Raw genomic sequence first — 57,459 nt, forward strand, 5'->3', positions numbered from 1 at the left:
CGAGCGGACGTTGAGGGTGTTGGCGGAGCCGGCGGAGGCCAGGCTGGTGGTGCGTATGCGCAGGATCGCGCCGGTCAGTGTTTGCCCGGCCGGGGCTGCCGGGACCTGGAACCGGAGCACGGTCGTGGCGTCCGGTGAGCCGTAGACCGCCAGCGAGCCGCTGGTGCCGAAGTCCGTCGTGGGCGCCGACGCGGAGGTGTAGGTATCCGCCGCACTCTCCACCGCCAGCACCGTCGGTACCGCAAGGGCGGTGGGGGCGGTGATGAACGTCAGTAGGAGCGCCGCGGCTCCGGCAGCGCTAAACCAGCGGATACTTTTCATCAGCGGCCCTTCGACTGGCCGGAAAGACAAAAAATACCGGCTTGGTGACGTTCCCTAGGGGTACTTTGTCATCCCGTGCCTGCCTGAAGTCAATGGGCAGGCCCGCCAGGAAGGGCGTTTGGACGCCAAACCAAAGGTTTTCCCCAGATTGGGCCGGAATCCCGCCGGGCCGCGGCGGAGCGCCAGCGGGCCGCTCAAAGCCCCGGGCGCAGCCCGATCGCGGCAAAGACGGGCGCCATCTGCCGGGAGGTCGGCAGCGACGCGATCACGATCCCGTCGAGTTCGCCATAGAAGGCTTCGCGGGCCCGGGCCAGCGCGGCCCGGAGCCGGCATTCGGTGATGAGCGGGCACGTCCCGCCCGTGGCAATGCAGTCGGCCGGGTCCATGCGGGTGTCGAGTTGCCGCAGCAGCTGGCCGACCGTTGCGGTCCGGCCGGCGCTGCTCAGCCGGGATCCGCCGTTGCGGCCGCGTTCGACGTCGATCAGGCCCAGTGCGCGCAGCTTCGCCATCGCCTTGCTGACGTGGTTGTACGGCGTGCCGACAGCGTCGGCGATGCTCTGGGTGGTCAGGAGCCCGCCGTCCGGAGCGGCCGCGAGCACCAGCAAAGCGCGAAGGCTCACATCGGCGAACGCATTGATCTTCATATCCCCAGCCTAAGGGCGGTCTAGTCCACCCAGACGGCGGGCTCGTTGGTATCGGCGGCCAGCTGGCCGAACTCGAGTTCGTGCGTCCCGGTCTTCGCTGCGTAGGGCAGTACGGCGGCGAACAGGGAGCCGTCCTGGTGCTCTGCCGCGACGTGGATGGCGTCCGAGTCTTCCTCGAGCAGCGTGATGTCGCAGACGACGGCGGCGGCCCGGAACTCTTCCCGGTGCTGCCGGAGCAACTCGTGGAGGTCCCGGATCATGGCGTCCGCGTCGAAGTCGGCGTCCGATCCGTCGCTCGCGTCCGCGGGTGTCACGGCCACCAGCCGGACTTCGCCGTCGTTCTGCACCACCAGGGCGAAGGGCAGGAAGCCGCCGTTGCGTTCCAGCTGCTCCTGCGCGGCACCGACGCCGGTGCCGAGAAGGTTCTCCAGGTCCGTGGCGCTGGCGTCCGGCACGGACTCGCGCCAGGATCCGGTGTTGGCGGATTCTTCCGGGTGTACTGCCACCGTTAGCCCCGGACCAGCGCCAGGACGCGGTCGCGGACGCGTTCCATGGTGGCGGCGTCCGTGGCTTCAACGTTGAGGCGCAGGAACGGTTCGGTGTTGGACGGGCGCAGGTTGAACCAGTAGCTGCCGTCGGTGGCGATGAAGGTGCTGCCGTCGAGGTAGTCGACCTCGACGTCCTCGTCGTGGAAGTCCTCGCGGACCCGCTCGACCGCGGCGGCCTTGTCCTCGATTTCCGAGTTGATCTCGCCGGATGACCGGTACGGCTCGTATTCGCGGCCGAGTTCGGAGAGCGGGCCCTCCTGTTCGCCCAGGGCGGCGAGGACGTGCATGGCGGCCAGCATGCCGGTGTCCGCATTCCAGAAGTCGCGGAAGTAGAAGTGGGCCGAGTGTTCCCCGCCGAAGATGGCCCCTTCCGCGGCCATGACGGCCTTGATGAAGGAGTGCCCCACGCGGGTGCGGACGGGCCGACCGCCGTGGCGTTCGACGAGTTCGGGCACCGCCCGGGAGGTCAGCAGGTTGTGGATGACGGTGGGCGTGTCTTCACCGAGGCCCTGGGCACGGGCGATTTCGCGGCGGGCCACCATGCCGGTGATGGCCGACGGCGAGACAGGCTCGCCCTTCTCATCGATCACGAAGCAGCGGTCGGCGTCGCCGTCGAAGGCCAGGCCGATGTCCGCGCCGTGTTCGACGACGGCGGCCTGCAGGTCGCGCAGGTTTTCCGGTTCCAGCGGGTTGGCCGGGTGGTTCGGGAAGGATCCGTCGAGCTCGAAGTACAGCGGCACGATCTCCAGCGGAAGCTTGGGCAGCAGGGCATCGCCAAGCACGGCCGGGGTGGTGAGGCCGGCCATGCCGTTGCCGGCATCCACCACAACCTTCAGCGGCCGGGAACCGCGCAGGTCCACCAGGGAGCGCAGGTACTCCGCGTAGCCCTTGAGGACGTCCTGCACGCCAATCAGGCCAGTGCTGCCGGCCGCGGGGATGGCGCCGGCGTTGAGGTATTCCTCGGCGCGGGCCTGGATTTCCATGAGCCCGGTTTCGGAGGAGATCGGCACGGCACCGGCCTTGGCCATCTTGATGCCGTTGTATTCGGCCGGGTTGTGGCTCGCGGTGAACGTGGCGCCGGCGGCGTTGAGGGCCCCGCACGCGTAGTAGAGCTCGTCGGTGGAGATCAGGTCCAGCAGCTGGACGTTGGCGCCGCGGGTGGCTGCGCCGTTCGCGAAGGCTTTGGCGAACTCGGGGGAGGAGGGGCGCATGTCCCCGCCCACCAGCACGGTCTGCCCTGTGAGTTCCAGAACGTCGACGAAGGCGGCACCGACGGCTTCGACGATCTCCGCGGTGATGGATTGCCCCACGATTCCGCGCACGTCGTAGGCCTTGAACGAGGTCGAGAGGTCAAAAGTCTTTGTCTTGTCCGTAGTCACGCGTCTTATCTTACGTTGCGGCCCTGACGCGCCGGCCTGTCCCCGCCCTTGTCTACACGCCGGATTGTGCACATAGCGGGTACCGGCTTCGTGGCTGTCGGAGGGGGCTGGGATACTGAAGCAATGGCCAGTAACCAGAACGCCCTTTCCAGCACGGCCCTAGCCGGCACCCCATCCTCGACCCGGGAACAGGCCCAGAATGTACTGCGGGAGCTCGTGGGCCATCCTGAAGCCGAGTTCCATGACGGCCAGTTCGAGGCCATTGAGGCCCTGGTCGACGGCGGCAGGCGGGCCCTGGTGGTGCAGCGCACCGGCTGGGGGAAGTCGGCCGTGTACTTTGTTGCCTCCCTGCTGTTGCGCCGCCGCGGCGCCGGGCCCACCCTGATCGTGTCCCCGCTCCTGGCCCTCATGCGGGATCAGGTCGCGGCCGCGGCGCGGGCCGGGGTGCGGGCGGTGGCGATCAACTCAGCAAACCAGCTGGACTGGGACACTGTCCGCGAGCAGCTCGCCGCCGATGAAGTGGACGTCCTGCTGGTCTCGCCCGAACGCCTCACCAACCCGTCCTTCCGGGAAAACCAGCTGCCCGAGCTCGTCCGCCGGACCGGTCTGCTGGTGATTGACGAGGCCCACTGCATCTCGGACTGGGGCCACGACTTCCGCCCCGACTACCGGCGCATCGCGGACCTCATCACGCAGCTCCCGGACACCGTCCCGGTGCTCGCCACCACCGCCACGGCCAACTCCCGGGTGGTGCATGACATCGAGGAACAGCTCGGCAAGGACGTGCTCACCATCCGTGGCGCCCTGGGCCGGGATTCGCTCCGGCTCGGTGTCCTGACCCTGCCCGATTCCCGCGAACGCCTCGGCTGGCTGCTGACCCACCTGCAGGATCTGCAGGGCAGCGGCATCATCTACACCCTCACCGTGTCCGCCGCCGAGGACACCGCCCGCCTGCTGGCTGAGGCGGGGCACGAGGTCCTCGCCTACACCGGCCGCACGGACCCCGCGGACCGGGAACGCGCCGAGCAGCTCCTGAAGGACAACCAGGTCAAGGCGCTCGTGGCCACCTCCGCCCTCGGCATGGGTTTCGACAAGCCGGACCTCGGCTTCGTGGTGCACCTGGGCGCGCCGTCGTCGCCGGTGGCGTACTACCAGCAGGTGGGCCGCGCCGGCCGTGGCGCGGCCAACGCCGACGTCCTGCTGCTGCCGGGATCCGAGGACCGCGACATCTGGCAGTATTTCGCCACCGCATCCATGCCGTCCGAGGAGAAAGCTGCCGCGGTCCTGACGGCCCTCGCCGAGGCAGGCACGGCGGTGTCCACGGTGGCGCTCGAAGCCCGGGTGGACCTGCGCCGCACCCCGCTGGAGCTGCTGCTGAAAGTCCTGGCCGTGGACGGCGCCGTCGAACGCGTCGGCGGCGGCTGGCGTTCCACGGGACAACCCTGGAACTACGACGCCGAGCGGTACGGCCGGATCGCCGAGGCCCGGGTGGATGAACAGGACTCGATGGTCATCTATCAGGACACGGCCGGCTGCCGGATGGAATACATCACCTCGGTGCTGGACGATGAAACGGCCCGCGCCTGCGGCCGCTGTGACAACTGCGCGGGCCGCTGGTTCCGCGCCGACATCGCCGAGGACGCCACGGAGACCGCCGGGCAGACCCTGCGCCGGGCCGGCGTCGTCCTGGAACCGCGGCTGCAGTGGCCCAGCGGCATGGACCGCCTGGGCGTGCCGGTCAAGGGCAAGATCAAGCCGGATGAGGCCCTCGCGGACGGCCGGGTGCTGGCGCGCCTGACGGACCTTGGCTGGGGCGGGGCCCTGCGGGAGGCCTTCGCCGCCGGTGCGCCCGACCGGCCCGTGGACCCGGGCATGCTTCAGGCCTGCGTCCAGGTGCTCCGGGAGTGGGGCACCGGAGATGCCCGGACCGCTGGCTGGAGCGGGGCCGGCCGGCCTGCCGCGATCATCAGCCTGCCCTCCCGCGGGAAGCCGTTGCTGGTGGATTCCCTGGCCCGCGGGATCTCGGAGATTGGCCGCATCCCGTATCTGGGCCAGCTGCAGCTCAATCACGGCGGACCCACCGGCGGCCGCGGCGGGAACAGCGCCTACCGGCTCGCCGGCGTCTGGGACCGTTTGGTGGTGGGGCCGGAGCTGGAGGAGGCCCTGGCTGGAATTTGTGGCCAGAGCGTCATGCTGGTGGACGACCTCGTGGACAGCCGCTGGAGCCTGACCGTTTCCGGGCGGGCCCTCAGGCTCGCGGGCGCCGGCGCCGTTCTGCCGCTGGTGCTGGGCCAGGCCGGCTGACCTCAGCGCCGGCGTGGCGGGGGAGGGCCAGGCTGTCCAGGGTGCTCAGGAGCATCAAGACCGCGATGGCCAGGAACGCCGCCCGGTACGGCGCCGCCGGATCACCGGCGACCCCGGTGGATCCCGCGCGGCTGCCTGCCTCGAAGACCCGCAGCAGGAGTGCCCCGACCGCGATCCCGGCCGCGGTGGCGAGCTGCACGAGCGTCGCGGAGACGGCGTTGGCGGACGGCAGCTGGGCCGGGACGACGTCGGCGTACTGCACGGATGCGTACGCCGAGAATCCGATCGAGCGGAACGCCCCGCTGGCCACCAGCACCGCGACAATCAGCGGTTCCGGCGTGCCGGCGTCGAGCAGCGCGCACAGCGCAAAAGTGGCCGCGGAGGCCAGCGACGCGAACACCAGGACGGGCTTGAACCCGAAACGCCGGATCAGGGGCGTCGTGGCGGGCTTGATCCCGATGTTCCCCACGAACACGGCCGACACCATCGCCCCGGCGCGCAGCGGGTCCCAGCCGAAACCGACCTGGAACATCAGCGGCAGCAGGAACGGCACCGCGCTGATGGTCAGGCGGTACACAAAGCCTCCCGTCGCCGTCGCGCGGAACGTCCGCGTGCCGAAGACGGACAGATTGAACAGCGGCGTGCTGGTCCGCCGCATCCAGGCCGCGGCGGCGGCCAGGAACAGCAGGCCCGCAGCGATCCCCGCGGCCGCCAGCAGTCCGGCGTCCCGGCCGCCCATCAATTCCAGGCCGACCAGCAGGGATCCCACCCCGAGCGTGGTCAGGACCAGTCCGAGCCAGTCCAGGCGCCGCGTGCTGTCGCCGCGGACTGGGGGGACCAGGCGCAGCGCGGCCAGGAAGGCCGCCAAGCCCAGGGGGAGGTTGACCAGGAAGATCCAGTGCCAGGACAGGTAGGTCGTCAGCGCTCCGCCCACCAGCGGGGCGAGGACCGGGGCCAGCAGCCCGGGCCACACGAGGAAGGCCGTAGCGCGCAGCAGATCCTTCTTCGGGGTGCCGCGGAGCACCACCAGCGTGCCCACCGGGACCATCATGGCGCCGCCGGCACCCTGCAGGACACGGCTCAGCGTCAGCATGGTCAGGTCCTGGCTGAGCGCGCAGAGCAATGACGCGGCCGTGAAGATAGCGATGGCAAGACAGAACACCCGGCGGGCACCGAGCCGCTCCGCGAGCCAGCCGCTGAGCGGGATGCCCATCGCCACCGTCATCAGGTAGGCGGTCATGGTGATGTTCACGTCGGCGGCCGGCACCGCGAAATCGGCGGCGATACTGGGTATGGCGGTCGTCAGGACGGTCCCGTCGAGGAATTCCATGAAGAACGTCGCGGCCACCAGCAGGGCCAGCCGCGGGCTCCAGCTGCCCCCGGCCGGGTCCGCGCCGCGCGGGGAGGCGTTCATGCGCGTGTCTCCACGGTCCGGTTCACCCATAGCGCCGGTTCACCCATAGCGCAGGCTCATCCATTGCACCGGTTCACCCATGGCGCAGGGGTGGTTCCGATTCCAGCACAGCCACGGCGGCGTTGTGTCCGCCGATTGCACTGACGGCGCCGCCGCGGCGGGCGCCGGAGCCGCAGAGCAGGATCTGCGGATCATCCGTCGCCACGCCCCAGCGGCGCGCCGGGGTGTCCAGCGGTTCGCCGTCCTCCACGAACGGCCAGTCGAGGCCGCCGTGGAAAATGTTGCCGCGGGGCATCCCGACGGCGCGTTCGATGTCCAGGGTGGTCTTGGTTTCAATGCAGGGCCGCCCGTCCGGATCCGTCATGAGCAGATCCTCGACGGGCTCAGCCAGGACGGAGTTCAGGGAGGCCAGGACGGCCGCCTGCAGTTCGGCGCGGCGGTCCTCGTTGTTCTCCGCCGTGACCAGCCGGTCCGGGACGTGCAGGCCAAAGACGGTCAGCGTCTGGGCGCCGGCGGCCTGCAGTTCCGGGGACAGGATGGTGGGGTCGGTCAGCGAGTGGCAGTAAATTTCGCACGGCAGCGGCGAGGGCACGGACCCGGCCGCGGCGGTGCTGTAGGCGGCGTCGAGCTGGGACCAGGTCTCGTTGATGTGGAACGTCCCGCCGAACGCGGCCTCGGGGCTGACGGATCCGTCCAGCAGCTCCGGGAGGCGTTTGAGCAGGAGGTTGACCTTGACCTGCGCACCCTCGCGCTGATGGTTCGGATTGGGGCCGGCGGCGGCGCCGGCTGACAGATCGGCGGCAGGCCGGCCGCGCAGCCGGTCGAGGACCACCGGCGCCACATTGGACAACACCCACCGGGCGGAAGACGAATGGTCCCGCCCGCCGTGGCGGTAGTCCACGGCGCCGCCGGGCCGGACGGCGGTCACGTCCGCGGAGGTCAGGATGGTCGCGCCGGCGTCGCGCGCGGCCCGCTCCAGCTCGCCGGAGACCGCGCCCATGCCGCCGACCGGCACGTCCCAGTCCCCCGTCCCGCCGCCGATCAGGTGGTAGAGGAAGCAGATGTTTTGCTGCAGGTCCTCATCCTCAGCCCGGGCGAAGGTACCGATCAGCGCATCCGTCAGGACCACACCACGGACCAGGTCGCTGCCCAGCTCCCGGCTGATCGCAAGTCCGATGGGATGTTCGATCATGGCCTCCCACGCCGCGTCGGCCCCGGCCCGGGCGGCTAGGCCCCGCGCCGCGGACCGCGCCAGCAGCGGCGCGGTCATGGTGGGCCAGAGTGCCTCCGTGAGCTGCCGGCACGCGGCGTAGAACGCGGTGAAGGCGCCGAACTCGCCGTCGGGAGCGCCGACGGCGGCGAACGACGCGGCCGTGGCGGCCTCGTCCCCGTTGTCCACCAGCAGGGCCCGGCTGGCATCCGCGGGGTCCGGGGTGTAGGAGGAATAGCGCCGCCGCGCCAGCGTGATGCGCAGGCCGAGGTCGTCGATGATCTGCCGGGGCAGGAGGCTGACGAGGTACGAATAGCGCGAGAGGCGGGCGTCGACGCCGTCGAACGCGTGCGCGGATACCGCTGCGCCGCCGGCGTGTTCCAGCTTTTCCAGGACCAGGACGTCCCGCCCGGCCTTGGCCAGGTACGCGGCCGCGGCCAGTCCGTTGTGGCCGCCGCCGACGATGATGGCGTCAAATTCCGTGTTGCTCGACATGGGCCTATCCTGCCATCCGGATCCGCCGGTGGGCGTGAGGCGTCCGGCCACCGGACGGGCTGGGGCGGGGGACATGACTGCTGGGGGCAGACCAGCGCGACTGAACTACGTCGATCCGCCCTGATCTGCCCGGGAACGCAAAAGGCCCCGGTCCGAGGACCGGGGCCAAACGCGGAGACGGGGGGATTTGAACCCCCGGTGGAGTTGTGCCCCACACTTCATTAGCAGTGAAGCCCATTCGGCCGCTCTGGCACGTCTCCAATTGCTAATAACTAGCCAACCAAGGATACGCAGAAGGTGCCACGCAGTGCAAAACGGCCGCTCCGGAGCAACGCGGGGTCAGATCCGGCCCATGCGGGGCCTCCGGTTGGGCGCTAAGTGACCCCGCGTTGCTTGGGTGTGGGACTTACGCCTCGGTGCCGGCGAGGGCCCGCCACAGGAAATGCTGGCTGCGGCTTTGCAGGGCCGCCGCCTGCCGGTTGTCCGAAGCCCCCGCGTGGCCGCCCTCGAGCGCCTCGTGGAACCAGACATTGGGGATGCCCATGGCCTGCATGCGGGCCGCCATCTTCCGGGCCTGGACCGGCCCCACCCGGTCATCCGAAGTCGCCGTCCAAATAAACGTCTCCGGGTAGTCCACGCCGTCCTTGAGCAGGTGGTACGGCGAAAACGTCTTCAGGAACTCCCACTGCTCGGGCACGTCGGGGTCGCCGTATTCGCCGATCCAGGAATAGCCCGCGGACAGTTTGGTGTACCGGCGCATGTCCAGGAGCGGGACCCCGCAGGACACGGCGCCAAACAGCTCCGGGTACTGGGTGAGCATGTTGCCCACCAGCAGTCCGCCGTTGGAGCCGCCCACGCAGCCGAGCCGCTGACGGGACGTGACGCCGCGGGAGATCAGGTCCTTCGCGACGGCGGCGAAGTCCTCGTACGCCCGGTGGCGGTTGCCCTGCAGCGCGGCGCGGTGCCAGTCCGGCCCGTACTCGCCGCCGCCGCGGATGTTCGCCACCACGTAGACGCCGCCGCGGCGGTGCGTGCCCTCGCCCTCTACGCCGCTGGACTCCGCGGTCCGCCGCTCCAGCCATGCCCGGCCGATCGCGCCGCTGTACGCCGGCGTCCGCGAAATCTCGAAGCCGCCATAGCCGGAAAGCTGGGTCGGGTTCTGGCCGTCCAGCACCAGGTCCTTGGAGGCCACCTGGAAGTACGGAACCATCGTGCCGTCGCTGGAGGCCGCGAAGTGCTGCTGGACCTCGTAGCCCGCCTCGTCGAAGAATGACGGGGAGGTCCGGATCACCTCGTGCGTGCTGGTCACGCCTTCGGCAGCCCCGCAGTCACTGTCGCGGGCGAGTGTCCCGCGGGTCAGGGTGGTCGGCGTCGTGAAGCCGGTGGCCACCAGCCAGAAGTCGTTCCCTGCACCCGGTGCCTCGCCTTCGGCGACCGAGGCGGCGCCGCCGGTACCGTCGTCGTCCGAGCCTTCGGCGTCGTCTTCGTCATCCACCGCGAAGGCATTGACGTCGTGCAGGGGCGGGCAGGCGTCCAGCACGGTGGCGGCCCACGCGGCGTCCGTACCGGGGCGCCGCGGATCCAGGACGTGGATCTCCGAGGACACGTCCCGGAGCAGGTTCAGCAGCAGGAAGTCCCGCGTCCAGCTCCAGGACTGCAGGGAGGTGTGCGGATCGGGGGTGAAGAGCACGGCGAGGTCCCGGGAGCCGGCGAGGAAGTCCTCGAAGCCGGCCGCGAGCAGGGAGCCCGCCGGGTGGGTGGTGCCGTTGACGGTCCAGTCACGCTGCGGGCGGAACAGCAGCCATTCACGGTGCGAGCTCAGGTTCACGTCCGCCGGCACGTCGATCTGCACCCATGCACCATCGCGCAGCACCGAGGTGTTCTTCTCGAAAAAGCTGATCCAGTCGACGGCAAACGTGCGTTCGAAGCCCGGCGTGGAGTCGTGGGCCACGATCGCCATCATGTGGTCCTCGGGAATGTCGAACAGCTGCTCGGCCTGGGCCAGGGACTCGCCGCGGCGCAGCTTCACCCCGGTGCGGGCATACGACGAGGTGGTCCGCGGCAGATCGTGGGCGGTGGTGGCGACCAGCAGGGTGTCCCCGTCCAGCCAGGAGGCGTTGCCCTTGCCGGTCGGGAGGTCGAAGCCGCCGTCGGCCGGGTCCACGAAGCCGCGGGCCTCGACGTCGAACTCCCGGTGGCGGTTGGCGTCCCCGCCGTCGGGGGAGAACGCCAGCAGGGCCCGCCGGTGGGGTTCACCCGGGGCCGGGCGGAGGAAGTTGGCGCCGTGGAAGACCCAGTCCTGGTTCTCGGCGGCGGCGAGGGCGTCGACATCCAGCAGGACATCCCACTCGGGGGTCCCGGCCCGGTAGCTGTCCCAGCTGGTGCGCCGCCACAGGCCCCGGGGGTTGTCCCGGTCCTTCCAGAAGTTGTAGTACCACTCGCCGTGCTTGCCCACCATGGGGATCCGGTCGGTGGAGTCGAGGACCTCCAGGATCCGGCCTTCCAGATCGGCGTAGTCGGCGTCCTCGAGGAGCTCCTCGGTGCGGGCGTTCTGTTCACGGACCCACGCCAGCTGCTCCTGGCCGTAGATGTCCTCCAGCCAGATGTTTTCGTCGACGGGTTCGGGGGAAGTCCCTCCAGCAGGGAGGGCGCCGGTGGCCTCGCCGGACGCGGACGGGTGGTCAGCTTCTGTGGTGGTCATTTTCCCATCCAAGAACATCGGTGCGGCAGTGGCAAGTCACACCGAGGTCAAGCCGGCGGCCGGTTGCCGATACGCTGGATGCCGTGGGCATATCTCGAAGCATCCGGACGGCAGTGATAGGCGCCGGTCCCCGGGGCACGAGCGTTCTGGAACGGCTCCTCGCCAACTGGGCCTCCGCCGGCTCCGCGGGCACCCTGCACATCGACGTGGTGGACCCTTATCCGGCGGGCCCGGGGCACGTCTGGCAGCCCGGACAGTCGCGGCTGTACCTGATGAACACGCAGTCCTTCTATCCCACCGTGGTCCCCGAAGACCCGGAACTCGTGCCGCCCCTGGCCGGGCGCACATTCGACCAGTGGCGTGAACTCCAGCAGGCCCACCCGCACCCTTCGCTCACTGACGACGAACGTGCCGAGCTCTCACGGCTCGGCGAGGCGGACTTCCCCAGCCGGGCCCTTTACGGCCGTTACCTGCGGTCCACCCTCGAGGAACTGCTCACCGTGCTGCCGGCCGGCGTCAGCGTGGACTTCCACGCGGCGAGGGCGACGTCCGTCCGCCACGCCGCCGCGGAGGCCGCCGCGGCGCCGGGCCCGGACCTGGCCGCCTCCGGGCCGGCCGGCGCGGAGGACGCTGCGGTGCGGTTCGACGTCGTGCTCGACGACGGCACCATACTTACCGTCGACTCCGTGGTGCTGGCCGTGGGCCACCTCGACGCGCGGTTGAACCCTGAACAGCGGGAGCTGCTTTCCGCGGCGGAGGAACTCGGTCTCCTGTACGTGCCGCCGGCGGCGCCCGCCGACGTCGACTGGTCCCGGGTGCCGGGAGGCAAACCTGTCCTGGTGCGCGGCATGGGCTTGAACTTCTTTGACGTGATGGGACAGCTGACGGAAGGGCGCGGCGGCCGGTTCGTTGCCGGAGAGGGCAACGCTGAACTGACGTATCTGCCGTCCGGCCGCGAACCGCTCATCATCGCCGCCTCACGCCGCGGCACCCCCTACCGGGCGAAGGCGACACTCACCGGCTACTACCCCGGAACGGTCCGGCTGCGCTACTGCACTGAGGGCGCGATCGCGAAGTTCGCCGACTCCGGAATCCGGCCCTCCTTCGACTACGACCTCTGGCCGCTCCTGCATCGGGACGCGGTCTGGGCCTACTACTCCACGCTCGCGCGCTCGCAGCCCGACGCCATCCTGACCGGCCCGGCCGAGTTCCTGCGCGCCCTGGACGAGTCTTTGCGGCCGCACGCTCACTCGACCGTCAAGTGGGAGCACACGGCGGAATCGGTGATTGCCGTCCATGTCCGGGCATCCCGCCGCCTGGACCTGCTCGGCCTCGCGGCGCCCCTGGCCGGGCGCTCGTTTGACTCCAGAGCCGAACTGGACGCCGCCGTCGTCGACTACCTGCTCGACGACGCCCGGCGCTCGGCCCTTGGTGAGGACGATCCGGTGAAGATGGCGATCGGCGCGCTGCACCACGGCCGGGCCGTGCTCAAGACCGCTGTGGCCGATAGCGGCATCACGGACGAATCCTGGGTCGCGGGCCTCCGGGGCTGGTTCGAATCATTCGTGGAAGGCCTGGCGAGCGGTCCGCCGGCGCTGCGCTCCGCGCAGCTCGCGGCACTGGCCCGGGCGGGAATCGTGCGCTTCGTGGGCCCTGACCCCAAGTTCGGCGTGGACCGGCGGGCCCGGATGTTCACTGCGGCGTCACCATGGGTGGGCGGCGGAATGGATGAAAGCGCCGACGGCGGGGCGGAAGGTGCCGCGATGGAGCCTGCCGGCATCGGTGGTGCTGCCGCGGGCGGTGCTGGGGTCCGCGGTTTTGTGGGCAGTGCCGGCGTGATCGGTGTTGGATCAGGGACGGCGCACGCGGGTGCGGTAAGGGACCGGACGGAGAACGCTGTGTCCGGATTTGGGGCGGCCGCCGCGTCCGGTTCCGGGGCGGGTGCCGTGTCCGCGGCGGCGATGATCGAGGCGCTGGCCCCGGCCAACCGGGTGGCCGTCAACTCTTCGCCCTTGTTGGAGCAGTTGCTCGCCGAGGGGCTGGTGCGGCCGCGCCTCATGATGAGCGTGGAGGGGACCCCGGTGCAGACTTCCGGGCTGGACGTCGTCCCGCATCCTTACCGGCCGCTGGGTGCCAATGGGTCCGTGACGCCGGGGCTTTACGTGCTCGGGCTTCAGCTCTCCGCCACGCAATGGGGCACGGCCATCGCCGCCGAGGCCCGGCCGAAGACCGGCCCGGTCTACCGCAGCGGCCAGCGCACCCTGCGCGACGCCGACGAGATCGCCCGCGACATCCTGGCCTCCTAGCCCGCACCCCCTAGCCCGCACCCTGTAGCCCGTAGCCCCTAGCCCGCACCCGCCCGCCGCTCAGGAGTCGCTCAAAAGTGGACATGTCCTCCGGCGCGCCTGCCTCCAAGAGTGGGCATGCCCTCCCCTGGGGCCGGGCAGTGGACAGTTGGTGCTTATGTCCAGTGTTGCGGGCCAGGGGAGGGCATGTGCCGTGGTGGGGGACCAGGAAGTCCGGGCTAAGGCATCAGCCCTTGAGGCACTTCCGGTAGGCGGCCATGGCTGTCCCGTAGTTCACCTGGCCCACGAGATCCCCGGGCCTGGTCGGCTTGACCGGCGGCGTGCACTTCGGCGGGACGGGGACGCTGGCCGCGACCTTCACCGCCGTTTTCACCACAGTGCCGGATTCGACGGCGGTAAGCACCAGGGTGCCCGTGCCGGCGGCGGCGCCAGCTGGAACCACCACGCTCACGTTGGCGGCGCCGGCGGTCACCGGTACCGTACCCAGGGCCGTCACCGTGCCCGCAGCATCCGTGAACTCGGCGCGCAGCGAGGCATTCACCGGGCTGCCCAGCGAGGTGAGGTCCAGCTTCGAAACCGCCAGTGTGATGGATTCGCCGCCCTTGACCTCGGCCGCCGTCGTGTTCACGACCGCCACGGAGCGGCGGGCGAAGTCCGGCGAGACCGGGTTGTGGGCCTGCAGGTACTTGATCCAGGCGTCGCGGTCCACGAGCCCGGAGTCCTTGGTGCCCGCGCCTTCCTTGAAGATGCGGAAGTTGTCGCCGCCGGTGGCCAGGAAATTGAACGTCCCGATCCGGTAGGACTTCGCCGGGTCGATCACTGCACCGTTGACCCGGATCGAGGTGATCCGGTCACCGGCGGAGCGGGCGGCGTCGTAGGTGTAGTTCACGTTCTTGGACAGGCCCAGCTGCTGGTACGCACGGCTGGGAACCGTGCCGTCCGGGTTGGTCTGCCACTGCTGCTCCAGCAGGGTCTTGAACTGCGAACCGGTGAGGGACGTGGTCCACAGATTGTTCACGAACGGCAGCACCGCGTTGGCCTCGGCGAACGTGATGGTGCCGTCGGGCGCGTAGTACAGCTCGTTGCGCAGGCCGCCCGGGTTGACGACGCCGATTTCGGCGGCGCCGAGGTCCGGCGCCTTCAGCGCATCCACTAGGGAGTCCGCCACCAGGTTGCCGAGGGTGGACTCGCTGCTCCGGTCATCGCGCACAGCCGGGGAACCGGCGAACGCCGTCGTGATATCCGCAGTGACCTTGCCGACAGGCTGGTTGCCGACCACCGCGGCGTCGGCCAGGGCCTTGTCCACGATGGCCTTGACGGCCGCGACGCGCGGGTACTGCGCCACAAGATCGGCTGCCGGCTGCGCGGCGCTGGTGGTGCGCTGGACGTTGCCGGCCTTGTACCCGGTCACCGACATGGTGCTGGTGTCGATGGTCAGCTGGATCTGGCCGATGAACTCGCCGTAGTTTCCGGTCTGGACAATCGGGCGGGTCTTGCCCGTGGGCTGGCCCGCCGCATCCAGGACCGGGGCGTCCCACGCGTACTGCTTGTGGGTGTGGCCGTTGAAGATCGCCGCCACATCCGGGGTGACCTTCTGGACCATCTTGGCGAAGGGGCCGCCCGCGGCGATTTCCTGCTGCAAAGTGGCGCCGTCGGGCGCGCCCGACCCGGCGCCGTCGTGGTTCTCCACGATGATGACGTCGGCGAGCTTGTCCGCCTTGATCTTCGCCGCGACCCGGTTGATCGCGTCGACGGGGTCACCGAATTCAAGGTCCGCGATGCCTGACGGCGTGACCAGGGACGGCACCTCCTGCGTAACCGTGCCGATCACGGCGACCTTCACGCCGTTCATGTCCAGGACCGTGTATTCCGGCAGGACCGGGGTGGTGGTGCCTTTGGCGTAGACGTTGGCGCCCAGGTACGGGAACTTGGCGTTGGTCCCGCCGGCGGTGACGCGGTCGCGCAGGTCAGCCCAGCCGCCGTCGAACTCGTGGTTGCCCACCGCGGAGGTGCGCAGGTCCAGGGCGTTCAGCACGTCGATGGTCGGCTGGTCCTTGGCGATCGCCGAGGCGAACAGCGAGGCGCCGATGTTGTCGCCGGCCGAGATGAACGCCGTGGCGCCCGGGGCAGCGGCGGCGCGCAGCTTCTCGATGGTCCCGGCGAAGAACACGGTGTTGGAATCGATGCGGCCATGGAAGTCGTTGATGCCCAGGAAGTTCAGCTCAACACTTGCCGGGGTGACGGGCAAGTTCAGGCCCACCACCACGGGATCGTGGTCGCTGGCGCGGAACTGGTCCGGAGCGTAGTAGTCGGTGACGTTGTTGTTGTAGCGGCTGTACTCCAGCGCCACGGATTCCACGGAGTTGATGTTCCAGATGTCCGCGCCGGTGACGGCGGCGTTGGCCGCCGGGGAGGCGAGGATGTGGTCCAGCGAGCCCACGAGGCCGCCGAACAGGTAGGAGTGCTTGGCGGACCCGTCGGCGTTCTTGGCCTTCTCATCCTGGTTGACGTACCCGGCGCCCGTGAGGACGTTGATCGGATCCTCCTTGGCGTAGGAATTGAAGTCACCGATCAGGAAGACCTTGTCCGTGCCCTTGGACTTCTGCAGTTCGTCGGCGAACGCCAGCAGGGACTTGGCCTGGGCGGTGCGCGCCAGGTTCGAGGCGCCCTGGCCCTTGTCGGTGTCATCCGGCGTCGCGGCGGAGCCCTTGGACTTGAAGTGGTTGGCGATCGCGATGAACTTCTTGTCATCGGCGGCGCCGACCGGCTTGAAGACCTGGGCCATCGGCTTGCGGGCGCTGGCGAACGCGACCGTGTCGTTGTGGATGATGGATTCGCCGATCGGTTCGGCGACAGCCAACTTGTAGATGAACGCGGTGCGGATCATGTCCTCGTCCGCCAGCGGGGGTGCGTTGGCGGGCGTGCGGACGTAGTCCCAGATTCCCGGGGTGGCGATGTTCAGGGCATCCACGAGCTTGGCGAGGGCGTCGTCCCGGGTCTTGCCGAACTGGGCCGAGTTCTCGACCTCCATGAGCGTGACGACGTCGGCCCCGGATTTGGAGATCGCCGCGACGATCTTGTCCTGCTGCCGCTTGAAGTTCTCCGCGTTCGCCGCGCCGCGGACGTCGCAGCCGCCCTTGACCGTGATGGGGTTGCCGTCCCGGTCCGGGTAGAACGTGCAGCCGGAGATCTGGTCGCCGGTGGTGGGGAAGTAATTCAGCACGTTGAAGGAGGCAAGCTTGAGATTGCCGCCCACGGCTGCCGGGGTGTCCGCGCGGGTGGCGCCGAAGCTGGCCGGCTGGACGGTGTCCGCGTTGGCGGCCGTCAGCTGGGTCAGGGGCTGGAACTTCCAGGCATTGTTCGCGTAGCTGAGCACCACGTTGGTTTTGAACGCCACCGGCGCGCCGACCCGGACGTGATCGGCCGTGGTCAGATACGGGAGCACCTGGGCCTTCGTGGCGGCGTCCTTGAGGAAGTTCGTGGTGGCGCCGTCGTCGAGCTTGATGCCGCGGGCGGCATTCGCCGCGACCGTGGCGGTGTACTCCGCAGAACCGAACGGCGCGACGGCGGTGGGCTGCGCCAGCGCGGTGGTGCCGCCGGCCAGGCCGATCTCGCCGTACTGGTTCAGCGAGAAGTTGTCCGCCACCGTGACGGGGCCCTGCGGGGTGAGCAGCATGCCTTCGAGGGACTCACGGAAGGCCTCGTCGGCGGGCAGGGCGAAGCCGGTGGCCTTGACCTCGGGGGCGGCCTCGGTGAGCTTCTTCAGATCGGCCGCCGCGGCGACGTTCAGCTGGGTCATGCCGAAGAATTCGCTGACTGCGCCGGTGAGTTCGACGTAGTCGCCGATCCTGACGGCGTCGACTGTGGACGGCGAGTAGACGAACACCGCGTCCGACGCCGCGTGGTTGGCCGGCGTGAGATCGCCGCCTGTGCCGGGGGTCTGGACGTAGTAGCCGGCGAAGCCGCCGGTGGGGAACGTGGCAGTGACCCTGCCGCGGGTGGTGACCGAGGATCCTACCAGCGGGCTTGCGGTGCCGTTGCCCTGGATTTCGGCAATGGTCTTGGCGGCCGGAGGCGTGCCCGGCCCCGGGTCCACGGGTGGATCTACGGGCGGGTCCACGGGGCCGGCAGCGCCACTGGCCGCCGTCGGCGTGATGGCTGCGTTCAGTGCGAAGTCGGCGGCGTTGTTGTTGGTGTCCCCGCCGTTGCTGCGGTTGATGCTCTTGACGTCGGTGTTTCCCGACGGCGCCGCGGCCGCCTGGGCCTCGAAGGTGTTGGAGGTGCCGTAGCCGAGGAGGTCCGCGACGTTGGCCGGTTCGATGACCGAGCCTGTCGGCAGCGGGTTGAATGCTGTGGCCTGTTTGGCCAGCACGATCGTGCCGCCGCCACCGGCCGGGTTGAAACCGGTGGCGGTGGCGTCGGCCGCCGGCAGGTCGGTGCCGGCCGTGCCGTTGCTGCCGCCCTTGAGCAGGTAGTAGCCCTTGGCGGGAATGCTGCCCGCCAGGGCTGCCACCGAGCTCGGCGCACCGGTGCCCGGGGCTGAGCGGTACTGGAGACTCCAGCCCTCCAGTGAGACCGGTGCGTCGGAGCCGTTGTACAGCTCGACAAACTTGTTTTTGAAGGCCGCGCCGGAGCTGCCGCCGCTGAGATAGGCCTCGTTGATGACCACCGGCGAGGTTCCGGTTGCTGCCGGCAACGGTTCGGTGGCGTTAGCCGGCACGGCCGCCGCCAGTGGAGCTGCTATCAGCGCCGCCGACAGTGCTGAGCCCAGCGCTGTTTTCCAGGGTGTTATTTTCATCCGCTCTAACTCTCATTAGGGTGCCCCGGGTAAAGGGCAGGGTGCAGTGCGTCCGCAGGGTGCAGCGGACAGTGGCCGGCCAGAACTCCTGGTCAAGTCGTGCCGGGCCCATCCAAACAGGGGTGAATGAACAACGTATGGACTAAACGTGCATTCGGCGGGACGCCCCCCAGCGGGACGCGCCGCAGCCTTCCCGGAGCGGCTCGAAAGCCCCGGGCGATGGTGACTGGTGATACGGGTGAGCGGTGTCCGGGTGCCTCCACCGGACGCTCCACAGCAGAATACCGGCCAGTAGCCCTCGGGGAAGGCTCTGGCCGGTATTTCCTACAACAATTTTTGTAATTAGGTGGGAAGAGCTCTGGTGTCCTGGCCGGTTAGGCGTCCGTGGCGGACTGCCCGCCCTGTCCGGTGTCAGCCACGATCTTGAACATCGCGCCCGTGGGGTCGGTCAGTGTGGCGAGCCTGCCGAACGGGGTGTTGTCCGGCCCGTCGATGACCTTGGCGCCGAGGGACACTGCCGTCTCGATGGAGGCGTCGGCGTCTTCCACGGCGAAGTAAACCTGCCAGTTGGACGGGACCTCGGCGGGAAGGTAGGCAGACGCGTCCATGATCCCGGCCTTGGCCGCCGGGCCCGCGCCCAGGGTGGTGTAGCGGAACTCCGGGGTGTCGCTCATGACGTCGGTGTCCCAGCCGAACACGTCCTGGTAGAACTTGACGGCGGCGGCGTAGTCCTTGGCGTGGAGCTCGTGCCACGCCGGGGCGCCGGGCTCGGCCGCCAGTTCATAGCCCTTCATCTCAGCCGGCTGCCACACGCCGACCGACGCGCCCGTGGCGTCGGCGATCATCGCCATGCTGCCCTGTTCGGGGACGTCCATGGGCGGCATGTAGACCTGGCCGCCGTGTTCCGTTGCCGCCTTGACGGTGGCGGCGGCGTCCTCCGAGCGCAGGTACGTGGACCACATGTCCGGCCACGCGGCCTGATCCTCCTGCTTCTGCATCAGGCCGGCGACGGACTTGCCGTCCTTCCAGGCGGTGATGTAGCCGCCGTATTTTGTTTCGTCGCCGGTCTGGTACGTCCAACCGAACAGCGCACCGTAGAACGACTTGGCCTTCTCGGCATCGGATGTCATGAGGTCGATCCAACATGGTGCGCCGTTGGAGTGCTCGGGTGTGGGCATGGAGGCTCCTGCTCTCTGTGGCGGCCGTTGACGTGTGGCCGCCGGACTCTGGTTTGTGTGGAGATGGGGTGGTGGAGACACAGAGAGACTATGACGGGGCACGGACAGTTTCAATGCATGGCCAGTCAGAGCCGGCGCGGGAATGCCGAGCGTCGGCCGTACAGGGTGAGCAGCAGGGTGGTGATGCCGAGGGCGATCATGACGACCGGGAGCACCAGCCCGTCGAATGGGGTCAGGAGAAGCGCGCCGAGAATGCCCGCGCCGAAGATAGCCAGGTTGAAGGCGACCGGGAGGAATGCATTGGCGACGTCGGCGTTGTCGCCTCCGGCGGTGGTGAGTGGTCCCTGGACCTGGGCTGATGCGCCGCCGAAGGTGAGGCCCCAGAGAGCGGCGGCGATCAGGATGGCCATTGCCGATGCATGTCCGATCAGCAGAATGAGTCCGGAAGCGACGAACACGGTGACGCTGAGGTGAAGGAGGGGCCTCGGGTGGCGGTCCAGCAGCGCACCGGTGACGGCGACCCCGACGACGGACGCGATGCCGTAGACCAGCAGGACCAGGCTGGCGGAGAGGCCGGTGCCGGTGGCCCGGAGGTAGGGGGCGATGTAGGTGTAGATGGTGCTGTGGGCGAGCATCCAGGCGACGATGACGGCCAGGATGACGGCGACGCCGGGGATCTTGAACACCCGGCCCAGGGGGAGCCGTGACGCCCGCGGTTGGCCGGCGGCGTCGGGGACGCATCCCAGGACCAGCGCAGCCACGATGCCCCCGAGGACGGACAGGGCACCGAAGGACCAGCGCCAATCGAAAGCTGTTCCGATCCAGGCGCCGAGTGGGGTGCCGAACGCGAATCCGAGGGGCGCCCCGGTGGACACGATGGCCAAGGACAACCCTGCGTGCCGGGGCGGGCTGATGCGGCGCCCGTAAGCGGCGAGCATTCCCCAGATGATTCCCGAGAACGCGCCCGCAAAGAATCGTGACACGAGTGACAACGTCACATCAGGTGAGACTGCGGTGACCGTGGTGGCAAGCACGAGACCGGCGATACCGCCGAGCAGCAGCGGCTTTCGTCGCATGCCACGCGTCAGCATGATCGCGGGGATGGTGACGATGACCGTTCCGAGGGCGTATGCGCTGACCAGCAGACCCACCGTACCTTCGCCGGTATGGAGGCCGGCGGCAATGACAGTAAGCAGGCCGGCGGGCATGGTCTCGGTGGCGACGAGGATAAATCCCATGGCGGCCAGGACCACGAGTGCGGTCAGGGGCAGTCTTTGCTGTGCGTTGTCTTCTTGTTCTCTGTTTTCTTGTGCGCTGCCCTCTGGTGTGGCGTCGACCAAGGCACTGGCTTCCTGTGCCGGTGTTCGGGTGGGGGCGGTCGTCATGCGGGTCCTTTCGTGGGTGGCGGTAATGCCTCAGCGTTGGGGTTGGTCAAGCGTGGCTGCGTAGCCACCGGAAGCGGCGCCTTGCCCGACGTCGTCGACCGTTCCGCAGGCCGCGAAGCACAGTCAACGCTCTGGCCAGTCAAGCCCGATTTCCGCGGGCGGGGGAGTCCCCGGTGAGACGTGTACCGGGAGGGAACCCCTTGTTTGGCCGCAGCGATTTACCCTTGATGCATGGATAACCGGGGTGAAGTGCGTGAGTTCCTGATGTCGCGCCGTGCACGACTGACGCCGGAACAAGCGGGCCTTGCGGCAGGCTCGAACCGACGGGTGGCCGGATTGAGGCGCAGCGAGGTTGCGGTCCTCGCCGACGTCAGCGTGGAGTACTACGCCAAGCTGGAGCGTGGTTCGATCGCCGGTGCGTCCTCGTCCGTGCTCGAATCCATCTCCCGGGCCCTCCGGCTTGACGACACCGAGCGTGCCCACTTGTTCGATCTGGCCCGCGCCGCAGACGGCATCCCGACCTCTGGACGGTCGCGCAGGCGCGCGACCGTCCAGGCAGGGGCGCGTCTGAGCCTGCAGTGGGCGCTGGAAGCGATCACCGAGGGCGTCGCATTCGTTCGCGACCCGTACCAAAACCTGCTCGCGACGAACGCGTTGGGCCGGGCGTTCTACTCTCCGGTGATCGGGGACGGCGGCCGAACCCCTAACTTGGCGCGGTTCCAGTTCCTCGACCCCGCCTCGCGCGACTTCTACCCCGACTGGGACTTGTTCGGCGAAATGTGCGTCGGCATCATGCGCGCTGAAGCCGGCCGCGACCCCCACGACCGCACCATGCAGGACCTGGTCGGCGAACTGTCGACCCGCAGTGAGACGTTTCGGACACTGTGGGGCGCCCATAATGTGCGGACCCACGGGTCCGGCACGAAACGCTTTCACCACCCCGTGGCCGGCGAACTCACGCTGGCCTACGAGGAACTGGCGATCACCGCGGAACCGGGCCTGGTCCTCATGGTCTACACCGCCGAGCCGGGCTCGCCCTCAGCGGAACGGCTGCACCTCCTCGCCAGCTGGAGTGCAAGCGAAGACGCCACGATCGAACGGCGCCGGGCAACCAGCTGACGGAGGGAAAGTTCCGTGCCCGCCAGCGAGCGTGTTACCCGGCGCCGGAGTTGCCTTAGACGTAGTTCAGGCTGATGAGCAGCGCCTTGAGCTGGGCGTATTGGTCTGTTGCCATCCAGGCCTTAGCGGCGGCCCGGGTCGGGAACGCGGGGTCGTTGAAAAGAACACTCGTGGTGAGCCCGCCGTTCCCCGTGGCCAGGAGCCCGCAGCCTGAGGTGACGCCTTTGCCCTGCTCCAGGTATCGAGGGTCGCGGAGACCCATTCCGTAAAAATCGCGGGTCGAAGAGGATTCCACGGCGAACCCAAAAACGGGTTTAGTGCCGTCCGGTGCGGTCATTCCCGGAGCCTGCACCTTATCGAACACTTCGCGGGAGGTGGGCGCAGTTGCGCAACCAGTGGTAAAGCCAGTTTGTAGTGAGAGCAGATCGTTGCCGGCGCCGTCGGAAACGATCGCTTCAACGCCGGGGACGGTTCGGGCAGGCGGGAGGACCGTGCGCACGGTCCAGGTCGACGGATACGTGAAGGAAATGTGGCCATCCGGGAAAGTGAACGTCTTCCGCGCAGGTGCTGCAGGCTTCGCTGACGGGGCAGGCGCCGCAACCGGGGGTGCCGCGCTGGCGGTCGGCGCCACCGGTGCTGGAGTGGCGGTTGGTGTGGCCGTCACGGTCGGCGCGGCCCCAGCCGTGGCCCCCGTGGTCGAGCGCGGAGCGGCAGCGGCAGGATCAGTTCCTGGCCGTGATGCACATCCGGCAAGGACGAGGCTGAGCGCAATGCCCGCCATTGTGACATGCGCGTAAAACCCGGTGCGGTTGAGACCCACTTTTTTGTTCCCCCAATATTTGCGACGGCGGGGTGATTATCCCGCTCGAGACCTCAGTATCAGGTATGCGGCCGGAAGTTATTGTCAGGTCTGGAAGACGGTGCAGAACCGTTACCTTGGGCTGCCAGTTGGCCGCCAACACGGCCAACATTGACAGCAGATGATTCTTGGGCCGGTCGGGAGTTTCACTCCGGGGCGGAGACGAGTAAGGCCGGCCGGAACGATCTTTCGATCGCCCCGGGCCGGCCTCTGAACCGCGCAAGATCTGCGCTCCCGCGGAAGGTAAGAGATTCGAACTCTTGGTACGGGGTCACCGCACACTGGTTTTCAAGACCAGCTCCATCGGCCGCTCGGACAACCTTCCCTAACGAGTAGTCTTTCATAGGCAGTCGGCTGCAACAAAAACCAAAAACACGGTGCGCTTGCGGACGCGTGCAGCTCCCCGCCATATTCTGGGGAGTGATGTTGATCGGACCTGGCGATCGCGGCGAACGTGCGCGGAGCCAGTTAGGAATCGGGAGTGCTCCATGAAGGCTGTCTATATATCAGAGCCCGGCGGACCCGAGGTCCTGGAAGTCCGTGAGGTTCAGGCCCCGGTGGCCGGCCCCGGGGAGGTGCTGATCGACGTCGTGGCCGCGGGCCTTAACCGTGCCGATGTCCAGCAGCGCAAGGGCTTCTACCCGCCGCCCCCGGGCGCCTCGGAGGTCCCCGGGCTGGAGGTCTCCGGCCGGATCGCAGGCTTCGGTCCGGGCGTGACCAAGGCGTTTTCCGTGGGGGACAAGGTGGTGGCGCTGCTCGCCGGCGGCGGCTACGCCCAGCAGGTGGCCGTGCCCGCGGGGCAGGTCCTGAGGATCCCCGACGGCGTGGATCTGGTCACGGCGGCGTCGCTGCCCGAGGTCGCGGCGACGGTCTATTCCAACCTGATCATGACGGCGCAGCTGCAGCCGGGCGAAACTGTCCTCATCCACGGAGCCACAGGCGGTATCGGCACCATGGCCATCCAGCTGGCCAAGGCCGTTGGCGCCCGCGTGGCCACGACGGCCGGGAACGCGGAAAAAGTCGGCACCGCCAAAGCCTTCCTCGGGGCGGACATCGCCATCAACTACGCGGAGGAAGACTTCCCGGCGAGCCTGCGCGCGCAAAACGGCGGAAAGGGCGCGGACGTCATCCTCGACGTCGTCGGGGCCAAATACCTCGAGCAGAACATCGATGCTCTCGCCGACTACGGCCGCCTCGTGGTGATCGGGCTGCAGGGCGGCGCAAGGGCGGAACTGGACCTTGGCCAGCTGCTGCAGAAACGGGCCGCCATCATCGCCACCGCGCTGCGTCCCCGCCCGGTCGAGGAAAAGACCGTGATCATGAACGCCGTCCGCGACGCCGTGTGGCCGATGCTGACCGACGGCAGGATCCGGCCCCTCGTGGCCAAGAGCTTCCCGCTGGACCAGGTCGCCGCCGCACACACCTACTTCGACTCCGGCGACCACGTGGGCAAGGTCCTGCTGGTCATGTAGCGGGGTGCCGGATCCGGCCTGAAACCGCAGGTCCGGGCCGACTTATTCCGTGCGGGGCATGCGCTGTTTTGCGGCAAGGACACCAAAGACGATAGCGTGGTTCCATACGCGGTATACACGCGTCTTGGGGCGCGTGTATGCTGTGTGATTTCGTGACTTAGCGATTCCGGGGGCGCCATGTCTATCCGTCACAGTCTCCTCGCCCTCTTGCAGGACCGCCCGCGCTACGGGTACCAGCTCAGGACCGAATTCGAGGACCGCACCGGGTCCTCCTGGCCGCTGAACATCGGACAGGTCTACACCACCCTGGACCGGCTGGAACGCGACGGGCTGGTCCGCAAAGACGGCGGCGACGGCGACGGGCACGTCATCTACAGCATCACCACGGCCGGCCGGACCGAAGTCGGCTCCTGGTTCACGGCCCCGGTATCCCGCGCGAATCCGCCCCGGAATGAACTGGCCATCAAGCTCGCCCTCGGCCTCACGATTCCCGGGACAGACGTCGGCGCCATCATCCAGGCCCAGCGGACGGTCTCCATCCGCGCGCTGCAGGACTACACCAAGTCCCGCCGCGACACGGCCGCGCTTCAGCGCCCGGCCGACACCGCCAGGCTCCTGGTGCTGGATTCCCTCATCTTCCAGACCGAAGCCGAGGTGCGCTGGCTGGACCTCTGCGAGGCCCGCCTCGTGCAGCTCAGCAACCTCCGGGCGTAGCCGGGCCGACCGCTCGTCGCGCAATCCACACCGCCGGGCGCAGGGACCCGACCGGGACCCGCCCGCATTGGTAGGGTGCCGGAGGGCAGTTCTGTACCGGTGGACTGCCCAGCTGGGTTTCTCAAGGAGGAGACATGGGCACAATGCCAGATGGCACACAACGCGAAAGCACAAACAACCTCACGCAGGGCAGCGCGCGTGGCACCGCGCAACTCGACGACGGGGTCGTTCCGGACCCGTCCCTCCCGCCGACGTCGGTGGATGAGTCGGTCCGCGACGCCGCGGACCGCGCCTGGACGCCCGCCAAGATCGCGCTGTGGGCGGCCATTGCGCTGCTGGGCGGGACCGCCTGGTTCATGCTCGCCATCATCCGCGGCGAGACCGTCAATGCCATCTGGTTTGTGTTCGCCTCCGTCTGCACCTACCTGATCGGCTACCGCTTCTACTCCAAGGTCATTGAGCGTTACCTGACCAAGCCCAACGACCGCCGTGCCACCCCGGCCGAATACAAGGCCGACGGCAAGGACTACGTCCGGACGGACCGCAACGTCCTCTTCGGCCACCACTTCGCCGCCATCGCCGGCGCCGGCCCCCTGGTGGGCCCGGTCATCGCGGCCCAGATGGGCTACCTGCCCGGCACGATCTGGATCATCATCGGCGTCGTCCTTGCCGGCGCCGTCCAGGACTACCTCGTCCTGTTCTTCTCCATGCGCCGCGGGGGCCGGTCCCTGGGCCAGATGGCCCGCGAGGAACTCGGCGTCATCGGCGGCACGGCCGCCCTCGTCGCAACCCTGCTCATCATGGTGATCATCGTGGCCATCCTCGCCCTGGTGGTTGTCAACGCCCTCGGCGAGAGCCCCTGGGGCGTCTTCTCGGTGGGCATGACCATCCCGATCGCCCTCTTCATGGGCGTGTACCTGCGCTTCATCCGGCCGGGCAAGGTCATGGAGGTGTCCGTGATCGGTTTCGTGCTGCTCATGGCCGCCATCATCGGCGGCGGCGCCGTGGCGGGCACCGAATGGGGTGCCGCGTTCTTCCACCTGGACAAGGTCACCATCGCCTGGGGCCTCATCATCTACGGCTTCATCGCAGCCATCCTGCCCGTCTGGCTCCTCCTGGCCCCCCGCGACTACCTCTCCACGTTCATGAAGATCGGCGTGATTGTGATGCTGGCGCTGGCCATCATCGTGGTCCGCCCCGAAATCACCGTGCCGGCCTTCAGCGAGTTCGCCGGCCGGGACAACGGTCCGGTGTTCTCCGGCGCCCTGTTCCCGTTCCTGTTCGTCACGATCGCCTGCGGCGCGCTGTCCGGGTTCCACGCACTGATCGCCTCCGGCACCACACCGAAGCTGATCGAGAAGGAGCGCCAGACGCGCCTGATCGGCTATGGCGGCATGCTCATGGAATCCTTCGTGGCCATCATGGCCCTCGTGGCCGCAATCTCCATTGACCGCGGCATCTACTTCGCCATGAACGCCCCCGTGGCGCTGACCGGCGGGACCGTCGAGACCGCGGCCGCGTGGGTCAACAGCCTGGGCCTGTCCGGCGTCAACATCACGGCCGGTGATCTCGCGCAGACGGCCAAGGACGTCGGGGAGCAAAGCATCGTGTCGCGTTCGGGCGGCGCGCCCACCCTCGCCGTCGGCCTTGCCCACATCATGCAGCAGTTCATCGGCGGCACCGCGATGATGGCCTTCTGGTACCACTTCGCCATCATGTTTGAGGCCCTCTTCATCCTCACGGCCGTCGACGCCGGCACCCGCGTTGCCCGCTTCATGCTCCAGGACTCGATCGGCAACTTCGTCCCGAAGTTCAAGGAACACTCCTGGCGCCCGGGTGCCTGGCTCTGCACGGCCATCATGGTGGCCGCATGGGGCGCGGTCCTGATCATGGGCGTCACCGACCCGCTGGGCGGCATCAACACCCTGTTCCCGCTGTTCGGGATCGCCAACCAGCTGCTGGCGGCCATCGCCCTCTCGGTCTGCCTGGCCATTGCCGCCAAGCGCACCGCCCCGAAGTACCTGTGGATCGTGGCGGCGCCGCTGGCGTTCGCCGCCGTCGTGACCATCACGGCGAGCTTCTACAAGATCTTCTCGCCCGTTCCGGCGGTGGGCTACTTCGCCAACAACGCAGCCTTCGCCAAGGCTCTGGCGGACGGCAAGACGTCCTTCGGGACCGCCAAGACCCAGGCCGCCATGGAGGCCGTGGTCCGCAACACCATGATCCAGGGATGGCTGTCGATCATCTTCGTGGTGCTGAGCATCATCGTCATCGTCACGGCGGTGATGGCGACCATCAAGGCCCTGCGGAACACGGCCGCGGGGCTCCCCAACGCCGAGAACGAAGACCCCGCCCGGGCCTCCCGTGTCTTCGCCCCGGCAGGGTTTGTTCCCACGGCGGCGGAGCGTGACCTCGTGGCCGAATGGAATCAGCTCCCGGCCGGAGACCGGCTCGAAAAGTCCGGGCACCACTGATGCGGGGCCGGGTGTGAACGCGGTCCTCGCCGGGGTCCGCGGCTTTGCCGCGTACCTCGGCGGAGTGTTGGGCGCCGATGCCTACAAGAAGTACCTGGAACACCATGAGGCCGCCGGGCACACCAGCCCGCCCCTCACCGAGCGGGACTTCTGGCGTGACCGGACCGACCGGCAGGACACCAACCCGCAGGGGCGGTGTTGTTGAGGCGGTGCTGCTGAGCCGGTGTTGCTGAGCCGGTGTTGTTGAGCTGGTGCTGCTGAGCGGCTGATGCTGAGCAGCTGGCCGGGCCGGGGGAGGGGCGGCGTGGGGCACAACGGTGTCCGACGCCGCCCCTCCGCTCCCGGCGGACGCCGGGTCCGGGCCGCCCGGCGCGTGAGAGTATGAAGCCATGAGCGATCAGCACGACACTCAGCCCAGCGCCCAAACTGCCGACGACGAGCCCGTCGAAGGCACACCCGTGGATGACGCCCTGCCCGGGACGCCCCTGGCGCCACCGGCTGCGGTGCCGCCCGGCCGCGCCCGTGGAGCCGGTTCCGGGCCCAGACCGCCCCGGGGAAGCGAACTTCAGGACCTCGTGGACCAGCCCGCGAAGGTCATGCGGATCGGCACGATGGTCAAGCAGTTGCTGGACGAAGTGAAGTCCGCGCCCCTGGACGACGCGGCCCGCGTACGGCTGGCTGAAATCCACGACCGGTCCATCAAGGAACTCGAGGACGGACTGGCCCCGGAGCTCGTTGAGGAGCTCGAACGGATCAACCTCCCCTTTCCGGAGAACGCCACCCCCTCCGACGCGGAACTGAGGATAGCCCAGGCCCAGCTGGTCGGCTGGCTTGAGGGGCTCTTCCACGGCATCCAGACGGCCATCGCGGCGCAGCACGCCGCCAGGGAGCACACCTACGCCCAAATGCAGCTGCGCCAGCTGCCTCCCGGAACCGTGATCGCGCCGGGCGTCATCATCGGGGAAAACGGCGAACCGGTCCGCGCCGCCGCGCCGCGTCACGGCGCGGAGTCCCCCGAGCCGCCCGAACCCGCGGACCCTGACCATGGCCCGGGCCAGTACCTTTAGCGCGACCTTGGGCTTCTTCAGCGCAGCACGGCAAGGCCGCAGGGACGACGCAGAACTTGGCAAGGGGCTCTGGCGGCGCGCCCACGACCGGTTCAACCGCGGACTTGACCGCTACCACCAGGTCCTTGAGGGGGTCGAAGACGAGGCCCTGTACGGCGAGCTCGTCGAGATCGCCAATCAGCTCTCCGCGCTCGCGCCCCGGGTCCGGCAGGTCTGCGTGGAGGCCCAGCGGCGCTTTCCCAGCAATGGATTGGATATCCCGGGGCCGCTGGCAGGGGTCCACCGCGCCCTGTCGACGGCTGGCAACTCCCTGGCCATGACGGCTGAGGCGGCCGCGATGCTCCGGCTCGCAGTGGGGCCGGTCCCGGCGGGTGCCGCGTCGGTGCGGCGGCGCGCCGATTCCGTGCTGGAACAGGTCCACGACGCCGAGCGGCGGCTTGCGGAAGCCGACGGCGGCGGGCCGACGCCAGCCTGAGCCGCTACGCGAATTAGTCTCTTGCACAGGCCCGCCCCGGCATGGCTGGGGTTCCCGATATTTCCCGAAATTCCCGGGTATTCCCGGTTACGCGCCTAGCTTAGCGGCGCCCTGTAGCTGGCCGGAGGGCGCCGAAGTTGGCAGGATACTTATATGACTTTTTCACCGGAACTGACTTTCAATGACGGCAACACCATCCCCCAGCTTGGCTACGGCGTGTGGCAGGTTGAAGATGACGTGGCCGAAAAGGTGGTTGTCCAGGCGTTCGAGGCCGGCTTCCGCCACATCGACACGGCAAAGATCTACGGCAACGAAGCAGGCGTAGGCCGCGCCATCGAGCGTTCCGGCCTCAAGCCCGAGGAAATTTTCATCACCACCAAGCTGTGGAACGCGGACCAGGGCTACGAGTCCACCCTGAAGGCGTTCGAGGAATCCATGGAGCGGCTCGGCCTCGAGACCCTGGACCTGTACCTGATCCACTGGATGCAGCCCAAGCAGGACAAATATGTTGACACCTGGAAGGCGCTCATCGAGCTCCAGAAGCAGGGCCGGGTCAAGACCATTGGCGTCTCCAACTTCACCAAGGAGGGCCTGCAGCGCCTGATCGATGAGACTGGCGTGGTTCCGGCCATCAACCAGGTCGAACTGCACCCGTTCTTCAGCCAGGCCGACCTGCGCGAGTTCAACGCGTCCAAGGGCATCCTCACCCAGGCATGGTCGCCGCTGGGCCAGGGCGGCGAGCTCCTCGAGAGCCCCGTCATTGCCCAGATTGCCGCCAAGCACGGCGCCACCCCGGCCCAGGTGGTCATCGCCTGGCACCTGGCCATCGGCAACGTGGTCATCCCGAAGTCGGTGACCGAGTCCCGGATCCGCGAGAACTACGCGGCCCTGGACGTCAGCCTCGACGAGACCGACATCCAGGCCATCAACGGGCTGGACCGTTCCGCCGAAGATGCCGGCCGGATCGGACCGGATCCGGCCGTCTCCGACTTCGCCTAAGCACCTCCCATGACGCCGGCAGCCAGCCGGCGATCACACAGGGCCTTCACCCCGCACGGGGTGGAGGCCCTTCGGGCGTCCGGCACCTTCCCGCCGTCCGGCCCCTTCCTGACGTCCGCGACCGTGACCGGCCAATCCCACGCGCTCGGAGATAGACGGCCCGGACACAGGCGCCGGTCCCGAAAGCCCCCGGAGTCAGGCGGCGGCCCGGCGCTCTTTCGCCGGAATTGCATCGACCACGGCCCAGCCGTCTTCGCCCGCAACGCAGCGGCTGGCGAAGCGGTCTGCGGCGGCAGCGTCATCGAAGCTCTCGGTGCGGATCCGGCCGCAGTCGGTGTCCAGGTAGGTGACCGCGAAATACAGTGCGCCGTCCTGTGCGTTGTTGAAATCCGCCTCAAAATCTGACTCGATATCATGGCGGAAACTCTGCTGGAAATTCTGGTTGTTCTCCATGATTCCAGTGTGCGACTGACCTCCGACACTAAGACTTCACTCCTCCGGCGTGTTGCCGAGCCGCAGCACCCGTTCCCGCGCCAGGACTTCCTTGCGGCGCTGCCGGTCGGCGGCCCGTGCCGTCTGCTGCGCCAAAGCCGCCGCCAGCTCGTGATTCTTCCGGGCCGTTTTGAGCCCGGCTTCTGCCGCGTCCAGACGCCGCCTGAGCTCGCGCACCTCGTCGGCCAGCAGGGTGGTTTCCGCCGCCGCCTCCGCCAGCTCCGCGGCCGCGCGGCCTGCCTCCTCGTCGGCTTCCGCGGCGGCCACTTCGGCCGCCTCCAGGGCGGCCCGCGCCCGTTCCACCGCCGACGGCGCGGGCGTCATCCGTGCCGTGCCGACGGCCCGGAGGCGGGGTTGTTCCGTTGTCGGCTTTCCGCCGGCAGTTGTGCCACGCTGTGCGGTCCGGTCCGCCGGTTCTGTCCCGCCGGCGCCGGGCGCTGGTTCTGTCCCGCGGACGCTGGCCGTTCCAGGCGCGGCTCCAGTGCCGGGCGCCGTCGCCGCATGGCTCCCCGGGACAGCCACTGCGCCGGCGAGATCGACGACGTCGACCCCGTCCGCCGAGAGCGCCCGGAGCAGGCAGCCGCTTTGCACGGCGGCGGCGGCCCCCGGATCGGCGGTGGCGGCCCGCAGGGTCTGCTCCACTTCCGTTGCGACGGCGGCGCTGATGGCCCGTCCGTGCCGGGCCGCCAAGGCCTGTGCCGCCTTCACCGTGCTGCCGAGGAGCTGGCGCCGCTGCTGGGCGAGGCGACGGAGGTCCGCTGCATCCAGGGCATCCTGTGCGGCCTGCATCGACGTCCCCAGCACAGCCAGCTCCCGCAGGATTTCGGGGCTGTGCGCCGCCAGCATGTTCACCGCCCACGCCGCCACCGACGGCTTGGGCAGGGCACGGACTGCGGCCGCCAGGGCACGCTGCTCGGCGGCGGTGACGCCCGCGGAACTGACGTCTTTGGCCGCCGCCGTTCTAGCAGCCACGAAATCCCCGTAGGGCAATGCATAGAGCGGTCCGGCAATGCCCGCTAGTTCCCGCGATCCCATGCAAGAATCATAGGAGTCTGGCCCCGCCGCGAGTTCGCTGCCCCATCATCAGCCCCGGTGCCGTCACGTTCTGGAGGAGATTTCACTTGATCGAAATTGGTGGGCTCCCGGCCCATGTCCTGCTCGTCCACGCCGTAGTCGTATTAGCGCCCATCGCAGGTCTTGCCGCCATCGTTTATGCCGTGGCACGGCGCTGGTGGGGCTACTTGGCCTGGCCCCTGGGCGTGTTGTCACTGGGGCTGGTGCCAGTAACACTCCTGACCGCGCAGGCAGGCGAGCAGTTGGAGAAAGTCCGTCCGGCGTCGGCGGTGGTCCACGAGCACGCCCAGGAAGGTGACGTACTCAAAGTGCTTTCCGTGATCTTCTTCGTCCTGGTCGCGGCAATGTTGATAGTCACCTACGAGCCCTTTGGCCGGCGCCTGGCGTTCCTTGGCGGCCTTCGGAGCAACCGGATTGTCCGGGGAGCCGTCCTGATTGCCGGCGCCCTCGCGGGGGGCTTCTTCATTTACCAGAGCATCATCACGGGACATTCCGGCGCGGCCTCGGTCTGGGCGCGCTAAGTCAGCCCATCCGCGGGCCCTTGGCCAGGTGATGCGTGCCGGGCCCGGTGCAGCGTGACGAGCAGTAGGACGAAGGCCGTTGCCTGCAGTGTGGCCACGGCAGCGATGAGCGCCGGCCGTGCGCCGTAAAGTGACCCGTACAGGGCGCCGCCGGCCAAGGCGCCGGCGCCCTCGAACGCCGCGAACACCCCGTACGCCGTGCCCTGCCGGGGTTGGGGCACCAGATCGGCAACCAACGCCTTGACCGTGGAGTCCTGGATGCCGGTGGCGGCGCCCCAGACCAGGACGCCCGCGAGCACGAGCCCGGCGCTCGGCGCCAGGGCCAGCACGGGCACCCCCATAATCAGCACGGGAAGTGCCAGGAGCACGGCCGCCCCGGCGCGGTCGTACAGGACGCCACTGGCGAGGGCCCCGACGGCGCCGGCCCCCATGGCGCCGGCGTACAGCAGCGGAACCACCGGGACGGGGACGGCCACGTCGGCCGTCAGGTGATAGGAGATGACGCCGAAGGCGACCAGTCCGGCGCTCCAGAAGAACCCGGCCAACGCAAACAAGATGAAGACGCTGGAGAGCGCCGACGGCGGCCGCCCGGCGGGTTTCCCGCGGGGCGGCTCCGGCAGTACGGAGGGGTCGGCCGCAGGCCTGTCCGCGCCGGGATCCCGGACGCGGCGGCGCAGCCACACGAGAATCGCCAGCGCCGCCGCCGCCGGAATGATGAGCACCGCAAAGGCTGCCGGCAGTGAGCCGGTGGTAACCAGCACCGCCGAGACGAGCAGCGGGCCCAAGAGCGCCCCGGCCAGATCGAGGGACTTGTGGACGGCGAAGCCGCGGCCCCGGCCAACCGGCCCGGCGACGGTGGCGAGCAGCACGGTTTTCGCCGGGCTTCGGACGGCTTTGCCGACCCTGTCCCCGATGATGAGCACGGCCGCCAGGGCCATCCCGGCGGTCCCGGCGAACGGCGTCAATGCCAGCAGCGGGACGCACACCGCCGTCAGCACATAGCCGGCCATCGTGAAAGTCCAGTACTTCCCGGTGCGGTCCGCCCAGGGGCCGAACACCAGCCGGAGTCCCTGGGACGCGGCTTCGGCGGCGCCGGTCACGAGGCCGACGAACAGCGCGGACGCACCGAGCTGGGCCAGCAGGGGACCGCCGAGCGGGCGGGCGCCGTCGGACACCATGTCCGCGGCGAGGCTGACCAGGCCGAAGCCGACAACCGGGCCCCACAGCCGGTGCCGCCAATTCCCGGTTTGGCCGGACCGCGACGGCGGGTATTGCTGGCCGGCTGGCATCCTGCGCCGGGGCCGTTCCATTTCCTAAGGCTGACGGACGGCCCGGAAAAAGACAATACGCAGGTCAGGGGCCTGTCGCGGGGTCGAGGCGCAGAAGGAAATATTGGCCAAAGAGGTTCTTTCTGGGCGGCAGCTTGGTACTTTTTGAGAGCCGATCCGTATTGTGCGGGCCGGGGGGACCCACAATGACGGACTGAAAGGCAACACACCCATGAGCTCGGACGGCACCCACCGGCACCCGCCGGAAGGGGCCCTCATCCTCGGTGCCGCCCCGCGCGCCAAGAGCCGCACCAACCAGGCCGCACCTGCACGCCATTCTCACGGAGGAACTGTGAAACCGTTTTCGAATCCCCCACTCCACGCCGGGGGAAGGCGCCCGAGCCTGACTGCCACACTTCTGGGCATCGCTGTGGCTGCCGGACTGGCCCTCACCGGCGTCGCCGCGGCCTCGCTTCCCCTGGCCTCTGCCGCCACAACGCCGCAGCCCACCGGCTGGCTGCACACCTCTGGCGCGAGGATCCTGGACTCGAACAACGCCCCGTATACGATCAAGGCCGCGTCCTGGTTCGGCATGGAAACCACCGACTGCATGCCGCACGGGCTCTGGGGAACCCTGACCATCGACGAGGCCCTGGCCAACATCAAATCGATGGGATTCAACACCGTCCGCCTGCCGTTCTCCAACGAGTGCCTGGCAGCGGCATCCATCAAGGGCAACCTGAACTACTGGGCCAACCGCGCCTACGCGCTGGAGGGCAAGACGCCCCTGGTCCTGATGGACACCGTGATCGCCCGCGCGAAGGCCAACGGCCTGCAGATTATCCTGGACCGGCACCGGCCGTCCTCGGCCGACCAGTCCCCGCTCTGGTACACCTCCGCCTACCCGGAGTCGAAGTGGATCGCTGACTGGAAGATGCTCGCCGCCCGCTATAAGAACGATCCCACCGTCATCGGCGCCGACCTTCACAATGAGCCTGCCGGGGCGGCGACGTGGGGCGGCGCCGCGGCCACCGACTGGCAGGCCGCGGCCACCCGCGGCGGCAACGCCGTCTTGGCCTCCAACCCCAACCTGCTGATCATCGTTGAGGGCATCGAGAACCAGGGCAACGGCACCTCCACCTGGTGGGGCGGCGGCCTGGCCGACGTCAAGAACAAGCCGGTCACCCTGGCCACGCCCAACCGCGTGGTCTATTCCCCGCATGACTACCCGGCGTCGCTGTTTGCGCAGAAGTGGTTCAGCGACCCCACCTACCCCAACAACCTGCCGGCCGTGTGGGATGCCAACTGGGGTTACATCCAGAAGCAGGGCATCGCCCCGGTTCTGCTCGGAGAGTTCGGGACCGCGCTGCAGACCACGTCGGACAAGCAGTGGATGGAGAAGATCGTCTCCTACCTCGGGACCAATTCCATGAGCTTCGCGTATTGGGCGTTCAACCCGAACAGCGGCATTACCGGAGGCCTTGTCCAGGCGGACTGGCGCACCCCGGAGGCCGCCAAACTGGCCGCGCTCGCGCCCCTCCTGAACGGCACCCCGACGCCGACCGTCACCGCGACGCCGACCGTCACCGCGACGCCGACCGTCACCCCGACGCCGACCGTCACCGCGACGCCGACGCCGACCGTCACGCCCACGGCCACGGCGACGCCGACGCCGACCGCCACGCCGACGCCCTCGCCGTCTCCCACCCCTACATCGGGCGCGCCGATCAGCGCGGTTTGGAAACTCGGCAGTTCATGGACCGGCGGCTACGTGGCCAATATTGAGGTCACCGGCCTCCGGGCGGCGGCCGGTTGGAGCGTGAGCTGGCCCGATCCGAACGTCACCCGGGTGGCCAACTCCTGGGGCATCAGCTGCACGGTACTCCCCAAGGTGTCGGTGACCTGCAGCGGCTCGGACTGGGCCACCAAGGTCGCCGCCGGCCAGAAACTGTCCGTAGGCCTGCAGGTGGATTCGCTGAAGGCTCCCGTGAACCCGGTGCTCACCCTGAAGTAGCCGGCCGTGCAAGGACGCCCTCACCGCGCAACGTGTTGACGAGAAGCAGCCTGGAGCCGCGGCCACAGCTGCACGTGAGCGACTCCATGCTCCGGCCTGCGCGGGCGCGGAACGGGGCGCGGGTAATCTGGTCATTTTCGCCGCACTCATGATAGGCATGAACATCTCCCGCTCCGCCGCCACCAAGTCCCTGACCGTCCTTGCCGGCCTGCTTCTCGCAGGCTCCCTCGCCGGCTGTGATGCCGCAGCCCACGTTGGCGCCAAAGTCGCTGACGCCGTGCACAGCGCGGCCGCGTCCCAGGCTCCCGGCACCGGCACCGGCACCGGCACCGCGCACCCGGGCGAGGCCGCCGCGGCCGTAGCCCAGCTGGCGTCCATCCCGTTGAAGGGCAAGGCCCCAAAGACCGGGTACAGCCGCGGGCAGTTCGGTCCCGCCTGGTCCGATGTGGACCACAACGGCTGCGACACGCGCAACGACATGCTCCGCCGTGACCTCACCGACGTGACGACCAAGCCCGGGACCAGGGATTGCGTCATCGCCTCCGGCAAGCTTGCAGACAAATACACCGGCAAGACCATCACCTTCACCCGTGGTGAGAACTCGGCGGACGTCCAGATCGACCACATTATTCCCCTGTCGCTGGCCTGGCAGACCGGCGCCCAGCAGATCAGCGCCGGCCAGCGCCTCCAGCTCGCCAATGATCCGCTGAACCTGATGTCCGCCGACGGCCCCGCGAACCAGCAGAAGTCAGATTCCTCGGCCGATGCTTGGCTGCCAGCCAACAAGGCGTTCCGGTGCGAATACGTCGCCCGCCAGACTGCTGTGAAGGCCAAGTACAAGCTGTGGATGACCCGTCCCGAGCACGACGCCATCGCCGGGATTCTCGCCACCTGCAAGTAGCGGCACCGCATCCCTGAGGGGTACCTTCGGCTGCGCCGCCTAACCCGCGCCCAACCCGCGACCAAACGTCCGTCTCGTCGAGCAGCTTCCGTCCCTAAGGACGGCACACCAAGGTGTCGGCCCGTTCTGCTCCCTGACCTGCGGAAACATTCCGGGATGCCATAGTGCCCACGGGACGAAAACGCCGGTAGCATGACAGCCGGGGGCCCGCTGGGGTGCCCGGTATTGGGGGGACCATGGCACAACCGCGCCGGCTACTCGGCAGCAGTCTAAGCTCCGTCATCGCAGGCCGTCACCGCCTCGAGGTCCACAACGCGCAACGCCGCGGAGCCGAGCGTGCCCAGACCCATGTCCAGCCCCCGCCGAGCCAGGCGCCACACTTCAGCGATTCCGCCGCGGCCGACGGCCCCTGACCCTCCCGGATCCACCCGCCACACCAGTGAAGGAGCATCACTTGTCAGATCCGCATAATTCTCAGCAAGGCACCGGCCGGCAGATGTGGCCCAGCGAGCAGCCCCGGCAGAACCCGGGGTGGGCGCCGAACCCGTACGCCGCTGCGGCATACCCGGCTCAGGGATCCGGGCCCGTGCCACTCTGGGCACCGCTCTACGGCGCTTCCCTGCCAGAGGCCGCGTCGCGGTTCTTCAAGAAGTACGGGACGTTCTCCGGCCGCGCCAGCCGGAGCGAATACTGGTGGTGGATGCTCGTCTCCGGACTCGTCTCGATCGTCTTGAACGTCATCATGTTTGCCGGTGGCGCGGCCGGCGCAAAACTGGGCCCCAACGGCGCCAGCGTCCCCGGCCCCGCCTATATGATCGGGCTGATCCTGGCAGCCGTCTGGTTCCTGGCAGTCATTGTCCCGTCCCTGGCCCTGACGGTCCGTCGCCTCCACGACTCGAACTTCAGCGGCTGGATGTACCTCATCGTCCTCATCCCGTTTATCGGCGGGATCATTCTCCTCGTCTTCACGCTGCTGGAATCAAAACCCGAGGGCCAGCGCTTCGACGTCCCCGCATAAGCATCCGGTCGCACCCACTGACCCCGCACGAACTACAAGAAGGCCCTGCCGCCCCTGTGGGCTGCGGGGCCTTCTTCTGCCATAGGTGTGCCCTGGCCCTATGCGGCGCCGTACGGCCCCGTCCCGCCGCAACCAATAAAAAACCCCGTATCCCCGTTAAGTCAACGGTGATACGGGGTTCTTCCCGAGCTTCCTGCCAGAATCGAACTGGCGACCTTCTCATTACGAGTGAGACGCTCTACCAACTGAGCTAAGGAAGCAACCACATGAATGCCCGGCGAACCGGGCGGATCATGCAAGAGACAACTGTAATAGAGTCCCGGCGTCCGGGTCAAAATGAGCGACCGAAGCCGCCATGCGGCCCCGTCACGGACCTAGCAGACCGTGTTGTCCGCCGGGGCCTTTCCGTCCACCAGGTAGTCATCGACCGCGTTGCCGATGCAGCTGTTGGAACGGCCGTACGCCGTGTGGCCCTCACCCTTCCAGGTCAGCAGCGAGGCGTTCCCAAGCTGCTTGCGCAGCGAACTGGCCCATTCCACGGGGGTAGCCGGGTCGCCGGTGGTTCCAACTACGACAATCGGGGCCGAGCCCTTGTACTCGATCGGGGCAGGGGTCCGGACGTTCTTGTACGGCCAGTCCTTGCAGTTGCTGCCGCCATAGGCGAAGTAGTAGCCCAGGGTGGGCGACAGCTGGCGCAGCTTCTGGTCCTCGGCCCGCATGGACGCGGTGTCGGACACCATCGGGTAGTCCAGGCAGTTGATGGCGTTGAAGGCGAAGGTGCTGTTTGACGTGTAGGTGCCGCTGGGATCGCGGTCGGCGCCGAAGTCGGCCAGTTGCAACATGCCCGTGCCGTCGCCGGCCAGGGCGGTGGCGAGCGCACGGGTGAGGATCGGCCAGTTGTCATCGTTGTAGAGCGGGATGATGAGGCCGCTGACAAACGTGGAGCCCGAGACCTTCCGTCCGTCCTTCGCCGGCAGCGGGTTCGCCTCGGCCGCGCTGATGGCGTTGTGGATCTGCTGGACGCCTTCCTCGGTGCTTCCCGTGAGGGGGCATCCGGACGTCTGCTGGCATTTGGCGACATAGGCGTGGAGGGCCTTGTCGAAGGCCACGGCCTGGTCGCGGGTCAGTTCCTCGTTGCTCAGCGACGGGTCCATGGCGCCGTCGAGGACCAACCGGCCCACATTGTCCGGAAACAGCGACGCATAGGTGGAGCCCAGCAGGGTCCCGTAGGAGTAGCCGAGGTAGTTTAGCTTTGAGTCGTTGGCCACGCCGCGCAGGATGTCGAGGTCCTTGGCGGCGCTGAAGGTGTCGATGTGGGCCAGCACCGGTCCGGTTTTCTCCACGCACTTGGCAGCGATGGCCTTGTTGTCGGCCAGGGCCTCGTCCAGTCCGGCGTCGGTGTCCAGGGCGTAGGTCTTGGCGCGTGACGCGTCGCGTTCCTTGTCCGTGAGGCACGTGACCGGGGCGGAGCGCTTCACACCGCGGGGGTCGAAGCCCACGATGTCGTAGGCGGACCGGACTTTGTCCGAAATGTTGGTGTTGGCCGCATCCCTGACGAAGTCGTACCCCGAGCCGCCCGGGCCGCCCGGATTGACCATCAGGGTGCCCTTCTTGTCACCTGTCGTGGCGAGCTTGATGGCGGCAAGCTCGATGCGTTCGCCGTCGGGCTTGCTGTAGTCCAGCGGAACCTTGATCTTGGCGCACTGGAAGTTGCCTTCACACGGTTTCCAGTCGACCTGCTGGGAGTAATAGCTGCGCAGTTCGGCCGGCGCGGCCGCCACGATTGACGGGTCCGCCTGCCCCGCTGTCCCCGATGCCGGCGCACTGGACCCGTTGCCGCCCCCGCCGCCGAAAAGGGTGCACGAGGCCAGCGTGAGGGCCAGGGCCACGGCGCCGACGGCCCGCATGCCGATCGCCAGGGATCGGGATCTTGCGGACTTGGGTCGAGCAGGCTTCATGCGGTTCTCCTTGGAGGCTAGGAACGAAAGCGAAGATGATCGTTGGAGCGGCCGGAACCGTCAAATAAGGCTGGAAGCCATGGACTCGATCGTCAGCAGCGGGGCCACGTTGGTTGTGGTGATCCGCGTGCGGGCCTTGTTGATGGCGTCCATTCGGGCAAGGGTCACTTCGGCGGTGGAACGGGAGGCGAAGTCTTCGAGTTCGCTTCTGAGTTCAACGTTGACGAGTTCCACTGCGTTCCCCATCTGGATGATCAGGACATCCCGGTAGAAGGACAACAGGTCCGTCAGGGTGCGGTCAAGGGAATCGGTGACGGAACGCTTGGCGCGGCGCTTCTGGTCGTCCTCGAGTTGCTTGACCTGGCTCCGCATGGCTGGCGGCAGCGTGCCGCTTTCGGGTGCCCCGAGGGTGGTAAGAAGCGCGGTTTTCTCGGCGGCGTCGCGCTCGTCGTTGGAGCTGTTGGCTTCCTCGGTGGCGATCTTGACCAGTTTCTCGGCCATCATGACCGCCGCCGTGACGCCGCGAAGGGACAGCGGAAACCGGACCGTCTCGAGCCGGCGCTCCCTGGCCTCCGGGTCCCGGGCCAGGCGGCGGGCGATCCCGACGTGGCTCTGCGCCGCGCGGGCGGCGCGCTCGGCGACCGCCGGGTCCACGCCGTCGCGCTTGACCAGCAGGGCAGCGACGGCGGCGGCCGGCGGAAGCCGCAGCGCCACCGGCCGGCAGCGGGAGCGGATGGTCACCAGGACATCGGCGGGGGAGGGGGCGCAGAGCATCCAGACGGTGCGGGGCGTGGGTTCCTCGATGGCCTTGAGCAGCACGTTGGTGGTCCGCTCGGCCATCCGGTCCGCGTCCTCCACCACGATGATCCGCCACCGGCCCGACGAGGGCCGGTTCCCGGCGGTGGACACGAGCTCGCGCGCCTCGTCGATGGTGATGGTGACCTTCTCCGTGCGCACGAACGCGACGTCGGAATGGGTTTCGCCGAGGATGGTCAGGCACGCCGGGCATTCGCCGCAGCCGCGCAGGCTGACGTCCTCCTGGTCGCAGTTCAGGGCCGCGGCGAACGCCTTCGCGGCGTTGGAACGGCCGGAGCCGGGCGGGCCGGTGAAAAGCCACGCGTGCGTGAGCCCTTCGTTCTGGGCCGCCTGGCGCAACTGGGCCACGACGGCGTCCTGGCCCTGGAGGTCGTCCCAGACCGTCATGCTGTGCTGCTTTGGGTGACGGCCAGCAGGGATTCGACGCGCTCGAGGATGCGGGCGGCGAGTTCGGCGACGGGCAGCCGGGCGGGCAGCACCAGATACGCCTCCGGCCGGGCCGAGGCGAGGTCCAGGAAGGCCGCCCGGATCTTGGCATGGAATTCGTCGGCCTCGGACTCGAGGCGGTCTTCGGCGGCCTGGCCGGCGGTGCGCCGCTGCCGGCCAACGGCGGGTTCGACGTCGAGAAGTACGGTCAGGTCCGGCTGCAGGTCCGATGTGGCCCAGGCATTGATGTCCCGGACCGCCTGCGTTCCGAGGCCTCGGCCGGCGCCCTGGTACGCGACCGAGGAATCGATGTACCGGTCGGTGAGGACGATCTCGCCGCGTTCCAGGGCGGGGCGGATGACCTGGCTCGCGTGCGCCGCCCGGGATGCCGCGAAAATCAGGGCCTCGGTATGGGCATCGATGTGGCCGTGGCCGTGATCCAGCACGAGGGACCGCAGCTTCTCACCGATCGCCGTGCCGCCCGGTTCCCGGGTCCGCAACACGGTAAAACCACGTGATTCCAGGGCCTTGGCGAGTTCAGCCGCCTGCGTGGACTTGCCGGCGCCGTCTCCGCCTTCGAAGGCAATAAACAGTCCGGGCAACAGGCCGGTCAACTTTCGGCGGGACGCTCCGGGGCTCTGGGTAGTCACCGTTCAAGAGTACCGACAATCCCCGACGCTCTAGTCTGCGCAAAGTCTGCGGCGTAACGGCTTGGGTACCCTGCCGGGCGCCCACGTACCCTGTCCTCATGAGTCTTACTGAAGAACAGGCCGCCTCGCTTTCGCCGGATTCCCTGGTCGTCGCGGCAGGGCGCCCGCCGCGCACCCGCGACGAACCGGTCAACCCGCCGCTGGTGCTGTCCTCGACCTACTTCGGTACGGGACCGCTGGGCGACGGCGACCGCGGCTACGGCCGGTATTCCAACCCCACGTGGGACCCCTTTGAAGAGGCGCTGGGCCAGTTGGAGGGCGCGGAACTGCCGGGCCTGCTCTACGCCTCGGGACTCGCCGCCGTTAGTTCGGCCCTGTCCCTGGTGCCCGCCCAGGGCGTCCTCGTCATGCCGTCGCACAGCTACGCGGGATCGGTCACCATGGCCACCGAACTGGCGGCCAAAGGGTTCCTCGAGCTGCGGACGGTAGACATCGCGGACACCGACGCTGTACTTGCGGCGCTTGCCCCGGCCGGCGGGCGCGCCGCCAGCATGCTCTGGCTGGAGAGCCCCACGAACCCCATGCTCGGCGTCGCGGACATGCGGGCCGTGACCGCCGCGGCGCATGTGGCCGGCGCCATCGTCGTCACGGACAACACCTTTTCCACGCCCCTGGTGCAGCAGCCCCTGAGCCTGGGCTCCGACGTCGTGCTGCATTCGGTGACCAAGTACCTCTCCGGCCACTCCGACGTCGTACTCGGTGCCCTGGTGACGTCCGACGCCGGTCTCCGCGCCGCCCTGCTGCACCACCGCACCATCCACGGCGGAATCGCCGGACCATTCGAGGCGTGGCTGGCGCTGCGCGGGCTCCGCACCCTGGCGCTGCGGATCGAGCGTTCGCAGGCGTCGGCCCAAATCCTGGCCGAGCGGCTCGACGGTCATCCGAAGGTGGCCGGCGTCCGCTTCCCCGGGCTGGCCTCGGACCCCGGCCACGCGCGGGCCAAGGAGCAGATGAAGGGTTTCGGTTCCGTCCTGTGCATCGAGGTGGCACCGGTGGGTGGGCAGGGCAGGGGCCTCAGCGGCGCGGACGCCGCGGACCGCATGATCCGCGCCCTGCAGCTTTGGCTCCCCGCGACCTCCCTGGGTGGGGTGGAATCCCTGATCGAACGCCGGCGCCGGCACGCCGCCGAGCCGGAGAGCGTGCCGGACAACCTGGTCCGGATGAGCGTGGGCATTGAGAACGTGGAAGACCTTTGGGCCGATTTGGAGCAGGCATTGGGCACTCTGGACGGCTAGGCTGGGGGAGTGGACGGACGCATACTCATTTACTTTGTCGAATCCGGGGTTTACCTGGTCCTGGCTGTCGTGGCCTTTGTCCTTGAGGCATGGGCGTTTTTCGATTGCCTCCGGCACAAGGCCAACGCGTTCGAGGCCGTATCGAAGCGGACCAAGACCTTCTGGCTGGCCCTGACCGGCGGCGCGTTCGCCGTGGGACTGTTCTCCCTGCTCTCGCAGCTGGGCAGCGGTGGCGGCGCCAGTTCGCTCGGGGTTTTCGGCCTTGCAGCCGTGACGGCCGCGTCCGTGTACCTCGCCGACGTCCGCCCCGCCGTCAAGGACGCCGGCCGCGGCCGCGGCAGCAACATGGGCCCCTACGGCCCCTGGTGATCCGCACCGGCACCCTAAGCTCGCAAGCTCGCCCAGGGAACCCTGCCGGCGTGGGCCCACCACCGGCGCCTAAGCTCCCGGGGCCACGGCTTCCCAGCCGACCGTCACTTCGCCCAGCCGCCAGCGGGACGGGCCGTCCTGGATCGGCCAACCGGCGTCGAGCAGTGCGCGGCACATAGCCCCGAAGCGCTGCCGGTTTCCGAAGGCCGCCAGCGGCGCCGCTTCCAGCCAGGCTTGGTCCATCGCCTGCAGGTAGGTGTGGATCTTCTCGCCGGGCACGTTGCGGTGGATCAGGGCCTTCGGGAGCCTTTCGGCAACGTCGGAGGGCAGCACGAAGGCACCGAACCGCATGGACAGGCTCAGGCTCAGCGGCCGCTCGACGTCGAGCGCCACCCAGGCGGCGCGCCGCCCGATCTCATCGCACGTGCCGTCGATGAACAGCCCGCCCGGGGCCAGCCGGTCCTGCACCAGCCGCCAGATGCCCGCCACGTCGGTTTCCTCGTACTGCCGCAGCACGTTGAAGGCACGGACCAGCACGGGCTTTCCGGTCATGGGCAGTTCGAAGCCGCCCAGCTGGAACCTTAAGCCGGGCCGTTCAAGGGCTTGGGCCTGCCGGACGCGCTCCGGTTCGATTTCGATCCCCACCATTTGTACGTCCCCGCGGACCGCGGCGAGGCGTTCGAAAAGTTCGACGGCGGTGGCCGGTGAGGCGCCGTACCCGAGGTCGACGGCGAGAGGATGGGCCGCGGCCCGCAGCCGCCATGCCTGCGGCCCGGTCAGCCAGCGGTCCACGCGGCGCATCCGGTTGGGGTTCGTGGTTCCGCGGGTCACGTTACCCACGGGCCTGCCGCCGCGCACGCCGCCTCTCGTTCCGCCCTTGTTTCGGGGGGCCAGCACCCGTTCAGCCTTCTGTACCACCGCCCAAGCCTATCCTCCAACACGGGGTCACCTCATTTCCGTGATGGGCGCTGGATGGGCCGGGAGCGACCCCGCGTTGCCCTGAAGCACGCGGTGAAGCAGAAGGTGAGGCACGCTCTGAAACGCGCGCGGTGTAACGCTCGGCACCGCCGCCAACCGCTCGGCTAGGATGAAAAGCATGACTTACAAGCTGATTCTGCTGCGCCACGGCCACAGCGACTGGAATGCCAAGAACCTGTTCACCGGCTGGGTGGACGTTGACCTCAATGACCAGGGCCGTGCCGAGGCGGTCCGCGGCGGCGAGCTGCTCGTGGAGAACAACATCCTCCCCGACATCCTCTACACCTCGCGGTTGAAGCGGGCCATCAACACGGCGAACATGGCACTGGAAAAGGCCGACCGCGGCTGGATCGACGTCAAGCGCGACTGGCGCCTCAACGAGCGCCACTACGGCGCGCTGCAGGGCAAGGACAAGGCCCAGACCCTCGCCGAATTCGGCGAGGAGCAGTTCATGCTGTGGCGCCGGTCCTACGACACCCCGCCGCCGCCCCTGGCTGACGATTCCGAGTTCTCCCAGGTGGGGGACCCGCGCTATGCGGACCTCGGCGACGCCGTCCCGCGCACCGAATGCCTCAAGGATGTCCTGATCCGGCTCATGCCGTACTGGGAATCAGACATCAAGGAAGACCTCAGGGCCGGTAAGACCGTCCTGGTCACCGCCCACGGCAACTCGCTCCGCGCCCTCGTCAAGCACCTTGACGGGATCAGCGACGAGGACATCGCCAGCCTGAACATCCCCACCGGCATCCCGCTGGTCTACGAACTGGATGAGAACTTCAAGCCGCTGAACCCGGGCGGCACCTACCTCGATCCCGAGGCCGCCGCCGAGGCCATCAAGGCAGTCGCCAACCAGGGCAAGAAGTAACCGGCCCCCGCCCGGGCAGGCACTAAGTAAGGGACAGCGCACAAACGACGGCGTCCGGCCACCCCCAAGGTGACCGGACGCCGTCGTTCGTATCAGCGCGGTGCTATCAGCGCCGTTGTAACTGCTGCTGAGTCAGCCGCAGTTGGCCGGAGTCAGTTGTGCTCGATCGTGCTCGGCTGCCACGCGCCCGTCACCAGGTACGTGACCTTCTGGGCCACGGAGACGCCGTGATCCGCGAAGCGCTCGAAGTAGCGGCTGGCCAGGGCAACGTCCACCGTGGTGGCCGGCGACTCCTGCCAGTCGCTGCGGGCGATCGCCTGGAAAACGCTCAGGTGAAGGTCGTTGACGGCGCCGTTGGCCTTCATGATCTCCCGGGCCACGCCGAGGTCGCGGGTTGCCAGCAGCTCCGTGAGCTTCTGGGCGATCAGCAGGTCCTGTTCCGCGAAAGCCTTGAAGGTCTCCCGCAGCTGGTCCGGGACCACTGACGCCGGATAGCGCAGACGCGCCAGCTGGGCCAGGTGCCGGGCGAGGTCGCCCATGCGTTCGAGCGAGGCGCTCATCCGGAGCGAACCAACCAGCATGCGCAGATCGCTCGCCACCGGGCCCTGGAGGGCGAGGATGTCGATGGCCCGCTCGTCGAGGCTGTTCTGCAGGAAGTCGATGCGGGCATCGGCGGCAATCACGTCCTCGGCGAGGTCGATATCGGCGCCCTGGAAAGCTGTCGTGGCCTTGTCGATGGCCTCTGTGACCAGCGCTGAGATCTCGACGAGCTGTTCCCTTACCTGGGCGAGCTCCTCCTGAAAAACCTTACGCACGTGTGCGTCCTTTCCTCGGAAATATTGCCTGCAATCGAAGTGGCGGGCCTATTTCGGTTCACCTACCGGCGCTCCAACTGTCAACTCTTTCAGTGTCCGGTGAACTGTTACGCCCCAATAGGTGAACGTTAGCTGAACCGCTGCCCGAATCGCAGGAGATTTCGGATTCGGTCACGTGGCAGAGCATAAGCTGGAGCCGTGGATCCAATGCTCATCGGCGTGATCGCCGGCCTGATCGGCCTCTCGTTTGGCATGTTCGGCGTACTCGCGTTCCGGGTCAGTGAGCAGCAGCGGCATATTGTCGACGTCGACGTCGATGACCCCTCGTTGCCCGAGGGGGCCGCGGAAGTGCTCGCCGTCCTCGGCCGCGCGTTCGTGGTGGTGGATGCGATCGACGGCGTGGTCCGCGCCAGCCCCGCCGCCTACGCCTACGGCCTGGTCCGCGGGCACACGGTGGTGCACCAGCAGCTGCTGGAACTGACGGCCAAGGTGCGGCGGGACGGCGTCATCCTCGAACAGCAGCTGGAACTGCCGCGAGGCCCGCTCGGCCAGGGCACGATCGTTGTCCAGGTCCGGGCCGCCGTCATCACGGAGGAATATGTCCTCCTGCTGGCCGATGACCGGACAGAATTCACCCGCACCGAGGAAGTCCGCAACGACTTCGTCGCGAACGTCTCCCACGAACTGAAGACACCGGTCGGGGCGATCTCCCTCCTGGCCGAGGCACTCGAGTCGTCCGCTGACGACCCCGAGGCGGTGAAGCGGTTCGCCAAGCGCATGCACAAGGAATCGACACGGCTTGCGGCGCTTGTCCAGGACATCATTGAACTCTCCCGGCTCCAGGGCGCCAACGTCGCGCAGCAGGGCCGCCCGGTGGACATCAACCTCGTGGTCAGCGAGGCCGTGGACCGCTCCGCGCTGCCGGCCGAGAGCAAGAACATCCAGCTGGTGGTCGGCGGGCACGCCGATGCCCTGGTCTACGGCGACCAGGACCTTCTCGTGACCGCCCTGCGCAACCTGATCGATAACGCCATCCGCTACTCGCCGGAGAACACCAAGGTGGGCGTGGGCATCCGGGCCAAGGACGGTCTCGTGGCGGTCTCGGTGACGGACCAGGGCGATGGGCTCAGCGCCGAGGACCAGGAGCGCGTCTTTGAGCGCTTCTACCGCGTGGATGCTGCCCGCTCGCGGCAGACCGGCGGCACCGGGCTTGGCCTGAGCATCGTCAAGCACGTCATTTCCAACCACGGCGGCGAGGTGACCCTGTGGTCCCGGCTCGGCCAGGGTTCCACGTTCACCATTCGACTTCCCGAGATAGAAGGGCAGGACGACGGCGACGCCCCCGAGGCGGGCAAGCCGGCTGCCCAAACTTCCAGTCGGGACCCCAGACCGCAACGACGTGACGCCGCAGGCGTCCATGAGCAAGGAGCTACCGCTTGAGCAGGATTCTGATTGTCGAGGACGAGGAGTCCTTCAGCGACCCCCTGTCCTACCTGTTGGGTAAAGAAGGCTTCGAAGTGGAGGTGGTGGACAACGGACTGGACGCCATCACCGAATTCGACCGCAACGGCGCCGACCTCGTGCTCCTGGACCTGCAGCTGCCTGGCCAGTCCGGCACGGAGGTCTGCCGCCAACTCCGGCAGCGCTCCGGGGTGCCCGTGATCATGCTGACGGCCAAGGACTCTGAAATCGACAAGGTGGTGGGGCTCGAACTGGGCGCCGACGACTATGTCACCAAGCCCTACTCCTCGCGGGAACTCGTGGCCCGGGTCCGGGCCGTCCTGCGGCGCCAGAGCGAGCCGGAGGAACTTGTCTCCACCACAGTGCAGGCCGGTCCTGTTCGGATGGACATTGAACGCCACGTGGTCAGCGTCGGGGGCGAGCAGATCGCCTTGCCGCTCAAGGAGTTCGAGCTGCTGGAAATGCTGCTGCGGAACTCCGGCCGGGTCCTGACCCGCGGGCAGCTGATCGACAGGGTCTGGGGCTCCGACTACGTGGGGGACACCAAGACCCTCGACGTCCACGTCAAGCGGCTGCGCAGCAAGATCGAGCCGGATGCGTCCGCGCCGCGGTACCTGATCACCGTCCGGGGGCTGGGCTACAAGTTCGAGCCCTAAAGATCGGAAGAGGCAGCCCGGCGGCCGCTGCTGCCGCTGCTGCCGGGCCGCTGGAAGTCCGGCGCAGTAGAACATCAGGGGACACAAAAGGAGGGGCACCTGCAGGTGCCCCTCCTTTTGCAATAGGTCCAGCCGTTGAAGCTAGTGGCCGGCCGTGCTGCTCGGCGTCGGCGTGGCCGTCTCGGTCGGCGTAGCCGTCTCCGTCGAGGTGGCCGTGCCGGACTCGGTGGGCGCCGGCGTCGGCAGGTACGACTTGTAGTCGACGATCGTGCCGTCCATGACCGGAACCGTGAACTTGGCTTCCTTATTGGTGCCGTTCTCGGAGATGGTGACATCGAGGACGGCGCCCGGCTTGGCGCCGGCCGGGTTCAGGATCGCGGCGTCGGTGGAGTCGTTGAGCATCGTGTAGGAGTTCTTCTTGACCGGAACCTGGGTCTGCGAGCCCTCCGCACCCTTGATGGTCAGCACCACGTCATTGGAGGAGGTGTTGTACACGGCGCCGATCACGCGGCCCGGCTTGTCCTCGCCATCGGAGACGATGATGAAGTTGCGCAGCTGCAGCGCACCGAGATCAGTCCGGGTTCCGTCCGAGGCCGCGTACTGCTCCGTGGTCTGCTGGGCGTTGATGTAGCCGCAGCCGGTCAGGGACAACAGGCCGATGCCAAGTGCAGCCGTTGCCATTGCCAGCTTGCCGCGCTGGCCCCGGTTCATCGCAGTGAAACGCACGTCACGCACTCCTTGAGAGTCTTGAAACATTATTCAGCCATAGCCTAGCCGCAATCGGCCGCAAACAAGGATTCGGCGACTACACACAAGCGCTGCCAAGCGTGCGTCACCGGCGACGGGACCCGGCTCGGCGGGGGACGGAAACCTCTTGGCAGTTAGGGCCGCAGGCACTATTATCCGCATTCGTCAAGGGGTTTGAGGGGGCGGATTGAGGCCATTTTCCCCGGATTCATGCGGTTCCCGGCACCTTTTGATGCCAGTTGTATGCCTTAATCGTGATAAACTGGTCTGCGGGAAAGGGGAATGTCCACATGGTTTTTGAGGTCGGCGAGACAGTAGTTTACCCTCACCACGGTGCAGCCAAAATTGAAGAAATCAAGATGCGCACTGTCAAGGGCGAAGAGAAGATGTATCTCAAGCTCAAGGTGGCTCAGGGTGATCTGACCATTGAAGTTCCAGCAGAAAACGTTGACCTGGTAGGGGTTCGGGACGTAGTGGGCAAGGAAGGCTTGGAGCACGTGTTCGACGTGCTGCGGGCCGAGTTCACTGAAGAACCCACCAACTGGTCGCGTCGCTACAAGGCAAACCTGGAAAAGCTTGCTTCCGGTGACGTCATCAAGGTAGCAGAGGTCGTCCGCGACCTCTGGCGCCGTGATCACGACCGGGGTCTCTCCGCGGGAGAGAAGCGCATGCTGGCCAAGGCCCGTCAGATCCTGATTTCGGAACTGGCACTGGCTGAGAAGACTGATGAAGAGAAGGCTGCAAGCGTTCTCGACGAGGTCCTGGCTTCCTAGCACAGGGCCGGCCCAGCAGGGCCGGCGCAGATAAGAATCGAACCCCGGTGGCGTCAGCCGCCGGGGCTTCTTTTTGCCCTTTTTCAGCGGCCGCCCCCTCCGTTGCGCTATCGGTTGTGGTCCCTTTGAGCGCCCCGGTCCGAGGCGCGGGGACGTAGTCTTGTGCCCATGGATACTGCACCGACGAATACGTCACAGGCGAATACGTCACAGCCCGGTCCCGCCACAGCGGTCATAGTTGTAGCCGCCGGCTCCGGCCAGCGCCTGGGCTACGGCATGCCGAAAGCAAAAGTACCTCTCGGCGGGGACACCATCCTCACCCACGCCCTCCGAGGTGTGGCGGCTGCCGGGATCGCACAGCAGATCTGCATTGCGCTCCCCCCGGGCGACACCGAGTTGCGGGCGCTGTGCGAGGCCTTCACGCAGGAGCTTGCGGCCGGACACTCCGGCGCGGCGTCGGGCTCCGGCGTCCGGGCTCCCGTGGTGACGGTCGTCGACGGCGGTGCGGACCGCGCCGATTCAGTCCGCGCAGCGATGGCGGCCCTCCTGCCCAATATCGAATCGGTGCTGGTCCACGACGCCGCCCGGGCGCTGACGCCTGAAGCCGTCTTTCACCGCGTGGCAGCGGCGCTCGGCGCCGGTGCCTCGGCCGTCATTCCGGTGATACCGGTCGTCGACACCGTCAAGACCGTCGAACCGACCACCGGCGACGGCGCCGCGGTGGCCCCCGAACTGGTCACCGGGACAGCGCCCCGGGAATCGCTCCGCGCCGTGCAGACACCGCAGGGATTCGCCCTGAGTACCCTCAAGCGCGCCCACGAAGCTGCCTCCGGGTTCGACGCCGGCCAGGCCGCCCTCGTCACGGACGACGCGATGCTCGTGGAGCTCATCGGGGTCCCGGTCCACGCGGTACGCGGCGCCAGCCAGTCCCTGAAGATCACCACGCCCCTGGACCTGATCCTGGCCGAAGGCCTTCTCGAAGGGCCCCTGGGCTTGCGCTGGGTGGAGGGATGAGCATGTCCACCAACCCGCCAGCCGTTCCCCCGGTCATTCCCCGGACCGGGGTCGGAGTCGATGTCCATGCCTTCGCCGCCGAGGACGAGCCGCAGCCGCTGTGGCTCGGCGGCCTCTTCTGGGAGGGGGAGCGGGGTCTGTCCGGCCATTCAGACGGCGACCCCGTGGCCCACGCCGCCGCCGACGCGCTCTTCTCGGCCTGCGGGATCGGGGATCTGGGCACGCACTTCGGTACGGACCGGCCCGAATATGCCGGAGCATCCGGCGTGACCCTGCTTGCCGAGGCCGCCCGGATTGTTCGCGCCCACGGATTCGAAATCGGCAACATCGCCGTCCAGTTCGTGGCCAACCGGCCAAAGTTCGGCCCGCGGCGGGAGGAATCCCAGCAGGTCCTCAGTGCCGCTGCCGCGGCGCCGGTGAGCGTCACAGCCACCACGAGCGACGGGCTCGGGTTCACCGGCCGCGGCGAGGGGATCTCGGCCGTGGCAACAGCGCTCGTGTATCGGGCAGGCTAAGCACCGCAGGTCACAGCAGGTGAAGCACCGCAGGTTGGGCGCCGCTGGTTAAGCACCGCCGGCCCCGGTCCCCTACGCTTGAGGGAAGACCCAAGCGAGACACCCGTTCCGAACTGCCAGGAGACCTGCCGTGAAGAAGCTGCTGACCGCCGTCGTACTCGTGGCAGGGACCATGCTGAGCGGCTGTGCCGCCTCCACGACAGCGCCCCAAACGCCTAGCGCCACTCCGAAGCTCAGCGTCGAGGAAAGCTGTAAGTTCCTCAACACCGACACCTTCGTGCCCTCCGGGAGCGCTAAGGAGCAGGCAGGGCAGATTGGCCAGCACTACCAGGAGGTTGCGGACAAGGTAGCGCCGCAGGTGGGCGCCCCGATCCAGCAGATGGCCGAGATCATGAAGCAGGTTGCGGCGAGCCCTACGGGAACCAAGACCGACCAACAGACGGCCCAGCTCACGGAGCAGATCAACAAGATCGGCCAATACTGCAAGTAGGTCGCCGCACCGGCCGTCCCTGCCTGCCGGCCTGCGCCGTGCCGGCAAAGCCGCGGGTCAGGCCCCGGAGCGTCATCGGCTAATCTGGAGCGGTGACCCTGCGCTTTTACGACACTGCATCCGCCGAAGTCCGCGACTTCGTCCCCCTGGTACCTGGCAAGGTGAGCCTGTACTACTGCGGAGCCACCGTCCAGGGCATGCCACACGTCGGCCACATCCGCTCGGCCATCGCGTTCGACCAGCTGACCCGCTGGTTGCAGTACCGCGGCTTCCGGGTGACGGCAGTCCGCAACGTCACCGACATCGACGACAAGATCCTTGCCAAGTCAGCCGCCTCGTTCGGCGCAGACTTTGAAGACGAGCCCGGAGCCCTCCGCAACGAGGAATGGTGGGCCCTGGCCTACCGCTACGAGCAGAAATTCCTCAAGGCCTATGACACCCTGGGTGTCTCCCGCCCCACCTATGAGCCCCGCGCCACCGGCCACATCCCGGAAATGCACACCCTCATCCAGCAGCTGATCGACCGCGGCCACGCCTACCCGGCCCTGGACGACTCCGGCGACGTCTACTTCGATGTACGTTCCTGGTCCAACTACGGCTCGCTGACGCGGCAGAAGCTCGACGACATGCAGGGCGCCCCTGACGCGGACCCCCGCGGCAAGAAGGACCCCCGCGACTTCGCGCTGTGGAAGGGCTACAAGGACGGGGAGCCGACGACGGCGAGCTGGTCTTCGCCGTGGGGCGCCGGCCGCCCGGGCTGGCACCTCGAATGCTCCGCGATGGTCACCAAATACCTCGGCACCGAGTTCGACATCCACGGCGGCGGCCTGGACCTGCGCTTCCCGCACCACGAAAACGAAATGGCGCAGTCACAGGCGGCAGGCCACGGCTTCGCCAACTTCTGGATGCACAACGGGATGGTCACCTACGCCGGCGAGAAAATGTCCAAGTCCATCGGCAACACCGTCAGCCCGACGGAAATGCTCGAGATCGCCCCGCCGCGTGTTGTCCGGTACTACCTCGGGCAGGCGCAGTACCGCTCGGTCCTGGACTACCAGCCGACGTCCCTGCAGGAAGCGGCCGCCGCCGTCGAGCGGATCGACGGCTTCCTCAGCCGCGCAAGCCGGGTCCTGCCCGACCCGGGACCGGAGGCATCCGCTGGTTCTGTCCCGGAAGCTTTTGGGGTGGCCATGGACGATGACCTCAACGTCCCGCAGGCCCTCGCCGTCCTGCACGACACCGTCCGCGCCGGCAACACGGCTCTCACCGAAGGCGACCTCGACGCCGCGGGCCAGGCGCTGGCCAGCGTCACCGCCATGCTGGACGTCCTCGGCCTCAACGCCACCGCAACGCCTGCGGCCGACGAACAAGCCAACACCGCCCTTGGCGTCCTGGTCGAGGCTCAGCTGGAGGCGCGCGCCCACGCCCGGGCCGCCAAGGACTGGGCCGCGTCCGACGCCATCCGGGACACCCTGGCCGCAGCCGGCGTCGTCGTCGAGGACGGCCCGGACGGGGCGAGCTGGAGCCTGAAGCGCGGCTGAACCCCGTTGACGGCGGCCGGTGAAGTGGGCCGTCGTCGTTCCCTCCGGGCCACCCCGAAATCGTGGATTTTACTCGAGTCAGTAGACTGGAGGTCAGACTTATCAACGAATCGCGTATTTAAAGGGTGAAACTCATGGCCAACAACGGTCGCCGCTCGGTCAAATTGAAGAAGGGCCCCTCCGTCGGAACCGGCGGTCACGGCCGCAAGGCACTTGAGGGCAAGGGCCCCACGCCGAAGGCGGAGGACCGCCCCTACCACAAGGCGTTCAAGAACAAGCAGCTCGCCGAACGCTCCGAGGCCAAGCGCGCCAGCGGAAGCCGGACCACGAGCGCCGCCGCCCGCACCGGACGCTCCGGTCCCAAGGGCCGCGCCACCGAAGAGGTCGTCACCGGCCGCAACTCCGTGGTCGAAGCCCTGCGCGCCGGCATCCCGGCCAAGGCCCTGCACGTCGCCGTCCGCATCGAAATGGACGACCGCGTCAAGGAATCCCTGAAGCTGGCCGCCGAACGCGGCATCCCGCTGATGGAAACCGGCAAGCCCGAGCTCGACCGGATGACCGACGACGCCATCCACCAGGGCCTCGTGCTGCAGATCCCGCCGTACGAATACCAGGACGCGTACGAGCTCGCCGAAGAGACCCTCGAGGCCTGGAAGAAGGGCCACGTGGCCAACGCCCCGCTCTTCGTGGCGCTCGACGGCATCACCGATCCCCGCAACCTCGGCGCGATCATCCGCTCCGTCTCGGCCTTCAGCGGCCACGGCGTCGTCGTCCCGGAGCGCCGTTCCGTGGGCGTCACCGCCTCGGCCTGGAAGACCAGCGCCGGTGCAGCCGTCCGCGTCCCCGTCGCCCGCGCGGCCAACCTGAACAACACGCTCAAGGCGTTCAAAAACATGGGGATCTACGTCCTGGGGCTCGACGGCGACGGCGACGTCTCGCTGCCCGAGCTCACCCTGGCCACCGAACCCGTGTGCATCGTCGTCGGTTCCGAGGGCAAGGGCCTGAGCCGCCTGGTCCGCGAAAACTGCGACCAGATCGTCTCCATCCCGATCGACTCTGCCATGGAATCCCTCAACGCCTCCATGGCCGTCGGTATCTCCCTCTACGAAATCTCCCGCCAGCGCGCCGCTAAGTAGTCCTGCGTTCGGGGCCGGTTTCGCCGTCGCCGGAGTCGGGGGTTGGGTTCCGCGGTCACCTGAGTTGTGGCTGGGTTCCGCCGGAACCGTAGTCTTGCCGTCGCCGCAGTCGTGGCTGGGTAGGACGGAACCGGAGTTTTGCCGTCGCTTAGACACCTCCCTGCACCTCGTGCGGCCGCTAGCGGCCTTACTCGGTTCCGGTCGGCGATGCGCTCCTTAGCAAAACTCCGGTCCCGTCTCTGACGCTCCCTCACCTTGTGCGGGTTGATGGCAAACGGTCCCTCACCTTTCGCGGTAAGCGGCTAAGCGCTCCCTCACTTTATGTGGGGGAGCGCTTCCGTTTAACGTGCGAAACGTGAGGGAGCGTCTCTTTCAAGCAGCCCGGCGGTTGGTGACCCAATATCGAGCGGGCGGCGGTGTCTTGCAAAGGAGCGCATCGCCGACCAGAGCCGGATGAGGCCGCCCAGCGGCCGAAGGAGGCGGCGGGAGGTGTCTAAGCGACGGCAAGGCGCCGTTGCACGCTGGGGTGACCAGAGCAGGGGTGACCACAGCGTGAAGCTTTGGGGAACAGACGGCTTAGAACCTGTGGCGGTTGGCCAGGACCGGGAGTTTGGTGCGGGCTTCCTGGACGGCGTCGGTGTCCAAGTCCGCGAACAGAAGGCCGGGGGCGCCGTCGAGTTCTTCGAGGACGTCGCCCATGGGGGAGACCACCACGGAGTGCCCGACGCCGGTGGGGGCGGAACCCTTGACCGGGTGACCCACGCTGGCGGGGTCGCCCTGGCCGCAAGCGAGGACCAGGGTGGTGGAGTCCAGGGCGCGGGCTCGGGCCAGTAGCTTCCACTGCTCGGCCTTGCCGGGGCCCGAGCCCCAGGAGGCGCACACAATGTTGACGTCGGCGCCGCGGTCCGCGTTTTCCGTGAACAGGTCCGGGAAGCGGACGTCGTAGCACGTGGCGAGGCCAAACGTCACGCCGTCGAGCTCGAAGGTGACGGGGGAGGTGCCGGCGTCAACCGTGTCCGACTCGGCGAAACCGAAAGCATCGAACAGGTGGATCTTGTCGTAGCTGGCCTCGAGGCCGCGGCCGGTGACCAGCAGGGTGTTGCGCACCTTGGCGCCGTTGCCGGCGGTGCCGGGAGTGAACATGCCGGCGACGATCACGATGCCGAGCTCCGCGGCGAGGGCGCGGACGCGGGATGCCCACGGGCCGTCCAGCGGCTCGGCGATATCCAGGAGCGAATTGCCGAAGGCCCGCATGGTGGCTTCCGGGAACACCACCAGGTCCGCGCCGCCGGCCTTGGCCTGGCGCGCATAGGCGTCCACGAGGTCCAGGTTTGCGGCCACGTCACGGCCGGTAATTATTTGGGCTAGTGCAACGCGCACAATTACCTCCAACTCGGCGCTCCATTACAGTATGCAGTGCGGCGGTCCGTACACTGCAAAACGTCATGAAAACGAAAACGGGGGCCATTTGTCTGGCCCGGCTAAGCTTTAAGCAATGGTTATGTCTTACATAGATACCGCTTCCACCGTAGACGCTTCGCGGGCGTTTCCGCTGGGGATCAGCGTTCCACATACCGGGTCGCCGGCAGTGGACGATCCCCGGGGCGCGTTCGCCAACGTGGCCGTCTACGCGCCCGGCGTAACCACGCTGGAGATCGAATATCAGGCGCCCGGGGGAACCTGGCAGGTGAAGACCCTGCCCAACGTCACCGACGGCGTCCACCACGGAATTGTTGAGGGCATTCCGGCCGGCTCGCGCTATGGCTTCCGGTCCTCCCCGGAACACGAGGCCCTCCCGCTGTCCATGCCCGCCACGAATTTCGATGCCGTCGGCGAGCAGCCGTTGCTGATGGACCCCTATGGCCGGGCCGTCGACGAACGCGAGGGGCTGATCACCAGCGTCCGGGTCGGCAACGATTTTGACTGGGGTCTGGACCGCAGCCCGCGGGTCCCGTGGCGCAACACGATCGTCTACGAGGCCCACGTCCGGGGCCAGACGAAGCTGCACCCGGACATTCCGGAGGACCTGCAGGGGACTTATGCCGGGATGGCCCACCCGGCCATGATCGAGCACCTGATCTCGCTGGGCGTCACGGCGGTCCAGCTCCTGCCCGTGCATTTCCACGTGGACGAGCCGCACCTGCAACAGCTCGGGCTGACGAACTACTGGGGCTACAACACGGCGGCGTTCTTCGCCCCGCATCCGGGCTACGCCACCGAGGCCGCCCAGGCCGCCGGCGCCCACGCGGTCCAGGACGAGTTCAAGGGCATGGTCAAGCTGCTGCATGCCGCCGGGCTCGAGGTCATCCTCGACGTCGTGTACAACCACACCGCCGAGGGCGGCACGGACGGTCCCACCCTGAGCTTCCGCGGCCTGGGCGAGATGCAGTACTACCGCAACGACGGCCACGGCAGGTACGTGGACACCACGGGCTGCGGCAACAGCCTGAACTTCGGCGAACCCCGCGTCGTACAGCTGGTGCTGGATTCCCTGCGCTACTGGGTGAGCGAGTTCCACATCGACGGGTTCCGCTTCGACCTCGCCGTCACGCTGTGCCGTAACAGCGCCAACGAATTCGATCCGCGGCACCCCTTCCTCGTCGCCGTCGGAGCCGATCCGGTCCTGTCCGGCGTCAAGCTGATTTCCGAACCCTGGGACGTGGGCTACGGCGGCTGGCAGACCGGCCGGTTTCCCGCCGGGTGGGTGGACTGGAACGATCATTTCCGCGACGCCGTCCGCAGCTTCTGGCTCGCCGACCGCGCAGCGATCGACGGCGGCGGCAGCGGCGGCCCGGTGGCCCGCCTCGCGGACGCCCTCTCTGGTTCCGCCCGGCTGTTCGAGTCCTCGGGCCGGTCCCGGCTCGCCTCGCTGAACCTGATCACGGCCCACGACGGCTTCACCCTGGCCGACCTGACGGCCTACGACCGCAAGCACAACGAGGCCAACGGCGAGCAGAACCGGGACGGCCACGGCGATAACCGCAGCTACAACCACGGTTTCGAGGGCCCCACTGAAGACGGCGAGATCCTCGCCCGGCGCGCCCAAAGCAGGCGGAACCTGATGGCCTGCCTGATGATTTCCCAGGGCGTACCCATGATCACCGCCGGGGACGAGATCTGCCGGACCCAGCAGGGGAACAACAACGCCTACTGCCAGGACAATGCACTGACCTGGATCGACTGGACCAGCACCACGGAATCCCATGCGATGCTGCGCACCACCAAGCGCGTCATCCGGCTGCGCAAGGAGTTTCTGGCCAGCCAGCCGCATGATTACCCGGCGCGTGACAACCAGTCCTACTTCCACTGGTTCGATGTGGACGGCCGGCCCATGTCCGCCGACACGTGGCATGACCCCGGCCACCGGGTGATCCAGCTCCTGCTCGGGTCCGACGACGGGCACGTCGACGGCCTCGTGGTGGTCAACGGCGGCGCCGACGACGTCAAGGTCACCTTGCCACGGCTGAGCAACGAGGACGGCACCGGGCACCGGCTCTTCGAACTCCGCGTGACGACGTCCGAACTCCATGACCGGCGTCAGGGCGCCCGCGTCGCCTCCGGTGAGCGCGACCTCGTCCAGGCCAACACGATCAATATCTACCGCACCTAAATAATTCGAGATTAAGGACCCCATGAAGATTTACTCGGCAGAGACCTGGACCATCGAAGAACTCACGGCGCAAATCGGCGACGCCGGCCGGCGCGCCCTGGTTGTCCCCGCCGCCGACACCAAGCAGGCGGTCCTGGACACGTTCGGCGAGCTCCTGGACGTCCCCGAGGACTACGGCACAGACCTGGATGCCC

Annotated in this window: 48 protein-coding genes and 3 tRNA genes (1 of these 51 only partly in view); 27 read left to right on the plus strand and 24 right to left on the minus strand. The window is 68.1% G+C overall.

Annotation, left to right across the window (positions count from 1 at the left end; all coding sequences use genetic code 11):
- The 4 genes from AC1DFR_RS19150 to AC1DFR_RS19165 form a co-directional block, all read right to left on the minus strand.
- The coding region (locus AC1DFR_RS19150; protein ID WP_476874196.1) for a CBM96 family carbohydrate-binding protein at positions 1-321 on the minus strand (321 nt) is incomplete at its 3' end.
- Positions 322-515: 194 nt separating this feature from the next.
- A complete protein-coding gene (locus AC1DFR_RS19155) occupies positions 516-965 on the minus strand; it encodes an RrF2 family transcriptional regulator (protein ID WP_230009078.1) in 450 nt (149 codons plus the stop codon).
- Positions 966-985: 20 nt separating this feature from the next.
- Complete coding sequence (locus tag AC1DFR_RS19160; RefSeq protein ID WP_476860413.1) at positions 986-1,471, minus strand: hypothetical protein; 486 nt, start codon at positions 1,469-1,471, stop codon at positions 986-988.
- 2 nt (positions 1,472-1,473) lie between these two features.
- Positions 1,474-2,892, minus strand: coding sequence for a phosphomannomutase/phosphoglucomutase (locus tag AC1DFR_RS19165; protein WP_223914399.1), 1,419 nt, complete (start codon positions 2,890-2,892; stop codon positions 1,474-1,476).
- Positions 2,893-3,015: 123 nt separating this feature from the next.
- Between AC1DFR_RS19165 and AC1DFR_RS19170 the strand changes: the two genes are divergently transcribed.
- On the plus strand, positions 3,016-5,196 hold the full coding sequence (locus AC1DFR_RS19170) for a RecQ family ATP-dependent DNA helicase (RefSeq protein ID WP_476874197.1): 2,181 nt from the start codon (positions 3,016-3,018) through the stop codon (positions 5,194-5,196).
- Here the strand turns inward: AC1DFR_RS19170 and AC1DFR_RS19175 are convergent.
- From AC1DFR_RS19175 to AC1DFR_RS19190, 4 genes are all read right to left on the minus strand, one after another.
- The gene (locus AC1DFR_RS19175) at positions 5,141-6,610 is read right to left on the minus strand and encodes an MFS transporter (protein WP_476874198.1); all 1,470 of its coding nucleotides are present in this window, start codon (positions 6,608-6,610) and stop codon (positions 5,141-5,143) included. The two genes, AC1DFR_RS19170 and AC1DFR_RS19175, sit on opposite strands and share 56 nt — an antisense overlap.
- A gap of 73 nt (positions 6,611-6,683) precedes the next feature.
- Positions 6,684-8,315, minus strand: a complete 1,632-nt coding sequence (locus AC1DFR_RS19180; RefSeq protein ID WP_476874199.1) for a phytoene desaturase family protein — start codon at positions 8,313-8,315, stop codon at positions 6,684-6,686.
- Positions 8,316-8,487: 172 nt separating this feature from the next.
- Positions 8,488-8,575 (minus strand) — tRNA-Ser (locus AC1DFR_RS19185).
- A gap of 146 nt (positions 8,576-8,721) precedes the next feature.
- Positions 8,722-11,016 carry a prolyl oligopeptidase family serine peptidase gene (locus AC1DFR_RS19190; RefSeq protein ID WP_476874200.1) on the minus strand — a complete coding sequence of 765 codons (2,295 nt, stop codon included), beginning with the start codon at positions 11,014-11,016 and terminating at the stop codon, positions 8,722-8,724.
- 83 nt (positions 11,017-11,099) lie between these two features.
- Here AC1DFR_RS19190 and AC1DFR_RS19195 point away from each other — a divergent pair, with 83 nt between their 5' ends.
- On the plus strand, positions 11,100-13,322 hold the full coding sequence (locus AC1DFR_RS19195) for an FAD/NAD(P)-binding protein (RefSeq protein ID WP_476874201.1): 2,223 nt from the start codon (positions 11,100-11,102) through the stop codon (positions 13,320-13,322).
- 226 nt (positions 13,323-13,548) lie between these two features.
- Here AC1DFR_RS19195 and AC1DFR_RS19200 read toward each other — a convergent pair whose 3' ends face one another.
- The 3 genes from AC1DFR_RS19200 to AC1DFR_RS19210 form a co-directional block, all read right to left on the minus strand.
- Positions 13,549-18,120 carry an ExeM/NucH family extracellular endonuclease gene (locus AC1DFR_RS19200; RefSeq protein ID WP_476874202.1) on the minus strand — a complete coding sequence of 1,524 codons (4,572 nt, stop codon included), beginning with the start codon at positions 18,118-18,120 and terminating at the stop codon, positions 13,549-13,551.
- Positions 18,121-18,494: 374 nt separating this feature from the next.
- Positions 18,495-19,298: a VOC family protein gene (locus tag AC1DFR_RS19205; protein ID WP_476874203.1), complete on the minus strand. Its 804-nt coding sequence runs from the start codon at positions 19,296-19,298 to the stop codon at positions 18,495-18,497.
- 125 nt (positions 19,299-19,423) lie between these two features.
- Entirely contained in the window at positions 19,424-20,683 is a 1,260-nt protein-coding gene (locus AC1DFR_RS19210) for an MFS transporter (protein ID WP_476874204.1), read from the minus strand.
- A gap of 231 nt (positions 20,684-20,914) precedes the next feature.
- On the opposite strand from AC1DFR_RS19210, the gene AC1DFR_RS19215 reads away from it, so the two are divergent.
- Positions 20,915-21,802 carry a helix-turn-helix transcriptional regulator gene (locus AC1DFR_RS19215; RefSeq protein ID WP_476874205.1) on the plus strand — a complete coding sequence of 296 codons (888 nt, stop codon included), beginning with the start codon at positions 20,915-20,917 and terminating at the stop codon, positions 21,800-21,802.
- Between the two features lie 55 nt (positions 21,803-21,857).
- Here AC1DFR_RS19215 and AC1DFR_RS19220 read toward each other — a convergent pair whose 3' ends face one another.
- Both AC1DFR_RS19220 and AC1DFR_RS19225 read right to left on the minus strand, forming a co-directional pair.
- Positions 21,858-22,139 (minus strand): YciI family protein, encoded by a 282-nt coding sequence (locus AC1DFR_RS19220; RefSeq protein ID WP_476874206.1) that lies wholly within the window; start codon positions 22,137-22,139, stop codon positions 21,858-21,860.
- 759 nt (positions 22,140-22,898) lie between these two features.
- Positions 22,899-22,986: transfer RNA gene (locus tag AC1DFR_RS19225), tRNA-Ser, on the minus strand.
- 163 nt (positions 22,987-23,149) lie between these two features.
- On the opposite strand from AC1DFR_RS19225, the gene AC1DFR_RS19230 reads away from it, so the two are divergent.
- The 7 genes from AC1DFR_RS19230 (at position 23,150) to AC1DFR_RS19260 (ending at position 29,862) form a co-directional block, all read left to right on the plus strand.
- Positions 23,150-24,133, plus strand: coding sequence for an NAD(P)H-quinone oxidoreductase (locus AC1DFR_RS19230; RefSeq protein WP_476874207.1), 984 nt, complete (start codon positions 23,150-23,152; stop codon positions 24,131-24,133).
- Positions 24,134-24,310: 177 nt separating this feature from the next.
- A complete protein-coding gene (locus AC1DFR_RS19235) occupies positions 24,311-24,847 on the plus strand; it encodes a PadR family transcriptional regulator (protein ID WP_223914389.1) in 537 nt (178 codons plus the stop codon).
- Positions 24,848-24,981: 134 nt separating this feature from the next.
- Complete coding sequence (locus AC1DFR_RS19240; protein WP_476874208.1) at positions 24,982-27,321, plus strand: carbon starvation CstA family protein; 2,340 nt, start codon at positions 24,982-24,984, stop codon at positions 27,319-27,321.
- Between the two features lie 13 nt (positions 27,322-27,334).
- Complete coding sequence (locus AC1DFR_RS19245) at positions 27,335-27,526, plus strand: YbdD/YjiX family protein (protein WP_476874209.1); 192 nt, start codon at positions 27,335-27,337, stop codon at positions 27,524-27,526.
- Positions 27,527-27,710: 184 nt separating this feature from the next.
- Positions 27,711-28,388 (plus strand): bacterial proteasome activator family protein, encoded by a 678-nt coding sequence (locus AC1DFR_RS19250; protein ID WP_476874210.1) that lies wholly within the window; start codon positions 27,711-27,713, stop codon positions 28,386-28,388.
- A 7-nt stretch (positions 28,389-28,395) separates the two neighbouring features.
- On the plus strand, positions 28,396-28,863 hold the full coding sequence (locus AC1DFR_RS19255) for a hypothetical protein (RefSeq protein WP_243181865.1): 468 nt from the start codon (positions 28,396-28,398) through the stop codon (positions 28,861-28,863).
- A 153-nt stretch (positions 28,864-29,016) separates the two neighbouring features.
- The gene (locus tag AC1DFR_RS19260) at positions 29,017-29,862 is read left to right on the plus strand and encodes an aldo/keto reductase (protein WP_028276361.1); all 846 of its coding nucleotides are present in this window, start codon (positions 29,017-29,019) and stop codon (positions 29,860-29,862) included.
- Positions 29,863-30,057: 195 nt separating this feature from the next.
- Here the strand turns inward: AC1DFR_RS19260 and AC1DFR_RS19265 are convergent, their stop codons facing one another.
- Both AC1DFR_RS19265 and AC1DFR_RS19270 read right to left on the minus strand, forming a co-directional pair.
- Positions 30,058-30,315, minus strand: a complete 258-nt coding sequence (locus tag AC1DFR_RS19265) for a hypothetical protein (protein ID WP_476870949.1) — start codon at positions 30,313-30,315, stop codon at positions 30,058-30,060.
- A gap of 36 nt (positions 30,316-30,351) precedes the next feature.
- Positions 30,352-31,389 carry a hypothetical protein gene (locus tag AC1DFR_RS19270; RefSeq protein ID WP_476874211.1) on the minus strand — a complete coding sequence of 346 codons (1,038 nt, stop codon included), beginning with the start codon at positions 31,387-31,389 and terminating at the stop codon, positions 30,352-30,354.
- 86 nt (positions 31,390-31,475) lie between these two features.
- Between AC1DFR_RS19270 and AC1DFR_RS19275 the strand changes: the two genes are divergently transcribed.
- Positions 31,476-31,949, plus strand: coding sequence for a hypothetical protein (locus AC1DFR_RS19275; RefSeq protein ID WP_476857935.1), 474 nt, complete (start codon positions 31,476-31,478; stop codon positions 31,947-31,949).
- Here the strand turns inward: AC1DFR_RS19275 and AC1DFR_RS19280 are convergent.
- Complete coding sequence (locus AC1DFR_RS19280; RefSeq protein WP_476874212.1) at positions 31,946-33,259, minus strand: MFS transporter; 1,314 nt, start codon at positions 33,257-33,259, stop codon at positions 31,946-31,948. The two genes, AC1DFR_RS19275 and AC1DFR_RS19280, sit on opposite strands and share 4 nt — an antisense overlap.
- 190 nt (positions 33,260-33,449) lie before the next feature.
- Between AC1DFR_RS19280 and AC1DFR_RS19285 the strand changes: the two genes are divergently transcribed.
- The 3 genes from AC1DFR_RS19285 to AC1DFR_RS19295 all read left to right on the plus strand — a co-directional run bounded on the left by AC1DFR_RS19285 (position 33,450) and on the right by AC1DFR_RS19295 (position 37,150).
- Positions 33,450-35,231 carry a cellulase family glycosylhydrolase gene (locus tag AC1DFR_RS19285; protein WP_476874213.1) on the plus strand — a complete coding sequence of 594 codons (1,782 nt, stop codon included), beginning with the start codon at positions 33,450-33,452 and terminating at the stop codon, positions 35,229-35,231.
- Between the two features lie 148 nt (positions 35,232-35,379).
- Entirely contained in the window at positions 35,380-36,132 is a 753-nt protein-coding gene (locus tag AC1DFR_RS19290) for an HNH endonuclease family protein (RefSeq protein WP_476874214.1), read from the plus strand.
- A gap of 496 nt (positions 36,133-36,628) precedes the next feature.
- Positions 36,629-37,150, plus strand: a complete 522-nt coding sequence (locus AC1DFR_RS19295) for a DUF805 domain-containing protein (RefSeq protein WP_476874222.1) — start codon at positions 36,629-36,631, stop codon at positions 37,148-37,150.
- Between the two features lie 187 nt (positions 37,151-37,337).
- On the opposite strand, the gene AC1DFR_RS19300 is transcribed toward AC1DFR_RS19295, so the two are convergent.
- The 4 genes from AC1DFR_RS19300 to tmk all read right to left on the minus strand — a co-directional run bounded on the left by AC1DFR_RS19300 (position 37,338) and on the right by tmk (position 40,964).
- Positions 37,338-37,410 (minus strand) — tRNA-Thr (locus tag AC1DFR_RS19300).
- A 114-nt stretch (positions 37,411-37,524) separates the two neighbouring features.
- Complete coding sequence (locus AC1DFR_RS19305; RefSeq protein ID WP_476870943.1) at positions 37,525-39,108, minus strand: alpha/beta hydrolase; 1,584 nt, start codon at positions 39,106-39,108, stop codon at positions 37,525-37,527.
- A gap of 60 nt (positions 39,109-39,168) precedes the next feature.
- A complete protein-coding gene (locus AC1DFR_RS19310; RefSeq protein WP_223914375.1) occupies positions 39,169-40,311 on the minus strand; it encodes a DNA polymerase III subunit delta' in 1,143 nt (380 codons plus the stop codon).
- A complete protein-coding gene (gene tmk, locus AC1DFR_RS19315; protein ID WP_476874223.1) occupies positions 40,308-40,964 on the minus strand; it encodes a dTMP kinase in 657 nt (218 codons plus the stop codon). Before tmk ends, AC1DFR_RS19310 begins: the two co-directional genes overlap by 4 nt.
- 134 nt (positions 40,965-41,098) lie before the next feature.
- On the opposite strand from tmk, the gene AC1DFR_RS19320 reads away from it, so the two are divergent.
- Together AC1DFR_RS19320 and AC1DFR_RS19325 are read left to right on the plus strand one after the other, a co-directional pair.
- On the plus strand, positions 41,099-42,295 hold the full coding sequence (locus tag AC1DFR_RS19320) for a trans-sulfuration enzyme family protein (RefSeq protein WP_476874215.1): 1,197 nt from the start codon (positions 41,099-41,101) through the stop codon (positions 42,293-42,295).
- Between the two features lie 9 nt (positions 42,296-42,304).
- Positions 42,305-42,664, plus strand: coding sequence for a DUF2516 family protein (locus AC1DFR_RS19325; RefSeq protein WP_476874216.1), 360 nt, complete (start codon positions 42,305-42,307; stop codon positions 42,662-42,664).
- A 69-nt stretch (positions 42,665-42,733) separates the two neighbouring features.
- On the opposite strand, the gene AC1DFR_RS19330 is transcribed toward AC1DFR_RS19325, so the two are convergent.
- Positions 42,734-43,582, minus strand: coding sequence for a class I SAM-dependent methyltransferase (locus AC1DFR_RS19330; RefSeq protein WP_476874217.1), 849 nt, complete (start codon positions 43,580-43,582; stop codon positions 42,734-42,736).
- A gap of 178 nt (positions 43,583-43,760) precedes the next feature.
- Here AC1DFR_RS19330 and AC1DFR_RS19335 point away from each other — a divergent pair, with 178 nt between their 5' ends.
- Positions 43,761-44,507: a phosphoglyceromutase gene (locus tag AC1DFR_RS19335; RefSeq protein WP_230009468.1), complete on the plus strand. Its 747-nt coding sequence runs from the start codon at positions 43,761-43,763 to the stop codon at positions 44,505-44,507.
- Positions 44,508-44,659: 152 nt separating this feature from the next.
- Here the strand turns inward: AC1DFR_RS19335 and phoU are convergent, their stop codons facing one another.
- A complete protein-coding gene (gene phoU / locus AC1DFR_RS19340) occupies positions 44,660-45,322 on the minus strand; it encodes a phosphate signaling complex protein PhoU (protein WP_079552056.1) in 663 nt (220 codons plus the stop codon).
- Positions 45,323-45,529: 207 nt separating this feature from the next.
- On the opposite strand from phoU, the gene AC1DFR_RS19345 reads away from it, so the two are divergent.
- Together AC1DFR_RS19345 and AC1DFR_RS19350 are read left to right on the plus strand one after the other, a co-directional pair.
- The gene (locus AC1DFR_RS19345) at positions 45,530-46,762 is read left to right on the plus strand and encodes a sensor histidine kinase (protein WP_476874224.1); all 1,233 of its coding nucleotides are present in this window, start codon (positions 45,530-45,532) and stop codon (positions 46,760-46,762) included.
- Positions 46,759-47,439, plus strand: coding sequence for a response regulator transcription factor (locus AC1DFR_RS19350; protein ID WP_018774213.1), 681 nt, complete (start codon positions 46,759-46,761; stop codon positions 47,437-47,439). The genes AC1DFR_RS19345 and AC1DFR_RS19350 overlap by 4 nt, the downstream gene beginning before the upstream one ends.
- A gap of 141 nt (positions 47,440-47,580) precedes the next feature.
- On the opposite strand, the gene AC1DFR_RS19355 is transcribed toward AC1DFR_RS19350, so the two are convergent.
- Positions 47,581-48,150, minus strand: coding sequence for a hypothetical protein (locus AC1DFR_RS19355; RefSeq protein WP_223915304.1), 570 nt, complete (start codon positions 48,148-48,150; stop codon positions 47,581-47,583).
- A 326-nt stretch (positions 48,151-48,476) separates the two neighbouring features.
- On the opposite strand from AC1DFR_RS19355, the gene AC1DFR_RS19360 reads away from it, so the two are divergent.
- From AC1DFR_RS19360 to rlmB, 6 genes are all read left to right on the plus strand, one after another.
- A complete protein-coding gene (locus AC1DFR_RS19360; protein ID WP_026266570.1) occupies positions 48,477-48,959 on the plus strand; it encodes a CarD family transcriptional regulator in 483 nt (160 codons plus the stop codon).
- Positions 48,960-49,127: 168 nt separating this feature from the next.
- Positions 49,128-49,973, plus strand: coding sequence for a 2-C-methyl-D-erythritol 4-phosphate cytidylyltransferase (ispD, locus tag AC1DFR_RS19365; protein ID WP_476870941.1), 846 nt, complete (start codon positions 49,128-49,130; stop codon positions 49,971-49,973).
- On the plus strand, positions 49,970-50,488 hold the full coding sequence (ispF, locus tag AC1DFR_RS19370; protein WP_476874218.1) for a 2-C-methyl-D-erythritol 2,4-cyclodiphosphate synthase: 519 nt from the start codon (positions 49,970-49,972) through the stop codon (positions 50,486-50,488). Before ispD ends, ispF begins: the two co-directional genes overlap by 4 nt.
- A 130-nt stretch (positions 50,489-50,618) precedes the next feature.
- Positions 50,619-50,978 (plus strand): hypothetical protein, encoded by a 360-nt coding sequence (locus tag AC1DFR_RS19375; RefSeq protein ID WP_476874219.1) that lies wholly within the window; start codon positions 50,619-50,621, stop codon positions 50,976-50,978.
- Positions 50,979-51,070: 92 nt separating this feature from the next.
- Entirely contained in the window at positions 51,071-52,519 is a 1,449-nt protein-coding gene (gene cysS / locus AC1DFR_RS19380; RefSeq protein ID WP_476874220.1) for a cysteine--tRNA ligase, read from the plus strand.
- Positions 52,520-52,653: 134 nt separating this feature from the next.
- On the plus strand, positions 52,654-53,655 hold the full coding sequence (gene rlmB / locus AC1DFR_RS19385; RefSeq protein WP_028276342.1) for a 23S rRNA (guanosine(2251)-2'-O)-methyltransferase RlmB: 1,002 nt from the start codon (positions 52,654-52,656) through the stop codon (positions 53,653-53,655).
- Positions 53,656-54,231: 576 nt separating this feature from the next.
- On the opposite strand, the gene AC1DFR_RS19390 is transcribed toward rlmB, so the two are convergent.
- A complete protein-coding gene (locus tag AC1DFR_RS19390) occupies positions 54,232-55,035 on the minus strand; it encodes a carbon-nitrogen hydrolase family protein (RefSeq protein WP_476858131.1) in 804 nt (267 codons plus the stop codon).
- Between the two features lie 115 nt (positions 55,036-55,150).
- On the opposite strand from AC1DFR_RS19390, the gene glgX reads away from it, so the two are divergent.
- Together glgX and AC1DFR_RS19400 are read left to right on the plus strand one after the other, a co-directional pair.
- Positions 55,151-57,265: a glycogen debranching protein GlgX gene (gene glgX, locus AC1DFR_RS19395; RefSeq protein ID WP_476850585.1), complete on the plus strand. Its 2,115-nt coding sequence runs from the start codon at positions 55,151-55,153 to the stop codon at positions 57,263-57,265.
- Positions 57,266-57,287: 22 nt separating this feature from the next.
- Positions 57,288-57,459, plus strand: the beginning of a protein-coding gene (locus tag AC1DFR_RS19400; RefSeq protein ID WP_079552073.1) for a barstar family protein. 185 nt of this gene lie beyond the right edge of the window; the window shows 172 of its 357 coding nt (coding positions 1-172); the start codon lies at positions 57,288-57,290; its stop codon lies off the right edge, out of view.

It is taken from the genome of Arthrobacter sp. 05T410, assembly GCF_056396505.1.

What these genes read in the sequence shown, in the direction of transcription:
- AC1DFR_RS19215 (WP_476874205.1), top strand. Translation starts at nt 20,915, where the DNA reads ATGGATAACCGGGGTGAAGTGCGTGAGTTCCTGATGTCGCGCCGTGCA.
- AC1DFR_RS19345 (WP_476874224.1), top strand. Translation starts at nt 45,530, where the DNA reads ATGCTCATCGGCGTGATCGCCGGCCTGATCGGCCTCTCGTTTGGCATG.
- ispF (WP_476874218.1), top strand. Translation starts at nt 49,970, where the DNA reads ATGAGCATGTCCACCAACCCGCCAGCCGTTCCCCCGGTCATTCCCCGG.
- AC1DFR_RS19310 (WP_223914375.1), bottom strand. Translation starts at nt 40,311, where the DNA reads ATGACGGTCTGGGACGACCTCCAGGGCCAGGACGCCGTCGTGGCCCAG.
- AC1DFR_RS19265 (WP_476870949.1), bottom strand. Translation starts at nt 30,315, where the DNA reads ATGGAGAACAACCAGAATTTCCAGCAGAGTTTCCGCCATGATATCGAG.
- AC1DFR_RS19285 (WP_476874213.1), top strand. Translation starts at nt 33,450, where the DNA reads ATGAGCTCGGACGGCACCCACCGGCACCCGCCGGAAGGGGCCCTCATC.
- AC1DFR_RS19210 (WP_476874204.1), bottom strand. Translation starts at nt 20,683, where the DNA reads ATGACGACCGCCCCCACCCGAACACCGGCACAGGAAGCCAGTGCCTTG.
- rlmB (WP_028276342.1), top strand. Translation starts at nt 52,654, where the DNA reads ATGGCCAACAACGGTCGCCGCTCGGTCAAATTGAAGAAGGGCCCCTCC.
- AC1DFR_RS19295 (WP_476874222.1), top strand. Translation starts at nt 36,629, where the DNA reads ATGTGGCCCAGCGAGCAGCCCCGGCAGAACCCGGGGTGGGCGCCGAAC.
- AC1DFR_RS19155 (WP_230009078.1), bottom strand. Translation starts at nt 965, where the DNA reads ATGAAGATCAATGCGTTCGCCGATGTGAGCCTTCGCGCTTTGCTGGTG.
- AC1DFR_RS19230 (WP_476874207.1), top strand. Translation starts at nt 23,150, where the DNA reads ATGAAGGCTGTCTATATATCAGAGCCCGGCGGACCCGAGGTCCTGGAA.
- AC1DFR_RS19360 (WP_026266570.1), top strand. Translation starts at nt 48,477, where the DNA reads ATGGTTTTTGAGGTCGGCGAGACAGTAGTTTACCCTCACCACGGTGCA.
- glgX (WP_476850585.1), top strand. Translation starts at nt 55,151, where the DNA reads ATGGTTATGTCTTACATAGATACCGCTTCCACCGTAGACGCTTCGCGG.
- AC1DFR_RS19240 (WP_476874208.1), top strand. Translation starts at nt 24,982, where the DNA reads ATGGGCACAATGCCAGATGGCACACAACGCGAAAGCACAAACAACCTC.
- AC1DFR_RS19190 (WP_476874200.1), bottom strand. Translation starts at nt 11,016, where the DNA reads ATGACCACCACAGAAGCTGACCACCCGTCCGCGTCCGGCGAGGCCACC.
- AC1DFR_RS19305 (WP_476870943.1), bottom strand. Translation starts at nt 39,108, where the DNA reads ATGAAGCCTGCTCGACCCAAGTCCGCAAGATCCCGATCCCTGGCGATC.
- AC1DFR_RS19205 (WP_476874203.1), bottom strand. Translation starts at nt 19,298, where the DNA reads ATGCCCACACCCGAGCACTCCAACGGCGCACCATGTTGGATCGACCTC.
- AC1DFR_RS19220 (WP_476874206.1), bottom strand. Translation starts at nt 22,139, where the DNA reads ATGACCGCACCGGACGGCACTAAACCCGTTTTTGGGTTCGCCGTGGAA.
- AC1DFR_RS19235 (WP_223914389.1), top strand. Translation starts at nt 24,311, where the DNA reads ATGTCTATCCGTCACAGTCTCCTCGCCCTCTTGCAGGACCGCCCGCGC.
- AC1DFR_RS19290 (WP_476874214.1), top strand. Translation starts at nt 35,380, where the DNA reads ATGATAGGCATGAACATCTCCCGCTCCGCCGCCACCAAGTCCCTGACC.
- AC1DFR_RS19280 (WP_476874212.1), bottom strand. Translation starts at nt 33,259, where the DNA reads ATGGAACGGCCCCGGCGCAGGATGCCAGCCGGCCAGCAATACCCGCCG.
- AC1DFR_RS19270 (WP_476874211.1), bottom strand. Translation starts at nt 31,389, where the DNA reads ATGGGATCGCGGGAACTAGCGGGCATTGCCGGACCGCTCTATGCATTG.
- AC1DFR_RS19250 (WP_476874210.1), top strand. Translation starts at nt 27,711, where the DNA reads ATGAGCGATCAGCACGACACTCAGCCCAGCGCCCAAACTGCCGACGAC.
- AC1DFR_RS19180 (WP_476874199.1), bottom strand. Translation starts at nt 8,315, where the DNA reads ATGTCGAGCAACACGGAATTTGACGCCATCATCGTCGGCGGCGGCCAC.
- ispD (WP_476870941.1), top strand. Translation starts at nt 49,128, where the DNA reads ATGGATACTGCACCGACGAATACGTCACAGGCGAATACGTCACAGCCC.
- AC1DFR_RS19175 (WP_476874198.1), bottom strand. Translation starts at nt 6,610, where the DNA reads ATGAACGCCTCCCCGCGCGGCGCGGACCCGGCCGGGGGCAGCTGGAGC.
- AC1DFR_RS19260 (WP_028276361.1), top strand. Translation starts at nt 29,017, where the DNA reads ATGACTTTTTCACCGGAACTGACTTTCAATGACGGCAACACCATCCCC.
- AC1DFR_RS19355 (WP_223915304.1), bottom strand. Translation starts at nt 48,150, where the DNA reads ATGAACCGGGGCCAGCGCGGCAAGCTGGCAATGGCAACGGCTGCACTT.
- AC1DFR_RS19320 (WP_476874215.1), top strand. Translation starts at nt 41,099, where the DNA reads ATGAGTCTTACTGAAGAACAGGCCGCCTCGCTTTCGCCGGATTCCCTG.
- AC1DFR_RS19200 (WP_476874202.1), bottom strand. Translation starts at nt 18,120, where the DNA reads ATGAAAATAACACCCTGGAAAACAGCGCTGGGCTCAGCACTGTCGGCG.
- AC1DFR_RS19170 (WP_476874197.1), top strand. Translation starts at nt 3,016, where the DNA reads ATGGCCAGTAACCAGAACGCCCTTTCCAGCACGGCCCTAGCCGGCACC.
- AC1DFR_RS19335 (WP_230009468.1), top strand. Translation starts at nt 43,761, where the DNA reads ATGACTTACAAGCTGATTCTGCTGCGCCACGGCCACAGCGACTGGAAT.